At 40.0% G+C, this 57671-nt stretch carries 55 protein-coding genes and 3 tRNA genes (2 of these 58 cut by a window edge); 33 read left to right on the forward strand and 25 right to left on the reverse strand.

Going from position 1 to position 57671, the window contains the following annotated elements:
- From LS74_RS04565 to LS74_RS04635, 15 genes are all read left to right on the forward strand, one after another.
- Window positions 1-2146: the 3' portion of a RelA/SpoT family protein gene (locus LS74_RS04565; protein WP_034586719.1), read on the forward strand. Its footprint begins 5 nt before the window's first position; only the last 2146 of its 2151 coding nucleotides appear in the window; its start codon lies off the left edge, out of view; the stop codon is at window positions 2144-2146.
- A gap of 25 nt (window positions 2147-2171) precedes the next feature.
- A complete protein-coding gene (gene tyrS, locus LS74_RS04570; RefSeq protein WP_034586724.1) occupies window positions 2172-3374 on the forward strand; it encodes a tyrosine--tRNA ligase in 1203 nt (400 codons plus the stop codon).
- 9 nt (window positions 3375-3383) lie between these two features.
- The gene (locus LS74_RS04575) at window positions 3384-4469 is read left to right on the forward strand and encodes a nitronate monooxygenase (protein ID WP_034586726.1); all 1086 of its coding nucleotides are present in this window, start codon (window positions 3384-3386) and stop codon (window positions 4467-4469) included.
- A 9-nt stretch (window positions 4470-4478) separates the two neighbouring features.
- On the forward strand, window positions 4479-5696 hold the full coding sequence (locus LS74_RS04580) for an N-acetylmuramoyl-L-alanine amidase family protein (protein ID WP_034586728.1): 1218 nt from the start codon (window positions 4479-4481) through the stop codon (window positions 5694-5696).
- Between the two features lie 9 nt (window positions 5697-5705).
- A complete protein-coding gene (locus tag LS74_RS04585) occupies window positions 5706-6560 on the forward strand; it encodes a hypothetical protein (protein WP_034586730.1) in 855 nt (284 codons plus the stop codon).
- A gap of 2 nt (window positions 6561-6562) precedes the next feature.
- On the forward strand, window positions 6563-7276 hold the full coding sequence (hisA, locus tag LS74_RS04590) for a 1-(5-phosphoribosyl)-5-[(5-phosphoribosylamino)methylideneamino]imidazole-4-carboxamide isomerase (RefSeq protein WP_034586733.1): 714 nt from the start codon (window positions 6563-6565) through the stop codon (window positions 7274-7276).
- A 110-nt stretch (window positions 7277-7386) separates the two neighbouring features.
- Window positions 7387-7764, forward strand: a complete 378-nt coding sequence (locus tag LS74_RS04595) for a chemotaxis response regulator CheY (RefSeq protein ID WP_002957161.1) — start codon at window positions 7387-7389, stop codon at window positions 7762-7764.
- A 12-nt stretch (window positions 7765-7776) separates the two neighbouring features.
- Window positions 7777-8796, forward strand: coding sequence for a 50S ribosomal protein L11 methyltransferase (locus LS74_RS04600; protein ID WP_034586736.1), 1020 nt, complete (start codon window positions 7777-7779; stop codon window positions 8794-8796).
- Window positions 8797-8817: 21 nt separating this feature from the next.
- Entirely contained in the window at window positions 8818-10713 is a 1896-nt protein-coding gene (gene ftsH, locus LS74_RS04605) for an ATP-dependent zinc metalloprotease FtsH (protein WP_138128852.1), read from the forward strand.
- A 9-nt stretch (window positions 10714-10722) separates the two neighbouring features.
- Window positions 10723-11355 (forward strand): phosphatidylserine decarboxylase, encoded by a 633-nt coding sequence (locus LS74_RS04610; protein WP_034587128.1) that lies wholly within the window; start codon window positions 10723-10725, stop codon window positions 11353-11355.
- The gene (gene pssA / locus LS74_RS04615) at window positions 11345-12070 is read left to right on the forward strand and encodes a CDP-diacylglycerol--serine O-phosphatidyltransferase (RefSeq protein ID WP_034587130.1); all 726 of its coding nucleotides are present in this window, start codon (window positions 11345-11347) and stop codon (window positions 12068-12070) included. The genes LS74_RS04610 and pssA overlap by 11 nt, the downstream gene beginning before the upstream one ends.
- A 59-nt stretch (window positions 12071-12129) precedes the next feature.
- The gene (locus tag LS74_RS04620; RefSeq protein WP_034587132.1) at window positions 12130-13095 is read left to right on the forward strand and encodes a chemotaxis protein; all 966 of its coding nucleotides are present in this window, start codon (window positions 12130-12132) and stop codon (window positions 13093-13095) included.
- Between the two features lie 15 nt (window positions 13096-13110).
- Window positions 13111-14367 carry a carboxynorspermidine decarboxylase gene (nspC, locus tag LS74_RS04625; protein ID WP_034587134.1) on the forward strand — a complete coding sequence of 419 codons (1257 nt, stop codon included), beginning with the start codon at window positions 13111-13113 and terminating at the stop codon, window positions 14365-14367.
- A gap of 3 nt (window positions 14368-14370) precedes the next feature.
- Entirely contained in the window at window positions 14371-15354 is a 984-nt protein-coding gene (locus LS74_RS04630) for a tRNA dihydrouridine synthase (RefSeq protein WP_034587145.1), read from the forward strand.
- On the forward strand, window positions 15354-16091 hold the full coding sequence (locus tag LS74_RS04635; protein WP_034587136.1) for a tetratricopeptide repeat protein: 738 nt from the start codon (window positions 15354-15356) through the stop codon (window positions 16089-16091). The genes LS74_RS04630 and LS74_RS04635 overlap by 1 nt, the downstream gene beginning before the upstream one ends.
- Before the next feature lies 1 nt (window position 16092).
- Here LS74_RS04635 and LS74_RS04640 read toward each other — a convergent pair whose 3' ends face one another.
- Genes LS74_RS04640 through LS74_RS04650 form a run of 3 tightly spaced genes read right to left on the reverse strand, consistent with a single transcriptional unit; the run spans window position 16093 to window position 19451 of the window.
- On the reverse strand, window positions 16093-17310 hold the full coding sequence (locus LS74_RS04640) for a sugar transporter (RefSeq protein ID WP_034587138.1): 1218 nt from the start codon (window positions 17308-17310) through the stop codon (window positions 16093-16095).
- Window positions 17300-18871, reverse strand: a complete 1572-nt coding sequence (gene rny / locus LS74_RS04645; RefSeq protein ID WP_052086408.1) for a ribonuclease Y — start codon at window positions 18869-18871, stop codon at window positions 17300-17302. The genes LS74_RS04640 and rny overlap by 11 nt, the downstream gene beginning before the upstream one ends.
- A complete protein-coding gene (locus LS74_RS04650; protein ID WP_268903680.1) occupies window positions 18786-19451 on the reverse strand; it encodes a 5-formyltetrahydrofolate cyclo-ligase in 666 nt (221 codons plus the stop codon). The genes rny and LS74_RS04650 overlap by 86 nt, the downstream gene beginning before the upstream one ends.
- A gap of 25 nt (window positions 19452-19476) precedes the next feature.
- On the opposite strand from LS74_RS04650, the gene LS74_RS04655 reads away from it, so the two are divergent.
- From LS74_RS04655 to radA, 3 genes are read left to right on the forward strand one after another with little or no spacing between them, the layout of a single operon-like run.
- Window positions 19477-20151, forward strand: a complete 675-nt coding sequence (locus tag LS74_RS04655) for a TlpA family protein disulfide reductase (RefSeq protein WP_034587140.1) — start codon at window positions 19477-19479, stop codon at window positions 20149-20151.
- Complete coding sequence (ftsY, locus tag LS74_RS04660; RefSeq protein WP_034587142.1) at window positions 20148-21020, forward strand: signal recognition particle-docking protein FtsY; 873 nt, start codon at window positions 20148-20150, stop codon at window positions 21018-21020. The genes LS74_RS04655 and ftsY overlap by 4 nt, the downstream gene beginning before the upstream one ends.
- Window positions 21021-21029: 9 nt before the next feature.
- Window positions 21030-22367, forward strand: a complete 1338-nt coding sequence (radA, locus tag LS74_RS04665) for a DNA repair protein RadA (protein ID WP_138128854.1) — start codon at window positions 21030-21032, stop codon at window positions 22365-22367.
- 15 nt (window positions 22368-22382) lie between these two features.
- Here radA and LS74_RS04670 read toward each other — a convergent pair whose 3' ends face one another.
- The 9 genes from LS74_RS04670 to purD all read right to left on the reverse strand — a co-directional run bounded on the left by LS74_RS04670 (window position 22383) and on the right by purD (window position 31434).
- The gene (locus tag LS74_RS04670) at window positions 22383-23879 is read right to left on the reverse strand and encodes a Na+/H+ antiporter NhaC family protein (RefSeq protein WP_201274706.1); all 1497 of its coding nucleotides are present in this window, start codon (window positions 23877-23879) and stop codon (window positions 22383-22385) included.
- A 151-nt stretch (window positions 23880-24030) separates the two neighbouring features.
- Window positions 24031-24117 (reverse strand) — tRNA-Leu (locus LS74_RS04675).
- A 36-nt stretch (window positions 24118-24153) separates the two neighbouring features.
- Window positions 24154-24238: transfer RNA gene (locus LS74_RS04680), tRNA-Leu, on the reverse strand.
- A gap of 38 nt (window positions 24239-24276) precedes the next feature.
- The gene (locus LS74_RS04685) at window positions 24277-24612 is read right to left on the reverse strand and encodes a F0F1 ATP synthase subunit C (RefSeq protein ID WP_034589423.1); all 336 of its coding nucleotides are present in this window, start codon (window positions 24610-24612) and stop codon (window positions 24277-24279) included.
- Between the two features lie 97 nt (window positions 24613-24709).
- Complete coding sequence (locus LS74_RS04690; protein WP_034585091.1) at window positions 24710-26824, reverse strand: polyribonucleotide nucleotidyltransferase; 2115 nt, start codon at window positions 26822-26824, stop codon at window positions 24710-24712.
- Window positions 26811-27485, reverse strand: coding sequence for a phosphoribosyltransferase (locus LS74_RS04695; protein ID WP_034585094.1), 675 nt, complete (start codon window positions 27483-27485; stop codon window positions 26811-26813). The genes LS74_RS04690 and LS74_RS04695 overlap by 14 nt, the downstream gene beginning before the upstream one ends.
- Window positions 27486-27494: 9 nt before the next feature.
- The gene (locus LS74_RS04700; RefSeq protein ID WP_236096805.1) at window positions 27495-29687 is read right to left on the reverse strand and encodes an LPS-assembly protein LptD; all 2193 of its coding nucleotides are present in this window, start codon (window positions 29685-29687) and stop codon (window positions 27495-27497) included.
- On the reverse strand, window positions 29684-30157 hold the full coding sequence (locus LS74_RS04705) for an RDD family protein (protein WP_034585095.1): 474 nt from the start codon (window positions 30155-30157) through the stop codon (window positions 29684-29686). Before LS74_RS04705 ends, LS74_RS04700 begins: the two co-directional genes overlap by 4 nt.
- Window positions 30154-31434: a phosphoribosylamine--glycine ligase gene (gene purD, locus LS74_RS04710; protein ID WP_034585098.1), complete on the reverse strand. Its 1281-nt coding sequence runs from the start codon at window positions 31432-31434 to the stop codon at window positions 30154-30156. Before purD ends, LS74_RS04705 begins: the two co-directional genes overlap by 4 nt.
- Window positions 31435-31768: 334 nt before the next feature.
- On the opposite strand from purD, the gene LS74_RS10885 reads away from it, so the two are divergent.
- On the forward strand, window positions 31769-31939 hold the full coding sequence (locus LS74_RS10885; RefSeq protein ID WP_167480466.1) for a hypothetical protein: 171 nt from the start codon (window positions 31769-31771) through the stop codon (window positions 31937-31939).
- Window positions 31899-32441, forward strand: a complete 543-nt coding sequence (locus LS74_RS04715; protein ID WP_034585100.1) for a class I SAM-dependent methyltransferase — start codon at window positions 31899-31901, stop codon at window positions 32439-32441. The genes LS74_RS10885 and LS74_RS04715 overlap by 41 nt, the downstream gene beginning before the upstream one ends.
- On the opposite strand, the gene truA is transcribed toward LS74_RS04715, so the two are convergent.
- From truA to hisC, 12 genes are all read right to left on the reverse strand, one after another.
- On the reverse strand, window positions 32438-33160 hold the full coding sequence (gene truA / locus LS74_RS04720) for a tRNA pseudouridine(38-40) synthase TruA (RefSeq protein ID WP_034585103.1): 723 nt from the start codon (window positions 33158-33160) through the stop codon (window positions 32438-32440). The two genes, LS74_RS04715 and truA, sit on opposite strands and share 4 nt — an antisense overlap.
- On the reverse strand, window positions 33160-34179 hold the full coding sequence (locus LS74_RS04725) for an LptF/LptG family permease (protein WP_034585136.1): 1020 nt from the start codon (window positions 34177-34179) through the stop codon (window positions 33160-33162). Before LS74_RS04725 ends, truA begins: the two co-directional genes overlap by 1 nt.
- Entirely contained in the window at window positions 34172-34837 is a 666-nt protein-coding gene (locus LS74_RS04730) for a prepilin peptidase (protein WP_034585106.1), read from the reverse strand. The genes LS74_RS04725 and LS74_RS04730 overlap by 8 nt, the downstream gene beginning before the upstream one ends.
- Window positions 34838-34857: 20 nt before the next feature.
- Window positions 34858-35490, reverse strand: a complete 633-nt coding sequence (locus LS74_RS04735; RefSeq protein ID WP_034585109.1) for a protein-L-isoaspartate(D-aspartate) O-methyltransferase — start codon at window positions 35488-35490, stop codon at window positions 34858-34860.
- Window positions 35491-35532: 42 nt separating this feature from the next.
- Complete coding sequence (locus LS74_RS04740) at window positions 35533-36273, reverse strand: carbon-nitrogen hydrolase family protein (protein ID WP_034585112.1); 741 nt, start codon at window positions 36271-36273, stop codon at window positions 35533-35535.
- A complete protein-coding gene (locus tag LS74_RS04745; RefSeq protein ID WP_034585114.1) occupies window positions 36263-37309 on the reverse strand; it encodes a ribonucleotide-diphosphate reductase subunit beta in 1047 nt (348 codons plus the stop codon). Before LS74_RS04745 ends, LS74_RS04740 begins: the two co-directional genes overlap by 11 nt.
- Window positions 37310-37405: 96 nt before the next feature.
- Window positions 37406-37490 (reverse strand) — tRNA-Leu (locus LS74_RS04750).
- Window positions 37491-37582: 92 nt separating this feature from the next.
- Window positions 37583-39505 (reverse strand): 1-deoxy-D-xylulose-5-phosphate synthase, encoded by a 1923-nt coding sequence (gene dxs / locus LS74_RS04755; protein WP_034585116.1) that lies wholly within the window; start codon window positions 39503-39505, stop codon window positions 37583-37585.
- A 25-nt stretch (window positions 39506-39530) separates the two neighbouring features.
- On the reverse strand, window positions 39531-40382 hold the full coding sequence (gene fliH, locus LS74_RS04760) for a flagellar assembly protein FliH (protein WP_034585119.1): 852 nt from the start codon (window positions 40380-40382) through the stop codon (window positions 39531-39533).
- Window positions 40369-41400 carry a flagellar motor switch protein FliG gene (gene fliG / locus LS74_RS04765; protein ID WP_034585122.1) on the reverse strand — a complete coding sequence of 344 codons (1032 nt, stop codon included), beginning with the start codon at window positions 41398-41400 and terminating at the stop codon, window positions 40369-40371. Before fliG ends, fliH begins: the two co-directional genes overlap by 14 nt.
- A 17-nt stretch (window positions 41401-41417) precedes the next feature.
- Window positions 41418-43127, reverse strand: a complete 1710-nt coding sequence (gene fliF / locus LS74_RS04770) for a flagellar basal-body MS-ring/collar protein FliF (RefSeq protein ID WP_034585125.1) — start codon at window positions 43125-43127, stop codon at window positions 41418-41420.
- A gap of 8 nt (window positions 43128-43135) precedes the next feature.
- Window positions 43136-44251, reverse strand: a complete 1116-nt coding sequence (gene hisC / locus LS74_RS04775) for a histidinol-phosphate transaminase (protein ID WP_034585139.1) — start codon at window positions 44249-44251, stop codon at window positions 43136-43138.
- 266 nt (window positions 44252-44517) lie between these two features.
- On the opposite strand from hisC, the gene LS74_RS04780 reads away from it, so the two are divergent.
- From LS74_RS04780 to LS74_RS11280, 11 genes are all read left to right on the forward strand, one after another.
- The gene (locus LS74_RS04780; RefSeq protein WP_138128856.1) at window positions 44518-45951 is read left to right on the forward strand and encodes a phosphomannomutase/phosphoglucomutase; all 1434 of its coding nucleotides are present in this window, start codon (window positions 44518-44520) and stop codon (window positions 45949-45951) included.
- Between the two features lie 9 nt (window positions 45952-45960).
- The gene (pyrC, locus tag LS74_RS04785) at window positions 45961-47001 is read left to right on the forward strand and encodes a dihydroorotase (protein ID WP_034585128.1); all 1041 of its coding nucleotides are present in this window, start codon (window positions 45961-45963) and stop codon (window positions 46999-47001) included.
- Complete coding sequence (locus LS74_RS11265; RefSeq protein WP_236096806.1) at window positions 47001-47438, forward strand: glycosyltransferase; 438 nt, start codon at window positions 47001-47003, stop codon at window positions 47436-47438. The genes pyrC and LS74_RS11265 overlap by 1 nt, the downstream gene beginning before the upstream one ends.
- Window positions 47439-47577: 139 nt before the next feature.
- Window positions 47578-47898: a glycosyltransferase family protein gene (locus LS74_RS11270; protein ID WP_236096807.1), complete on the forward strand. Its 321-nt coding sequence runs from the start codon at window positions 47578-47580 to the stop codon at window positions 47896-47898.
- A gap of 18 nt (window positions 47899-47916) precedes the next feature.
- Window positions 47917-48588 (forward strand): glycosyltransferase family 10 domain-containing protein, encoded by a 672-nt coding sequence (locus LS74_RS04795; RefSeq protein ID WP_052086353.1) that lies wholly within the window; start codon window positions 47917-47919, stop codon window positions 48586-48588.
- Window positions 48589-49054: 466 nt separating this feature from the next.
- The gene (locus LS74_RS04800; protein ID WP_034585131.1) at window positions 49055-49531 is read left to right on the forward strand and encodes a glycosyltransferase family protein; all 477 of its coding nucleotides are present in this window, start codon (window positions 49055-49057) and stop codon (window positions 49529-49531) included.
- Window positions 49500-50462 (forward strand): glycosyltransferase family 4 protein, encoded by a 963-nt coding sequence (locus LS74_RS04805; protein WP_236096808.1) that lies wholly within the window; start codon window positions 49500-49502, stop codon window positions 50460-50462. Before LS74_RS04800 ends, LS74_RS04805 begins: the two co-directional genes overlap by 32 nt.
- Window positions 50443-50640 (forward strand): hypothetical protein, encoded by a 198-nt coding sequence (locus LS74_RS04810; RefSeq protein ID WP_138128858.1) that lies wholly within the window; start codon window positions 50443-50445, stop codon window positions 50638-50640. Before LS74_RS04805 ends, LS74_RS04810 begins: the two co-directional genes overlap by 20 nt.
- Window positions 50592-51629 (forward strand): glycosyltransferase family 2 protein, encoded by a 1038-nt coding sequence (locus tag LS74_RS04815; protein WP_034587257.1) that lies wholly within the window; start codon window positions 50592-50594, stop codon window positions 51627-51629. Before LS74_RS04810 ends, LS74_RS04815 begins: the two co-directional genes overlap by 49 nt.
- Window positions 51630-51687: 58 nt before the next feature.
- The gene (locus LS74_RS11710) at window positions 51688-52854 is read left to right on the forward strand and encodes a glycosyltransferase family 2 protein (RefSeq protein ID WP_052086410.1); all 1167 of its coding nucleotides are present in this window, start codon (window positions 51688-51690) and stop codon (window positions 52852-52854) included.
- Window positions 52855-52888: 34 nt separating this feature from the next.
- The gene (locus LS74_RS11280; protein WP_052086412.1) at window positions 52889-54886 is read left to right on the forward strand and encodes a glycosyltransferase; all 1998 of its coding nucleotides are present in this window, start codon (window positions 52889-52891) and stop codon (window positions 54884-54886) included.
- Here LS74_RS11280 and hemW read toward each other — a convergent pair.
- Window positions 54872-56014 (reverse strand): radical SAM family heme chaperone HemW, encoded by a 1143-nt coding sequence (hemW, locus tag LS74_RS04830; protein WP_034587259.1) that lies wholly within the window; start codon window positions 56012-56014, stop codon window positions 54872-54874. The genes LS74_RS11280 and hemW overlap by 15 nt on opposite strands.
- Before the next feature lie 110 nt (window positions 56015-56124).
- On the opposite strand from hemW, the gene LS74_RS04835 reads away from it, so the two are divergent.
- Both LS74_RS04835 and LS74_RS04840 read left to right on the forward strand, forming a co-directional pair.
- Complete coding sequence (locus LS74_RS04835) at window positions 56125-56619, forward strand: RNA pyrophosphohydrolase (RefSeq protein WP_034587261.1); 495 nt, start codon at window positions 56125-56127, stop codon at window positions 56617-56619.
- 69 nt (window positions 56620-56688) lie between these two features.
- On the forward strand, window positions 56689-57671 hold the 5' portion of the coding sequence (locus LS74_RS04840; protein ID WP_034587262.1) for an aspartate kinase. 223 nt of this gene lie beyond the right edge of the window; 983 of the gene's 1206 nt are visible here — the first part of the coding sequence; it begins with the start codon at window positions 56689-56691; its stop codon lies beyond the right edge, outside the window.

Here is a 57671-nt window from a genome sequence, read left to right on the forward strand (position 1 = left end):
CTTTTTTGCCCAACTCACACAGATTAAAGATATAGAATCTGCGCTTAGTAAGCTTAATGATCTCACTGCCATCACACCAAAGGTGCAAAAAGCCATAGATTTGGCTATTAACGCTCATCAAGGACAGCTCCGCAAAAGTGGTGAGCCTTATGTTGTTCATCCGCTGTGTGTAGCGTGTATTGTGGCTTTTTATGGAGGCGATGAGACAATGTTGTGTGCGGCATTGCTCCACGATGTGGTAGAAGACACACTCTATTCCCTTGAAGACATACGCAGGGAGTTTGACTGGGATGTGGGACATTTAGTAGATGCACTCACGAAAATTGTGGAGATTCGCAATGAAGAGTTAAGCTCAAATATGAATGAAAAGCTTGCAGCTTCAGCTCTAAGCTTTCGCAAAATGCTCCTAGCTTCTATCAAAGATATTCGTGCCTTAGTCATAAAAATAAGTGATAGAATGCACAATATGCTAACCCTTCAAGCCCTACCCCCGAGTAAGCAAAAACGCATAGCAGAAGAAACGCTTATGGTATATGCCCCAATCGCCCATAGGCTTGGAATCTCCTCCCTCAAAAGTGAGCTAGAAGATAAAAGCTTTTTTTATATCTTCCCGCAAGAATATCAAAACATAGAGCAGTATATCAAAGATAATAATCAATCTATTGCTTTAAGGCTCAATGAATTTACACAAAAAGTTTCCACGATTTTATTACAAAATGGATTTGCTGAAAAGGACTTTGTGATTGAAAGTCGCGTGAAAAGGTATTATTCTATTTTTCTTAAAATGCAACGCAAGGGCGTGAGTATTGATGAGATTTTAGACTTACTCGCGGTGCGGATTATCGTGCCTACAAGCTTGGAATGCTACAAGGTGCTGGGGCTTTTACATTTGCAACTAAAGCCTGTAGTGTCGCGTTTAAAAGACTATATTGCTATCCCAAAAGAAAATGGCTACCAAACAATCCACACAACTATTTTTGAAGGTGCTAGTATCTATGAAGTGCAGATTCGCACCTTTGATATGCATAAATCCGCTCAATATGGTGTAGCCGCACATTGGAAATATAAAAGCGGTGGGCGAGAGCCAAACTTGGAGTGGCTCAATAACTTGCAATACCAAAATGACACGATTGAAGAGTTTTATGAGTTGGCAAAAAACGACTTGTATAAAGAAGATATGGTGGTATTCTCCCCTGCTGGAGATATTTATAACTTGCCTGTTGGGGCGGTCGCACTTGATTTTGCCTATGCGGTGCATAGCGATATAGGCGACAAAGCTAAACAAGCCTATATCAATCATCAAAAGGCTTCCTTACTTCAGCCGCTTAAAAATGGCGATATTGTGAGAATCCTAGTGGCAGAAGAGAATGAAAAGATCTCTCCGCGTTGCACTTGGATTGATGCGGTGAAAACTTCACGCGCTAAAAATCATATGAGAATCCAGTGTCAAGCTAAACTCAAAGAGATTGATAAAAAAATTGCGTTAAATATCCTGCAAACCATCTTTGATAGCTCAAAGGCGACAATTCTTACTTATCTTAAAGAAAACAAGCTAGATTCACATATCTATCGTGCAGCAAGTGATTTGGCATTCTTAAAAGAAGTGAAAAACAGCATTAAGGGCAATTTTGCACGAGAGGCAAACTTTTTGGGAAAAATTAAAATTAATATGCTGAAGTTTAAAGTCCTAAGCTTTGATAATATCATTTTACATACTAATCGCAATATCAATGAAGTGGTGTTTGACTACTGCTGCCACCCAAAGTATGGCGATGATATTTTGGCTATTAAAACCGCACAAAAAGCCTATATCCACCATAAAATGTGCGATAGGGCTATTAATGAAATGGAGCAAGGCAGTGAAATGCTTTTCGTGCAGTGGGCAAATGAGCAAAAAATCACCTATAAACTTATCATCGCCCTAGAAAATCAAAAAGGGGCTTTGGCTCATATCTGCGGTGTATTGGCTAAGCTTGATTGCAATATTGTAAGTGTAGATTATGATGTGCTGAATCGCCAATTTGCTTCATATTGCAAAATTTGCTTTGAAAGCAAAACACAAGATACAAAAACTTTGAAAGAATCTTTAAGTAAAAAATACAAAATCATTGAATTAAGCAACTTAAAAGATGCGTATTCAAGCTAGAATCTAGATTCAAGAAAGGAACAAAATGAGCATAACAGAAGCAATGCAGGAGCTAAAGCGGGGCTGTGTGGAGTTTATAGGAGAAGATTATATCCGCACTTTGGTGGAAAGATTCTATAAAAATGGAAAGCGATTTTGCGTTAAAGCTGGATTTGACCCAACCGCACCTGATTTACACTTAGGACACACAGTGCTTTTACAAAAACTTGCTACTTTTCAAAAATATGGTGGCGATGTGAAGTTTTTGATTGGCGATTTTACCGCGACTATCGGCGATCCAAGCGGAAAAAGTGAGACAAGAAAACCTTTAAGCAAAGAGCAGGTAGAAGCAAATGCTATTACCTACAAAGAGCAGGTTTTTAAAGTGCTAGATCCCAAATACACAGAAGTATGCTTTAACTCAAAATGGCTAAGTGAGCTAGGAGCTGGTGGAATCATACATTTAACTTCAAAGTTTTCAGTGGCGCGTATGCTTGAACGAGACGACTTTACCAAACGCTACAACAATAATCAGCCCATTTCAATGGTGGAATTTATGTATCCATTGCTACAAGGTTATGATTCTGTGGCGTTGGAATGCGATATTGAGCTTGGGGGGAATGATCAAAAGTTTAATCTTTTAGTAGGCAGAAGTTTGCAAAGAAGTTATGGACTAGATAAAGAACAATCGGTGATGACTATGCCTTTGCTTGAAGGGCTTGATGGTGTGAATAAAATGAGTAAATCGCTCAATAATTACATCGGCGTTACTGAATCTGCCAATACAATGTATGCCAAGATTCTAAGCATTAGCGATGAGATGATGTGGCGGTATTATGAGCTGCTCTCTTCTCTTAGTTTGCAAGAGGTTGTAGAGCTTAAAGCACAAGTGGAAAGCCAAAAAGCACACCCTAAAAGTGTTAAAGAACAACTTGCTTTAGAAATAACGCAACGCTACCATAACATTGATTTAGCAAAAAAAGCTAAAATAGAATTTGACAATGTGTTTAGCAAAGATGAGATTCCTGCGGATTTAGCCATATTTACTTGTGAAAAAGATGAGTGGATAGCTAAAGTGCTTACTTACGCACAACTTTGTGAATCCACCTCTCAAGCGCGTCGAGATATTCGTGCTGGGGCTGTGAAAATCAATAAAGAAAAGATAACTGATGAAAATCTTAAGCTATCATCTGGGGAATACATTGTTCAAATTGGCAAAAGGCGATTTGCAAAAGTGATTATAAAATAAGGATTTGTGATGGGATTACAACCACTTAAAATAGGCAAACACACGATTAAGTATCCAATTTTTCAAGGTGGTATGGGCGTTGGGATTAGCTGGGATAGACTAGCTGGTAATGTCTCTAAAGAAGGAGCACTTGGCATTATCAGTGCTGTTGGCACAGGATATTATCAAAAAATGCAGTTTGTTGAAAAAATCACAAATTCCAAACCATTTGAAGCGATTAATTTTTATTCAAAACACGCTCTCAATGAGATTTTCAAAAATGCGCGTAAAATCTGTGGCAATAATCCACTTGGGGCAAATATACTTTATGCTATTAATGAATATGGTCGCGTGGTGCGTGATGCGTGTGAGGCTGGAGCAAACATCATCGTAACAGGTGCTGGACTTCCCACAAATATGCCTGAATTTACAAAAAATTTCCCTGATGTCGCTCTTGTGCCGATTGTCTCTTCAGCTAAGGCTTTAAAAATTATCTGTAAGCGTTGGATGGATAGATACGCTAGAATCCCCGATGCAGTAGTGGTAGAAGGACCATTAAGCGGAGGACATCAAGGATTTAGCTATGAAGATTGCTTTAAAGAAGAATATCAGCTTGAAAATGTCCTGCCCCAAGTGGTAGATGAGGCAAAAAAATGGGGCAATATCCCTGTCATCGCCGCTGGTGGAATCTGGGATAGAAGCGATATTGACAGAATGATGGCTTTGGGTGCTAGTGGTGTGCAAATGGGAACACGGTGGCTTGGCTCTTTGGAATGCGATGCAGTGGCATATAGAGACCTGATGCCTTCAGTTACAAAAGAAGATATTGAGCTTGTCAAATCCCCCGTTGGCTATCCAGCAAGAGCGGTAAAAACAGGAATCTTTGATAGATTAACCCAAGGCAATGCACCAAAAATACGCTGTATCAGCAACTGCGTCTCACCCTGCCATAGAGGTGTGGAGGCAAAAAAAGTGGGCTACTGCATAGCAGATTCACTAGGGCGGGGTTTTATGGGTGATAGGGAGCAGGGGCTATACTTTACAGGGGCGAATGGATATAGAATCCAAAAAATTCAGCCGGTAAAAGAAATCATTGCCGAACTAGTGCGAGATTAGGGCTTGATATTGCGGATTCTGGTGATTGTTGCACTTATTGCTGTATGTGTGTTTGGAGAACATCGTATTGTTAAAATGGTGCCTTTTGGCGATGGGAATCTTAAAATCGTCTTTGCACAAGATATTGCCAATCTCAAATGGGAAGTGAAAAAACTCCAAGATAATAGGCATTTTGTTGATTTTGAAGCAAATCTCACTATTCCAAAGCGAAGTTTTATTTTCAAAGATAACTCGACCTTGCAAGTGGCACAAAATACGCCAAAAATTGTAAGGATTGTCATCAACACACAGCCAAAATCCCAATATGAACTCATCAAAGAAAAAGAGAATCTTTATGTTTTTATCAAGCCAAAAAGTGCCTCTAGCACAGCCACGCCAAGCCTAGATTCAAAAAAAACACAGCCAAAGCCAACAAGCCCATCACAAGCCCAACAGCCTAGCACAAAAGCAGAAGCCATAATAGAATCTAAAGATAAAGCCAAACAAAAAGACGATGAAATTGCCACAAAAGACACGCAACCACCAAAGGAACAAAAAGGCAAAATTGGGGCTGGAAAAAAAATTGTTGTCGATGCAGGACACGGCGGCAAGGATTGTGGCACAAAGAGCGTGGAAGGGATATGTGAAAAAGTCATCGTGCTTGAAGTGGCTAAACTGCTTACACAAGAGCTTAAGAATCGTGGATACATCGTATATATGACACGAAATAGTGATGTGTATATTGACTTGCGAAAACGCACAGAATTTGCCAATGGGAAAAATGCGGATTTATTTATATCTATTCACGCTAATTCAATGCCAAAAGATTCTCCTAAAACGCCAAGTGGCGTGGAGACTTACTTTCTCTCTCCTGCTAGAAGTGAGCGCGCTGAACAAGTGGCAAAAGCAGAAAACCAAGGCGATATTGAAACAATGAGCCATTTTGCTACAAAGTCGTTTTTAAATACCATCAGTAGCTTTCATCTTGTTGCCTCACACAAACTTGCTATTGAGATTCAATCAGGCATTCTCAATATTGTCCGGCAGACACATAATACCCACGATGGAGCTGTAAGAGAAGGTCCTTTTTGGGTTTTGGCTGGAGCATTAATGCCTTCCGTCCTTATTGAAATTGGCTATGCTTCACATAAGGATGAAGGAAAACTTATTGCCAAAAAAGAATATCAAAAACTTCTAGCACTTGGTATTGCCGATGGTATAGATGGTTATTTTCTAAGAAACTATTAAAGGATAGAAATGATTAATAATACACGCATAAAAGTTATTTTTTCACTGATTTTATTTGCCCTTTTTGTTTTTACAAATCTCACGCTTTTTACCTCGCAATTTTCACAATCTTTTTCACATTTATTTTTGATTTTTATCCGTGAAGATCAGTTTTTTGATAGTCTAAGCATTTTTTTACTGCTTTGTGGATTTGTGCTAAGTGGGATGTTTGTAATTATGAGTAGTTGGTATCAAACAAGCAGTACATTGCAAAGAGTAATTATGCTAAGCCTAAGCATTATCTTTATCTATCTTGTAATTCTTAAAAGCACGCACACAACGCAAACAGAAGATATTATGGATATGTTTGCCATTGAAGGGAGTATTTATCATCGTGGCTTTTTTGAACTCTTGGTGGATTATTTGCCACGCATTGTGCTGATAGCTTGTGCTTATATATTATTTGTTTATGTCCCACTCTTATTTTTAATTTTTGGCATACACCCAAATCAGCATAATCAAGTCGGTAAAATGCTTTATGATATGCGTCCTTCAGTCAATGTTGTTATTGCTGTGTTGTTTGCCCTTTCCTTGCAACCCTATTATTTTCGCGATAACCTTTATGCGTATTTTGATATTTTTGCTTTAGTTGTGGGCTTTGGACTACTGATTTGGGTGATGATAAAGCATAGAGACTTGTTTGGATTCTATGAATATATGAATTTTGCTTTGCTTGTCTTAAATATCATCATTTGCTTTATTTGCACCTCTGTGTTAGCCATTTCAGATAATTATTTTAATGCGCGTTATGCGTTTTTAGTTTTTGCGTTTGTGGGTTGGTGTGCGGAATGGATGTATGACAATATTAAGCCAGATGAGGAGTGAGAATGGCACTTGATATTTATCCTGCGATTGATTTAAAAGATGGTAAGGCAGTGCGACTTTTTAAGGGCGAAATGCAAAGTGCAAAAGTCTATGGAGAGGCTTTGGACTTTGCTAAAAGCTTTGAAGATATGGGGGCTAAGTTTTTGCATATTGTGGATTTAGATGGGGCAATGGCTGGGATTCCAAAGAATCTTACACATATTGAAAAGATTATTGCTTCTACCACACTGCAAGTGCAAGTCGGCGGTGGAATCCGCGATGAAACGCGTATTAAGCTTTATACACAAATGGGTGCGAGAGTGATTCTAGGCTCTATTGCCACAGAAAATTGGGATTTTGTCAAAACAATGGCAGAATCTTACCCTGTGGCTGTTGGCATTGATTCACGCAATGGCAAGGTTGCCACACAAGGTTGGGTAGAAGAAAGCACACTAGATTCACAAACTCTAGCAACAAAGTTTGCAGGTAGCAAAGTCCAAGCTATTATCTGCACAGATATTAACCGCGATGGGGCATTGAGTGGGATTAATATTGACTGGACGGAAAACATTGCTAAAAGTAGTGGAATTTATACCATTGCTAGTGGGGGTTTTGCAAGGCTAGATGAGCTACACACACTTGATAAAAGTCCTTATATCAGCGGTGTTATCGTAGGCAAGGCATTTTATGAAGGAAAAATAAACCTAAAAGAAGCCTTGCAATTTTTTAGAGACTAAGATAAAATGCCGATTTTTGAAAAAAATACAAGAATTCATCTAACTTGTATATAAAGATATGCTAGAATGTCGGCTTATTTATAATAGCCACATTTAAAGAAGGAGATAACTTGAAACTGCTGGTTGTTGATGATAGCTCTACGATGAGACGGATTATAAAAAATACTCTCCAACGCTTAGGTTATGAGGATATTTTAGAAGCGGAGCACGGCGTGGAAGCTTGGCAGATTATGGACACTACTGAGGGCATACAGGTGCTTATTACAGACTGGAATATGCCAGAGATGAATGGATTAGATTTGGTTAAGAAAGTGCGTTCTGATGAGCGATATACGACTATTCCCATTATTATGGTAACGACTGAAGGTGGCAAAGCTGAAGTTATCACAGCCTTAAAAGCTGGGGTAAATAACTATATTGTAAAACCATTTACGCCTCAAGTTCTCAAAGAAAAGCTTGAAGTCGTGCTAGGTGTGAATGAAGACTAGGCTTCAGTCTTAATGAATGGCTTGGAACATCAAACATATTGGGAGATTATTATCCATCCAAGCCACTTTTTAGAGCAATTCACCGACTTTATCATAGAAAAAACTTCCTGTGCGATAGAGCATTTAGATATTTTCTCCGCTTTAAACTCATCTACTTCGAATCCATTTGCCATTAGCTATGATGAAGATTCTTGGCAGAGCTTTAATGATTTTAACATTACACAAGCTAAAGCCCTATCTCAAAACAATAGCGACAATGCCCAACCCACGCAAATTATTATCCGCCTAGCAGATGATTTTGACATCTCTAGTCTCCTTAAATCTTTACAAACCTATGCCTTAAACCTTTCAGCGATTTTTGACAAATCTGTTGGCTTTTGTTATCACATTGAGAAAAAAGCAAATTGTGATTGGATAAAAGCCTATCAAGATTCTATACAGCCCATTTCTAGTGGGATCTTCTATATCCGCCCATCGTGGTGTGAATCGCAATATGAAGATAAAGATTCTAGATCCCCACAAGCTAAACACGAAATTATCATCAATCCCGCCCTTGCCTTTGGCTCTGGACATCACGCAAGCACAGCAATGTGTTTGGAGTTTCTTAGCCAACTTGATTTACACAATAAAACATTGCTTGATGTGGGCTGCGGCAGTGGAATCTTAAGTATAGCCGCTCACAAACTTGGTGCGAAAGTCTATGCGTGTGATACTGATGAAAGTGCTGTGCTAGAAACACACAAAAATGCTAGGCTCAATAAGACAACTTTATGTGATGTTTGGCAAGGTAGCATCGCTCAAGCTCCGCAAGATTCTCCGGTGACTTATGATGTTATCACTGCAAATATCATCGCCTTTGTTGTGAAGCTTTTACACAATGATTTCAAGGCAAAATTAGCAAAAAATGGCGTTTTAATCCTTTCTGGGATACTTGATGAATATAAATTTGATATAATGCAGACTTTTAGTGATTTTAAAGTGCTAGAATCTCGCTGCCAAGATGAATGGGTGGCTTTAAAACTAACACTATAACAAAATATAAAGGACAATGATATGGAAAATAATGATAAAAAACCACCTTTTAAGCAGAATCCATTTCTTACTTTTGCAATTTTTGTAATTCTTGCTTTACTTTTATTTAAGCTATTTTCACCAAATGGCGAGTCGCTAACCGATAAGCTTATCGGTGGGAGCGTTACAAAAGAGATTAGCTACAATGAGCTAAAGGAGCTTATAGCTAAGGGTGAGATTGGCTCTGTAAGCATTGGACAGACTTATATCAAAGCCTATTCAGCACACACTTCACCACGCACACTTTATACGACCAAAAAGGTGGCAGACCTTGGGCTTGTGCCACTGCTAGATGAAAAAAAGGTTGAGTATAGTGGCTTTAGTGAGGGGAGTTTCTTAGGCGATCTTGTAAATATGCTTTTGCCTATTTTTATTATCCTTGCTTTGTGGATGTTCCTAACAGCTCGTATGCAAAAAAGTATGGGCGGTGGAATCTTTGGTATGGGGAATGCCAAAAAGCTTGTGAATGCCGAAAAACCTAATGTGCGTTTTGATGATATGGCAGGAAATGCAGAGGCAAAAGAAGAGGTGGTAGAAATTGTAGATTTTCTAAAATACCCCGAGCGATATGCGGCAGTTGGCGCTAAGATTCCACGCGGGGTGCTGTTAGTAGGACCTCCGGGGACTGGGAAAACACTTTTAGCCAAAGCTGTGGCAGGAGAAGCAAATGTGCCATTTTTCTCAATGAGCGGAAGTAGCTTTATTGAAATGTTTGTTGGACTTGGGGCAAGTCGGGTAAGGGATTTGTTTGAAATGGCAAAAAAAGATGCACCAAGCATTATTTTTATTGATGAAATTGATGCCATTGGTAAAAGCCGTGCTGCTGGAAGTATGGTGGGCGGTAATGATGAAAGGGAGCAAACGCTTAATCAGCTTTTAGCTGAAATGGACGGCTTTGGCTCTGAATCTGCCCCTGTTATTGTCCTTGCGGCAACGAACCGCCCTGAGATTCTAGATCCTGCATTGTTGCGTCCGGGGCGATTTGATAGGCAAGTGCTTGTGGATAAGCCTGATTTTGAAGGGCGACTTGAGATTCTCAAAGTGCATATCAAAAATGTTTCTCTGGCACGAGATGTTGATTTACACGAGATAGCAAAATTCACCGCAGGACTTGCTGGGGCGGATTTAGCAAATATTATTAATGAAGCCGCATTGCTTGCAGGAAGAGAAAATAAGAAAGAAGTCAGTCAAAAGCATCTTAAAGAAGCGGTGGAGCGGGGCATTGCCGGGCTAGAGAAAAAGTCTCGCAGAATCTCGCCAAAAGAAAAAAAGATTGTAGCTTACCACGAGAGCGGACACGCTGTTGTCTCTGAGATGACAAAAGGTGCGGATAGGGTGAATAAGGTCTCTATCATTCCGCGTGGTATGGCAGCTCTTGGCTACACACTTCACACGCCTGAAGAAAATCGCTACCTTATGCAAAAGCACGAGCTTATGGCAGAAGTAGATGTGCTTTTAGGCGGTAGGGCAGCTGAAGAAGTATTCCTAGGGGAAATCTCAACTGGAGCAAGTAACGACTTGGAGAGAGCAACTGGAATCTTAAAATCAATGATTAGCTATTATGGAATGACTGATGTAAGCGGACTTATGGTGCTTGAAAAGCAACGTAATACATTCTTAGGCGGTAGTGGCGCACAAAGAGAATTTAGCGAACAACTTGCCCAAGAGATTGATACTCATATCAAAAACACACTTGATGAACGCTACACGCACGTAAAAAAACTTCTTAGCGATTATAAGGACGCGATTGAAAATATGGTCAAAGAGCTTTTTGAAAAAGAGGTGATTGATGGGGCTAGGGTGCGAGAGATCATTGAAGAGTATGAAAAGGAAAATCAGCTGAAAACGCGTCTTGTGCCTATTGAGGAAGAAGAGTAAGGAGAGAATATGACAACAACACAAATCATTGCAAAACAAGGTTGGCTTGGCACAGGCGTGCTTCTTGCCCTATTTCTTATCAGTGCTTTGTTTGATTGGACTTTGTGTGGATTTGTGTCGCTTGTCTGTCTCATTTTGTGGGTTGCTATGTTTAGAAATCCGGAGCGGATTCCACAAACACACGGAAACAATGCCTTTGTCTCGCCAGTTGATGGTATTGTAAGAGATATTTACTCTACAAATAATGAAGTGCATATTAAGATTGAAACAAGCTTTCTTGATGTGGGCGTGATACGCACACCTTGCGATGTTTTTGAAGGTAAGATCAGTCAAAAAAAAGGTTTGTCTCTCACTTGCTGCAATAAACAAAAACAAGCCCAGCTCAACGCTACAATGCGTTTTGAAAACAAACAGGATTGTGTATTCTCTATGGAATTTTTCCCTATTTTCTTCTCTTCTCACGAACTTTTTGCTTATAGTCATTTGGAGCTAGGCGAACGCATAGGCTTTATGAAAGCTGGAATGACACATATCACTATCTCCCAAGATTCTAAAAATACGAGTGAAATTGAGCTAAAAGTGAGTATTGGCGATAGAGTGAGTGCTTCACAAAGTGTGTTAGGATATTTCTATGAAGTTTAATCCACTTTTTATCCTGCCTAATCTTTTTACTGCAGGAAGTATTTTTTTAGGAATCTTAAGCGTGATTTATGCCTCAAAGGGCAATTTTGAAATGGCGTGTTGGCTGATACTTGCCTCTATGATTCTTGATGGGCTTGATGGACGCGTAGCAAGGCTTACAAACACGGCAAGTAAGTTTGGAGTGGAGTTTGATTCTCTAGCCGATGTTGTAGCTTTTGGCGTAGCTCCAGCAATGCTGCTTTACTTTTATATCGGCATAGATTATGGGCGGCTAGGAGCGTGTGTTCCGGCAATTTTTGTTATCTTTGGGGCGGTTCGACTAGCTCGTTTTAATATCACTACAAGTAGCGAACCAAACTTTTTCATTGGTCTGCCTATTCCCTCTGCGGCAGTTGTTGTGATGCTGTGGGTGCTGATTGATTTAGAATATAAATTGATTGAAAATTATAACTATGGGTATGTGATGTTGCTTGGGAGCTTTATTATCAGTATCCTTATGGTAAGCAATATCCGCTATCCTAGCTTTAAAAAAATGCAGTGGAATTTTAAATCATTTATTGCCGTAATTTTACTGCTTGGTATTGTGTATGTGAATCCACGAGAGACTTTGTGTGTGCTAATGAGCGGATATGTGGTGTATGGGATCTTGCGTTGGCTTGTGCTTATCATAAAAGTGCGTTTTAGCTCAAAACTCACTAAAGACAAGAATACATAAAGTTAGATTTAGTGAAATTGTGCTATGATTGGCTATTTTTGAAAATTTGAGGTGTGATTATGTCAAAAACGAGTATGTCAAAGATCGATCAAGTAACAAGCCTTCACAAAAACAATGAATTACAGCTACTTTGTTTCCGCTTAGAAAAGGGTAAAGATTTATATGCGGTAAATGTCTTTAAGATTCGTGAAGTTATCAAATACAGTGGAATGCTTACTGTCGTTACACACGAGAATAATAGCTTGGTTGAAGGGCTTATTACCATTCGTGAGCTGACAATCCCTCTTATTGATATGCGTAAATGGTTTTATTATGATAGCAGTAATAAGGCTAGGAATCTGCGTGATTATGGTGTAAAGCGGGAACCGGGGGAAGAAGATATTATTATGATTTGTGAGTTTTCACGCTGGACAATTGGGGTAAGAATCTACGAAGCGGATAGAATCTTAAACAAAAAATGGACAGAGATTGAGCAAGGTGTCGGTGTCGGCGGTGGCGGGCATAATGGTAAGCTTGTGAGCCGCACAAGATATTTTGATGGACGCCTAGTGCAGGTGGTGGATATTGAAAAAATGCTGATTGATGTTTTCCCGTGGATTGAAAAAGACAAAGAGGAAGGCATTGCTAAAATCTCTCAAGTGGATACGACAAAAAGCATACTCCTTGCTGATGATAGCCCAACGGTGCTACGCACAATGCAACTTATCCTTAATAAACTTGGCGTTATCCATCACGATTTTATCAATGGAAAACACTTGCTTGATTATCTTTTCTCGCCAACGACAGACATCAACTCAATCGGTATGATTATCACAGACCTTGAAATGCCTGAAGCAAGCGGATTTGAAGTTATCAAACAAGTCAAAAGCAATCCTGCTACTGCACATTTGCCTATCGTTGTCAATTCATCAATGAGCGGAAGTAGTAATGAAGATATGGCTCGTTCCCTTGATGCTGATGAATTTATCTCTAAATCAAATCCCGTTGAGATTGAAGCTGCGGTGAGAAAATTCGCCCTTAAATAGTAGGGTGAGCCAAATATGCGAAACCCTCTCACACTTTTAGAGATTCCAACACCCGCTTATGTCTTAGAAGAAGAAAGGCTTAATCACAATCTTAAAATCTTAGATTCTATCCAAAAGCAAAGTGGAGCAAAGATTCTCCTAGCACTCAAAGGCTATGCGTTTTGGAGACGATTTGACACACTTAAACACACTCTAAGTGGAAGCACAGCAAGCGGACTATATGAAGCAAGACTAGGCTATGAAGAGATAGGCGGTAGGGCAAAACAAGGCAAACATAACGCACAAGATTCTAACACACAGCACAAAGAAATATGTGTCTTTTCCCCAGCTTACAAAGCAAGTGAGTTTGAATCCATCTTAGAATATGCTACGCATATTATTTTTAATTCCTTTAATCAATGGCAGAAGTTTAAGCCCCTAATAGATTCTAAAAATCAAACACTCCTAACACAGAATCTTTCTCCCATTGAAGTGGGACTGCGTGTGAATCCGTTATATAGCGAGGTAGAGCCACCTATTTATAATCCTTGTGTGCCACTTTCCCGCTTAGGCATTACCCCAAGCGAATTTACAAAAGGTGTGCAGCAATATGGACTTCAAGGTATTGATGGGTTGCATTTTCACACACATTGTGAGCAAGATTCTGCCGCTCTTTCACGCACATTGCCGCATTTTGAAAAGTATTTTGAAATCTATCTTAAAAACAAAAAATGGGTGAATTTTGGTGGCGGACATCACATCACTCGGGCAGATTATGACTGCGAGTTGCTTATCAATCTTATCAAAGATTTTAAGCAACGCCATAATGATATTGAGGTGTTTTTGGAGCCGGGCGAAGCAGTGGGGTGGCAGGTGGGCTTTCTTATAGGCGAGGTGGTTGATATTGTTGAAAATCAAGGCAAAGTAGCCATACTTGATGTGAGTGCGGCGGCTCATATGCCCGATTGCCTTGAAATGCCCTACCGCCCTACCCTTTGCAAACTTAGTAAAAATGGCAATATAGAATCTGATAAAGGGATTAATGTCGCCCAATATACTTATCGCTTAGGTGGTCCAACCTGCCTAGCTGGTGATGTTATAGGCGATTATAGCTTTGATACACCATTGCTTGTTGGCGATAGAATCATTTTTGAAGATATGCTCCACTACACGATTGTAAAAAACAATACCTTTAATGGAATCCCTCTACCCCTTCTTGGCGTGATTGACACAAATGGCAAGTTTGAGATTCTCAAACGCTTTGACTACACAGACTATAAGCAGAGAAATTAAATGATTGAATTTAAGAATCTTTTGATGTTAGCCCCTCTTGCAGGCTATACAGACTTGCCTTTTCGCAGCGTGGTTAAGGGCTTTGGCGTGGATATAACCGTGAGTGAGATGATAAGCTCTCACGCCCTTGTATATAGCAATAAACGCACGCTCAAAATGGCTGAAAAATCCCCACAAGAGCAGCCTTATAGCGTTCAAATCTCTGGCTCAAAAGAAGAAGTCATCAAACAAGCGGTTGAGATTCTAAACACTCAAAAGGGCATTGATATTATTGATCTAAATTGTGGCTGCCCCGCCCCAAAGGTCGCAAATCACGGCAATGGAAGTGGATTGCTCAAAGATTTAAATCTACTAGTAAAAATTGCTAATCTCATCAAAGAAAACGCTAAAACGCCTTACACAAGCTTAAAAGTCCGCCTTGGTTTTGATAAGAAGATTCCCAATGAGATAGCTCAAGCCCTTAAAGATGTCAAATCTGATTTTGTCGTAGTGCACGGACGCACGAGAGCAGATGGCTACAAAAAAGAAAAGATTGATTATGATGCTATCGCACATATTAAGCAAAATGTCCCTATGCCCCTTATTGCTAATGGCGAGATTGATAGCGTGGAAAAAGCCCAAAAAGTGCTAGAGCATACCGGTGCAAATGGTGTAATGATAGGACGAGCTGCTATTACTTCGCCGTGGATTTTTTGGCAGATTAGAAATAATACACACGAGATTCCCCCCATTGTGAAAAAAGAGCTTGTATTAGAGCATTTTAATAAAATGATAGAATTTTATGGGGAAAGGGGGGCGATTATGTTTCGCAAGAATCTCCACGCCTACACCAAAGGACACGAGGGTGCGAGTGAGTTTAGAAACCTTATCAATAGCTTAAGTGATGTAAAGCAAATCACGCAACATATTGAAAATTTCTTTTCACATAATCAAATGGTAACACATAACTTCCCCCAGCTCGTGCATCTTAACAAAAGGACTAGCTAATGAGAATCTTATTTTGCCTTATGCTTTTATGTTCCACATTTGCCCTTGCTAGTGAAAATGAGCAAATAGATAAAGACAATGCAGAACCTACTCTCTCTCCGCTCGTGCAATCAATCCGCCAAGCGGATTCACTCTTTTATCAAGGTGTAACACGCTGGAGTAAAAATAGTGATGAGGCAAGTGATTTTCTAAAAAAAGCCTGTGATAATAAACATCCGGGTGCTTGTCTTTATCTCGGCAACTACTATGAAATCAAATCCAAGGATAAAAAAGATTCTAAAGCAAATCTAGAAAAATCCCAGCAGTTCTATCAACTAGGCTATGAAAACAGTATAGAAGCGTGTAAAGAGGGAGCTGTGGAGTGGTGCTCTATCCAAGCGGTAGCACTTGTTGATGGACACGGCGTAGCAAAGGATATTCAAAAGGGCTTAGAATACCTTGAGATTTTGTGTGAGCGTGATATGGAAAATGCGTGTTTTATGCTTGGGACTTATTATTTTTATGGTGTGAATGTCAAGCAGGATTTGCAAAAAAGCAAGGAATTTACGCAAAAAGCCCTTGAGCTAGATTCACAAGCTTGTGATGAAAACCGCTTATATGCGTGTGTACTTAGTGCCGAGATTTACCAACAAGGGCTAAATACCCCTCAAGATTTGACAAAAGCCAAGCTCCTTTACTCTCGTGCGTGTGAAATGGATAATCAATTTGCTTGTGATTATGTGAAGAAACTTAAATAATTTACACTTGCCTAAACTTCCTAAACACTTTCGCAAAGCCCATAGCACTCACAAAATATAACGCCGCAAAAGCACATATCCCACTTGCCACAAAGCCAATAGATTCTATCCCAAAATGCGTATATGCCAAGCCGCCAATCAACGCCCCACTGCCTATGCCAACATTAAAAATACCTGAAAAAATACTCATTGCTACCGCCGTAGCATTTGGCACAGCGGCAATCACTTGGGATTGAAAAATCACACCAAAAAGCATAAAGCACAGCCCCCACACCGCACAAAGTAGCGTGGTAGCTAGACTAGATTCACTCACAACATACAACAAAAGCATACTAAAACCCAAACCAAAAAGGCTAAGACGCACAAAGGCTAAATGAAATCTCTCATAGAATCTTGCAAATAGCACACTCCCTACCACACCCATAAGCCCAAACAAACACAAGATAAAAGTAACAGAGTTAGCCCTAAACCCCGCCACATTCTCCAAAAATGGCTCAATATAAGTATATGCGCTAAAATGTCCGCTCACAAATACAAGCGTGAGAAAGCAAATCTTCATAAATGCCTTATTTTGCAGAAGTGTAGGAAGCGTTTTTAGCGAAATGTTTTGCGTATTTGGCATAGTAGGAAACACCCGCCAGAAAGCAATGCCAACACACAACGCCACAAGCCCAATACACAAAAAGCTCACTCGCCAATCCACATACAGCCCTATCATACGCCCAAGCGGCAGCCCAGCAATCATAGCAAGAGAGCTACCTGTAATCACAAAGCCTAACGCACTGCTTTGCTTACCCTTTGGGGCAGCACGCACCGCCATAACAGAAGCGATAGACCAAAAGAGTGCGTGGGATAGGGCTACGCCTATGCGAGAGGCTACAAGCATAATGAAATTTTGTGATAAAGCAGAGATGGAATGACTAAGCACAAATACAGCGATGACGCCTAACATAAGGGATTTGAGATTGCTTTGTGCAAAATAGAGCATAAGCGGCAAGGACGCAAGGGCTACTACCCACGCATAGATAGTTAGCATTACCCCAACTTCAGAATCACTCATAGAAAAGTCATTGCCAATCGCACCTAAAAGCCCAATAGGTATAAACTCTGAAGTATTAAAGATAAACGCACCAAAAGTAACGCACAAAACAGGCAACCAAGCAAAAATGCTAGAATCCTGATTGAAACTTTTGAAGCCTTTATGACACTTATCTTGCATATTCCACAGCCCTTAGCTCTCGTATTACGCTGACTTTAATTTCACCCGGATATTGTAAATTAGATTCTATCTCTTTGGCTATCTCGCGTGCTAACACAACACTTTGCTCATCACTGACCAAATCCGCCCTTACAATCACACGCACTTCTCTACCCGCATTAATAGCATAGGCTTGTTTCACGCCGATTTTATCCATCGCAATATTTTCAATATCCTGCATTCTTTTTAGGAAATTTTCAAGCACTTCACGCCTAGCCCCCGGTCTCGCAGCAGATAACGCATCTGCTGCGCACACAGCAGCACATTCTATGCTTTTTATCTCCTCATAGCCGTGATGAGCTTTGATAGCATTAATCACCACAGGGTGTTCTTTATAGCAAGTGCAAACCTCAACACCCAAATCCACGTGGCTACCGCCAAGCTCTTGAGTCAGTGCCTTGCCTATATCGTGTAAGATTCCAGCCCTTCGTGCAAGTTTCTCATCTCCGCCAAGCTCTCCAGCGATAATGGCTGCGAGATTTGCCACTTCAATAGAATGCCCAAGTGCATTTTGCCCAAAAGACGCACGATAACGCATTTTGCCAAGCAAAAATTTCAATTCTGGGTGCATATAGCCAAGCCCCATATCAAGCACGATATTTTCGCCATCTTGACGCATTTGCTCATCCATTTCATTTTTAATGCGTTCATACACTTCCTCAATGCGTGAAGGCTGAATCCTGCCATCTTCCACAAGGCTTTCAATCGTGCGTGTAGCAATGGCTCTGCGGTAGAGATTAAAACTGCTTAAAATAATGCTACAAGGCGTATCATCAATGATGACATCTACCCCGCTAATAAGCTCCAAAGTCTTAATATTCCGCCCTTCCTTACCAATAATGCGTCCCTTTAGCTCATCATTTGGGAGATTGACAACATTCACTAAGCGTTCAGTAGCAAACTCACCCGCATAACGCGTAGTAGCTTGGGCAAGGATATAATTTGCCTTTTTTTTGGCTTCATCTTTTGCCTCCCTCTCATATCTACGGATAAGCATAGCCTTTTCATCAGCAAGCTCTTCTTCAAGATGCGAAAGCAAAATGCTCGTGGCTTCCTCTCTACTCATTTTTGCGTGATTTGCTATAAGATTTAGCATTTCTTTTTTTGCATTTTGATATTCAAGCTTGAGCTTATCCTGCTCACTTTGGGAACGCAAAACTTTGATTTTAAGCTCGGCAATTTCCTGCTTTTCTTTCTCAACTTGCTGTTTTTGATGATTGAGCTGTTGGTAGCGACATTGCTCTTCTTTCTCAAACTCCGCCCAAGCAGATTCATATTCTTTTTTTAGCCTAGCACTCTCTTTGTCAAATTGCTGCTGGAGCCTAAGCTGTTCTTCTTTAATATGAATCTTATGATCTTTGAGCTTTTCTTGTGCCTCATACTCAATCGCCTTTGCCTTTGCTTTGGCTTGCTCTATAATCACTTGGGAGTGAGAGTTAAAAATCTTTCTTGTGATAAGATATACACTCACGCCCACCAATAATGCGAAGGTTATACCGCCTATTACATACCATACTTCCATTGTGCTTCCTTAAACATAAAGCCGATGGGGTTACAAAACAATCTCCTTGCACATCATAAGATTCTGTAATCACGCTTGGAGTGTAGTTTGGACTTCTTGCTACAAAAATAACATAAACTTTTTTCTTCAGGCAAGACATAAATCTATCATACATACCCTTGCCAAAACCAATCCGCCTAAAATCCTTATCTATCCCTAAAACAGGGATAATCACCGCATCAACTTTTATTAAATTAAATGTAGAATTATTTGACTCATAAATGCCAAAGACATTTTTTTGCAATGGCATTCGCAATGGTATCATTTTAAAATAAAATTCTTGTATATAAGGCACAAAAACACGATATTTTTTTTTGCGAAGCGTGGAGATGAGCGGGAAAATATTCACTTCATTGCCAAAAGGCATATACACAAGCACATTTTTTACGCTCTTTTGCCTTAAGATTCTAAAAAGTGCGGGATTTAACGCCCTATCTTGCAGTGAAGCATAACGCGTTTTATATCTCAAAAACACTTTTGCTGCTTTTCTAAAGTCTTGTTTGGTAATTATTAATCCTTTTTTTAGATATAATGATAGCACAAAACCTATACTTTGGAGAGAAGCAATGCAGTTTTTACAGATTCTACCAAGACAATCTCATCTTAAAATTTTGCTTATATGTGTGGCAATGGCGGTGTTTTTGAGTGCGTGTAGTGATGAAGGTGATAAGGACAGAGATGTTTTTGGATTTCAAGGCGGAGGGCAAGATAAGATTCTCAATATTGAAGTTACAAACACACAAAATGAATCTTTGAAGTTTAAAACAAACCAAACCCAAAGTGTATTCCAAACCAAAGATGAGCATCCAACCTTGCTTTTTTTTATCTCCAAAGACTGCACACAATGCCAAGATGAACTGCTCCATATCCTTGATTTACACAATAAATACCAAGAGTTTATATCCATTGTTGCCATTAGCCCAAAAGAAGATTTACAAGCCTTACAAGAACAAATCAATGCTATCAACCCAAGATTCAAGCTCTATGCCCCAAATGATGATAAGAATCTGCTCAATTTCCTAAGCAAAGATGAGAAATCTAGCTACATTGCTCTCTATGATAAGCAAGGTGAAAAGGTCATTGACTATGTGGGATTAGTGCCTGAAGAGATGGTAGAGCTTGACATACGCTATCTTATCCAAGATAAGCTTGATGCAAAAGCACAAGATGAGATTGAAATCCTTGATAATATCCCGCAAGAGCAAGATTCAAATCCAGCCCAAACTCAAGAGCAAAAATGATTCTAACGCTTAGCAAAACTCTCCAAAAAACCACGCAAAATATCGCTTCACTGCTTAGCTCAAAAAAAGACAAGCTAAGCAAAGATGAGCTAGAAGAGATTTTGATTGAATGCGATATAGACTATGAGCTTGTAGAATCTATTTTAGATTCTCTGCCTCCTTATGTCTCTAAAGACGCACTGCATAAAGCCCTAATCACCCTGCTTGAGATTGAATCTTCCCCCTTACTAGAAAATGCAGATTCTATTAAACCCCTTGTTACATTAATCGTTGGCGTAAATGGGGCGGGCAAAACTACAAGCATTGCCAAACTCGCACATCTTGCACAAAAAGAAGGCAAAAAGGTAATGTTAGCCGCTGGGGATACTTTCCGCGCAGCTGCCATTGAGCAAATTAAGCTTTGGGGTGAAAGGCTTAGTATCCCTGTGATTGCCACACAGCATATGCACGACCCAAGTGCGGTTGCCTTTGATAGCATTAATTCCGCTTTGGCAAGAAATATTGATGAGCTTTACATTGACACAGCAGGGCGATTGCATAATCAAACAAATCTCAATAATGAGCTTTTAAAAATCGTGCGTGTCTGTCAAAAAGCCCTGCGAGATTTGCCTTTAAGAAAATTCCTTGTGCTTGATGGCACACAGGGAAGCTCCGCGATTAATCAAGCTAAGGCATTTTCACAAAATATTACATTTGATGGCATTATCATCACAAAGCTTGATGGCACAAGCAAGGGAGGGGCGATTTTTAGCATTGTAAGTGAGCTTAAAATCCCCATTTGTTTCATAGGTGTGGGCGAAAAAGCGACTGATTTATTGAAATTTGACAAACAAGAATATGTGAAGATTCTGCTTGATAGTATTTTTTAAGGCTTTAAGGTGGCAAAAAAAAGTGTAGTTTTTGAATGTCAATTTTGCGGTTGGCAAAGCCCAAAGTGGCTTGGAAAATGTAGCAGTTGCGGGAGTTGGGATAGTTTAGTTGAGCTTAAAGGTGAAATGAAAAAATATAGCCTTGCAAGTCAAAAGCTAAATCCTACAACCCACGCTATCCCCATTACAGAAGTTCAATTTGAATCTATTCAGCATTTTACTTCCCACGAAGAAGAGCTTGATATTGTGCTAGGCGGAGGCATTGTGTCCGGTGGGCTATACCTTATCGGCGGCAGTCCGGGTGTTGGCAAATCTACGCTTTTATTAAAAATTGCAGGGAATCTTGCAGAAAAATCAAAGCTTAAGATTCTCTATGTAAGTGGGGAAGAGAGTGCGGGGCAGATTAAAATGCGTTCCACTCGGCTGGGTGCTGTGAGTGAAAATCTCTTTTTGTTAAATGAAATTGATTTAAGTAGCATTACACAAGCTCTAAATGAGCGGGAATACAGCCTATGCGTGATAGATTCTATCCAAACGATATATTCCACGGAAATCACTTCCGCGCCCGGCAGTGTTTCACAAGTGCGTGAAGTTACCTTTGCCCTTATGCGACTTGCCAAGGAGCGAAATATCAGTATCTTTATCATCGGGCATATCACAAAAGAAGGCTCCATTGCCGGACCTAGAATCTTGGAGCATATGGTTGATTGTGTGCTGTATTTTGAAGGCGACCCAAGTAAAGAGCTAAGAATGCTAAGGGGATTTAAAAATCGCTTTGGCACAACAAGTGAAATTGGAATCTTTGAGATGAAAGAATGTGGGCTTGTGAGTGCCAAAAACGCTTCAAGGCTTTTTTTCAATCAGCGTTCAGCCCAAGCTGGAAGTGCTGTGGCTGTGCCACTTGAGGGGAGTAGGGCTATTGTCATTGAGATTCAAGCCCTTGTGAGTGAATCTGCCTATCCTAAACGCTCTTGCACAGGCTTTGATACTAACCGGTTGAATATGCTTTTAGCTCTTTTGGAGCGAAAACTTGATATACCACTTGGGCGATATGATGTGTTTGTAAATGTCGTAGGTGGCATAAAGATAAGTGAGCCAAGTGCGGATTTAGCCGTTATTGCAAGTATTATCTCAAGCTTTAAAAATCGTCCGCTTAGTCCTAAAACTGCCTTTGTAGGTGAAGTCTCGCTTGTTGGCGATATACGCGAAGTTGGCAATATTGAGATAAGACTAAAAGAGCTAGAAAACTATGGTTTTGAAAAAGTTATCCTTGCTAAAAAGCCCAAAAATGCAGCAATCAAATGCTTTGAAGCAAATGAAGTGAGTAAGATTCTAGAGTGGATGTAGAATCGGCCACGCCCATTATGTGTTTTGTATAATCTCAATATCCCCACCATAGAATCTTTTTAAAATATAAAAAATACCGCCAAGCAACACAAAGCCTACGCAAAAAGCAATCAAAGTGCTTTGTGTTAAAGCAAGTAGTACAAAGCTTACCCCCGCACACAAAGCAGCAATGCTGGTATAAGGAAACTGCGTAATAAAATGGCTTTGCACAGAGCAGCCAGCCCCCACAGCAGAAAGGATAGTTGTATCTGAAATGGGTGAAGTATGATCACCATAGACTGCACCAGATAAAATAGCCGATAAAGCCAAAAATGCACTCTGCGTCATCTCACCACTGCCGCTTTGGAGCGTTACTTCCATACCAATGGGTAGCATAATGGCAAATGTCCCCCAGCTTGTGCCGGTGCAAAAGGCGATAAAAGCAGAAATAAGGAATAAAAACACGGGCATAAACACCATCATATCAGCACTTAGCACATCTTTTGCCACATTTGCCAAATACACGCCTGTTTGGATATGCTCCTTTATCACCGGTCCAATCGCCCACGCAAAAATCAAAATCAAAATCGCACCAAACATACTTTTTGCCCCAAACCAAAAAATGCTAGGATACTCCTTAGATTCTATAATCCCAAGCGTCATTAAAAGCGTAACCACAAGTGCAAATGCCCCACCGCAAAAAAGTGAAAAAGGCGTGTCCGTGTGAGATAGCATAGCGATTAAACCACTCTCTCCATCTTCTAACCCTTGAAAGCCTGTATAAAAAATCATAAAACAAATACCTACAATAAGGGCGAGAATCGGCACGATGAGATAAATAATAGCACTTTTGCGTTGAAAAATATGTGTCCCATTTATTTTAGAATCTTGTGCTTTAGAATCCTGCATACCCACATTGACATTATTCCGCATTACAGGCAGATTTACCCGCCATATAATTGTCAAAACAACAGCAATCAACGCAAAAAAAGCATAAAAATTATTTGGAATGCTTTGTAACAGCACCATAAAAGGCTCTTCAATGCCCTGCTTACTTAAAAGTCCTATGTTATAAGCTCCCCAGCTTGAAAGCGGTATAAGAATACAAATGGGCGCTGAAGTAGAATCAATGATATACGCCAAACGTTCACGGCTAGAGTGAAAGCTATCATTGAGTGAGCGTGAAATCTGCCCAACGGTCAAGGCATTAAAATAATCATCAATAAAAATCACCACCCCGGCAACAAAAGCTAGAAATTCCGAGCCTTTAGCGGTTTTGATATGATTCCTAGCCCATTTGACAAACGCCCCAATCGCCCCACTATATAGAATAATCTGCGTAATCACGCCTAAAATAATCAAAAAGGCAAAGATAAATGCCCCGTCCCAATTAATGCCTTCATCATAAAACACGCTACTTATCGCCTTATATACAAAGTGTAAAGATTCTAAAGAAAAGCCATAAAGCATAAGTCCGCTTAAGCATACGCCTAGAAAAAGCGAAAGCACAACGCGTCTTGAAAGCACAACCATCACAACCACAAAAAGTGGCACAACAAGGCTAAGGGCAGAGTGAGCAAAACCAGATTCCAATAATATATCCTTTAATCACCAAAATAACATCATCTATAAAAAAGCCTGAAAAATCATAAACTATAGAGATTCAATAAAGTCTAGGTATTTATGGTGCCGAAGGTCGGACTCGAACCGACACAGGGTTGCCCCTACTAGATTTTGAGTCTAGCGCGTCTACCAGTTTCACCACTCCGGCAAATGATAAAAATAACAAGAAGTTGATTTTAAAGTATGGTGCGCTGAGCGAGACTTGAACTCGCACGGGTCGCCCCGCCACCCCCTCAAGATGGTGTGTCTACCAATTCCACCACCAGCGCACAATGCAGATTCAAAAGTAGAATCTGCATAAGTTAGATTATATTGCCAACACAGCTCCGCTTGGAAGGAAAGGATTTGCATATACAGCAACAAGTGCTAAAACCAAAGTATAGATAACTTGTGCCTCAATCAACGCCAATGCAATAAACATTGTCCCAAGCAATTTACCGCTGATTCCGGGATTACGAGCTGTTCCAGAGATTGTCGCAGCTGCAGCGTGTCCCATACCAATAGCACCACCAAGAGCCGCAATACCCAAACCAATCACAGCACCACCAATTGAATATGAAACAACCATACTCAATCCCATATCATTCTCCGCACCAAATGCGAAACCAATCATTCCTAAACACAAAAGAGCTAAGAATTTCATTGAACACCTCTTTACAAAATCTCAAAGCCTGTTCGGATCTATCCCCTACTTGACACTTTGGAAGCGTGATTATGCCTAAGCTTTGATAAAAAAAACATTAAACTAAGCCTAACTCCACCTTGCCCTTATTGCGGGAGAGAATCTCGCACTCTAACTCACTTTTGCCTTGCAACACACTATGAATGCTTTCATTCTTATCTTTAATAATTTTGCTGATATGCAATAGCCCATCACCACCACGCGGTAGCTCCACAAATACCCCAAAATCCGCAATTTTCTTTATCTTCCCAACAAATCGCTCACCCACATTATAACTCTCCCAATCTACCCTATCACTTTTAGCTCCACTTACAATCTCTAGGATAAAAGCCTTAGCTTTAGCAAGATTATCTTCATTACTTGCACTCACATTCACTATTCCGCTTTCACGCTCTAAATCAATACTCACTTCAAATCGCTCAATAATATCCTTTATCACACGCCCACCTTGCCCAATTACTTCAACAATCTTATGTGGGGCAATCTTAAAACTTTCACTCTTTGGCAAGATAGAATGATTTAGCACAATCTTTGCCTTAGCCTCCTCCATAATGCCTAGAATCTGCTCCCTTGCTTCCTTTGCTTGTAGTAAAGATTCTTCTAAAATCTCTTTTGAAATGCCGCCAAGCTTAATATCCATTTGCATTGCACTTATGCCCTTATATCCACCAGCAACCTTAAAATCCATATCACCATCGTGATCTTCTAAACCGCTAATATCTGTGAGTATGGCGTATTTCTCCCCCTGTGTTACTAGCCCCATAGCCACCCCTGCAATGAGTGAATCTACCTGAACCCCACACGCACATAATGCCAAAGAGCCACCGCACACACTCGCCATTGAGCTTGAACCATTAGATTCTAAAATCTCTGACACTAAGCGGATTGTCCTATCCTGCGAAGTAAGGCTAGATTCTAAAGCGCGTCTAGCAAGATTGCCGTGTCCTAGCTCTCTACGCCCTACACTGCCTATCATACTTGCTTCGCCAACGCTGAATCCGGGGAAATTATAATGGAATAAAAATCGGCGTTTTAACGCATTCTTACTGCCTAGCATCTCATAGCTTTGTGCGTCATTTTCACCGCCAAGTGTCGCACTCACAAGGGCTTGAGTTTGTCCGCGTGTGAAAAGCACACTGCCGTGAGCAAAGGGCAGAATATTTGTATCGATACTGATAGGGCGAATATCCTTCAAACCCCTGCCATCAGCCCTAAGAGCAGATTCTATAATCATCTCACGCACAAGCTTTTTCTTATACGCCTTAATATGCTCTGTGGCGATTTTCTCTTCTTCAATGCCACACTCACACATTACCTGCTTGATAATAGAATGAAGCTGCATTTGGGATTCTGATTTAGCTAAAAATGTGATGGCTTCTAAAATTTGGCTATGGTAATCTTTGGCAATTTTTTCTAGCAAATCGGGGTTAAGTGAATCTTGGCTTAAATCAATCACAAGGCTTTGCTTTTTATAAGGGGCAAAATGCGTGTGGTAGCTCTGTGTCGCATTTGCAATATAAGTCTTAGCAGATTCTAAAGCAAGAATCATATCCTTTTCACTGAGTTCATTTGCACCATTTTCACTTCTTATGCTTTTCATCTCAATCATTAATAGCTCATCGCCCCTGCCGGATACAAACAAATCAAGCTCACTCTCACTCATCTGCTCCATTGTGGGATTTAATACAAATGCTCCATTTTTACGCCCGATTCTTACCCCACACACCGCATTGTCTTTTAAACTCTCTAAAGGTAGATTTGAGACATATAAAGCCGCACTAGCAGCATTTAGGGCATTGAGCTGTAAATCACTCTTGCCATCATAGCTTAGCACCAAAATAACGATTGAAGTGATATGTTTATAGCCTTTGGGGAAAAGCGGACGCAATGTCCTATCAACGAGCCTAGAAGTGAGAATCTCAAATTCACTCGGCTTCCCTTCTCGCTTCACAAAACCGGGGGGGAATTTATTGCTCGCATAGGCTTTTTCAATATATTGCACACTTAAGGGCAAAAAGTCATCATCATATTTGTTATTTTCTTCCGCACACACACTTGCTAGTAGCACGCTTCCGCCATTTTGATACAGCACACTGCCATTTGCCGCCTTTGCCATATAGTTAAAAGTATAGCTCTCATTTAGATTCTCATTGTGTATATCAATGCGTTGCATTTGTCTCCTTTGTTGTAGTTTGGCTTAGAATCTCTTCAAAACTCTCATCATCTATGGGCTGAAGAGTGGGGAAATAATGTGTCGTAGAAACATAGTTTTCAAGCGGATAAGGGCAACATACATCATCGCAAATCTCACTTAAAAACTCATAAATATTTTTAGGCATCACAGGTGCAAGCACACAAATACTTTTTGCTTTTAAGTTCATACAAGTTTTTATCGCCACACCTATACGCAATCCCGTCTCAATCCCCAAATCAAAAAGCAAAATATCCTTACCCGCAAATGAGCTAATCCCCTCTCCTTTTCGCAGCTGATACCGAGCGGATAAAATCGCCTCTTCATATTGCCTTTGTGCCTCTCCGTATACATAATCAAGGCTGATATTAAAAGCACTCACTAACTCTTCATTTATCATTATCTCCATATCTTCACTGACCACTGCCACTGGACATTCAGGATTAAGTGGGGAAGGGATAATCTGTGTAAAAAGAAATGCCATAGGAACTTTAAGCTTATTAGCTAACACACTTGCAAAGCTTACACCCTCCCTACCAATAGCGACTAAAATTGCATTATCTAGATTTAGATTCTTAATATGTATCACATCAAGCAAAGGTGGCAGGGCATCTTGGGCTTGAGAAAATATAATCCTTTGCACCTTTTCTCCTTATTCTTTGAATCTATAAGTAAAGCCCGTGTTTGCCAAAGGCACAAAACGGAACTCAATCTTTACATATTGATTTTTAATTGGCGTAATTTGATTATCCGCTGTAAGTGTTGGGCGGATATCTTGAGCAAATTTCAAAGCCACACCAAAACACCGAATGTCTTTGGAGATTGTAACATACCAATCCTTTAAATACCCAAGTCCCACATCATAGCCCACATTCGTATTTAAACGAAAATAGCCAAAATCATAGCCCAATGTCCCACGAGCAAAGCCTGTATTGCCCTGTGGTGAATACAAACCAGAGCTTAAATACAATGGATCAAGCTTAAAATAATAAGTGAGATTAGAATCTAGCCCCCATTTGTTAAAAGATGCATTAACTGAAGCTTCGCTGATTGTTTTTCTTATATATGAATAAAACACCGAACCGCTAAGATTTAACCCATCAAGTGGAGAGAATCCCAGCTCATTGCGTAAGACTTGAGAGCTATTTAAAAAACTATCTTGCATAAACAATCGCTGATACATACGCCAATAGAAAAGCTCCTTGCCATTTTTACCATAAAAGTATTGTGAAAATTTCAAATCCACTTTATGCTTATTTTTCACAACATCAACAATATCACTTGGATTCCAAATCACAGCAAGTGCCTCTTGTGGTAAGCCCTGATTAATAAGCTCATTATACGCCTCATATCTATCATCATTCACGGCTTCAGAAGTGTATTTATACAACGCGCCACTAAAAAGAGCTTCAAAATGCAAGGAGTGAAAAAAATGCTTATATGGACGCGCAATGTCAGAGTTAATTGAGACATTATAACTACTCACGCTGTAATTGATATTTTTCCCTAGCCTTTGCCCCATCGCATCAGTCAGCCCTTGATAATCTTGCAAGGACACAGAAGTCGCATACGCATCTATATTTGCCCCAAGTGATATATAATCATTAAATATCGGTAAAGCTAAACCGATAGGCAAAGACATTGTATTTTGAAAATACCCATAGCCTGAAGGTCGCGTAATATGCTTACTTTGAAAATCAAAGGTATAAAGCAGATTCCTAAAAAATAGAGAATCTGTGTAGTGGTGGTAATGCAGTTGCGGTAGGGCTTGAAAAGTTTGACTATTATCCACCTTAGATAAGTCAAGATAATATTTAAAATATGTCCCAAAATAGTGTTTGTTGGAATTGAGAAAATAATTCACACGAGATTCATATAAACGCGTATTAAATGCAGCATTAAGGCTTCTTAAACGCATATACTCTAAATCATTCATATAAGTAATATCAGCAAAAAACCCGTCCGTTATATTGTCATTATTCCTTGCAAAGATTCCCTGTGTGTCATATTTAAAAGTCCCACCATAAATGTATTTATTTTTAAGGTTATATAGCGTTGTGTATTCATCTGTATTTTGAAAATAACGCGTTTGCAAAATGGCAACCTTATTGTCCCTATCAGCAAAGCGAAACTCTAAATCCCCTCCAGCCCCACGCTGTGTCCTTATCTGTGGAGCGATTGTCATATCCCAACGATCATAGGGTGCAATAAAAAGAGGCTGCATATACATAAAACCTTGCTTATTACTTAAAGACATAGTGGGGGTGAGCAGACCGCTTTTTCTTTTATTGCCCGTTGGGGCTACAAAATATGGCAGATAAAACACCGGCACTGCCCCAAGATAGAATCTAGGATTCCACACGCTCATATATTCTTTATCTGTATTGTATGTGCCGGAGCTTACATTCATATGCCATAATGGATATTGTATATCACAGCCTGAAATCACACCCTTTTTGAAGTGATACTTGCCATCTTGCCCCTCACTTTGCTTTGCCATAAACCACATTCCAACGCCACTTTGCAAATACACATTTGACATCTGCGTGTGCTTATTATCCATATTCACTTCTACTTGTTCCACATCTAAATACACTACATCGCCTTGATAGATTTTAGCTCCACCTTCTAAATGTGCTTGTTTAGTTTGTTTGTTGTAGATAATTTTATTGGCGACCATATATATATCACCATAGAATAAAAACGCATTGCCCGTAGCCGTGATAATATCACCACTCGCACTGACACTATCAGCGGATAAATCAAACTTATCTGCCTTTTGTGTAGCGTGTAATACGCTTACTAAAAAACATAGCAAGAATCCAAAAAAAATAGATTTTTTCAATAGGCAATCACCAAAGTTTTAGCGATTCTATCGTGCAGTGTCCGCACAAACCTATCAGCAAAACCAAACACATAAGTGATAAAAAGCAAACTCTCACCCACATACTTCCCACACGCACGAAGCAAGGCAGATATAAAACTTGGCTTATCAAACAAATCCACACTCACAACTTTAATCTTACAAATAATCTTACCGATACTACTTCCATAATACCACACAAAAAAAGTATCATAACTGATTTTCAAAATCCACACCTGCCAAGTGAAATCCATTACAAAAGCTCTCACACTCTCATAATCCACATTGCCAGAAGAATCGCTCATTTGTGAGAGTGTATCTAAATGGATAAGTGCAAAAATAAAAGAGAGTAAAAATACATCAATAAACCACGCTAGAATCCGCAAACTCTTATCAGCTATCCTAAGATTCTCCCGCTCCAAAATCTCTAAGAGCTTTTCATCATTATTCATCTGCCTAATGCCCTAAATGCAATATCATCTCTAAAGTGCATACCTTTAAAAGAAATATGCTTCATAATTTCATAGGCATTATCTCGTGCTTTTTCTAAACTCTCCGCTAACCCCACAGCAAGTAGCACACGCCCACCACTTGCTAGAATCTCGCCAGATTCTGCTTTACTCACTCCCGCATACACAATATGCCCTAGATTCTTATCAAAATCTTTTACAGCAATAGGCACAGCAGGACTTGACTTATAAGGATAGTCTTTTGATGAAGCCACCACGGCTACGGCATATTTTTCAATCATCTTGCATTCAAGCTCTGCGATTTTCCCATCAATTGCGTGAGTTACAATATCAAGCAGGGGCGTCTCTAGTAGGGGCATTAGCACTTCACATTCAGGATCGCCAAAACGCACATTAAATTCAAGCAAGTATGGTGTCAGCTCATTATCCCTTTGACATACCATAATTCCGCCAAAAAGCACCCCAACAAATGGGCTTCCCTGCTTACGCATAATATCTAGTGTAGGTGCGATAATATCTTTCTTAATCTTTTCAAGCAAAGATTTATCGCATAAAGGTGTAGGTGTATAAGCCCCCATACCGCCGGTGTTTGGACCATTATCACCTGATAGTAACCGCTTGTGATCTTGACAGGCTGGAAGCATAATAAAATCCTTGCCATCGCTTATGGCAAACACAGATAGCTCATAGCCATCTAAAAACTCCTCTATCACTACACGCATTCCAGCATCGCCAAACGCCTCTCCAGATAGCATTTCCTTTGTATGAGCAATCGCCTCGCTATGACTTTGGGCTATAATCACGCCCTTTCCCGCACATAATCCATCAGCCTTTACCACAATCGGCGGTGTGAGCGTGTGGATAAACTCACTTAAAGCATTGACATCATTTGACTGCATATATTTTGCTGTTTTGATTCCCGCTTGTGAGACTAAATCTTTCATATACGCCTTGCTAGATTCTAGCCTAGAAGCCGCTAGAGATGGACCAAACACACGGACATTATGTGCTGTCAAAAAATCACTTAGCCCCTCGCTCAATGGTGCTTCAGGACCGATAATCACAAGTGTAATATTGTGTTTTTGTATAGATTCTAAAATATCTGTATGTTTTGTAGTGGGGATATTGACACCTAGTGCGTGTGTGCCACCATTACCCGGAGCAAAATATAGCCTATCTACTCTCTTATCATCTTTTAGCACAAGCCCCATAGCATATTCACGCCCGCCATTACCGATAATCAATATATTCTCTCGCATACTTTTTCCTTAAAGATTCTAAAACCCCCAAATGAGCGTTACCCCATTGTGCGTAGCCTAAAAAAGCCACAAACAGAGCCAAGAGAATCTCATTAGGCGGCAAATCCTAACCACGCAAATGGCTCAAGCAGAAACACCGACACACAGAAATCACTACAATTAGCTCAAAAATCTTTTAGTAACAGACTAGCGATATGAAAGGAAAGACGCGTCATCTAGGTTGGGCGGCATTATAGCAAATGAGTTTTAAAAGAATACTAAACCTGATACATCTTTTTTACCTTAATTAGCTATCATTCAAGGACATTTTCACTTCAACTTGTAAAGGAATGTTATGAAACAAGAGTATAAATTCACCCTAATGGGTATGCTAAAATTTGAACTCATTAGCCTCTATGGAAGACATTTTTCTTCTTCTGCCAAACCCCGCCTAGAGCAAATCCCAAATTATTTGAATCTTGGCTGTGGGCTTAACTTTCAAAAAGCTATGGGGGGGGGGGCATAATATAATCAATGCCGATTTTTTCTCCCACTTAAAACCTTTCAAAACTTACACGACCCCAAAACCACAATGGCAACTTGATTTACGCTATCCACTTTTATGCCCAGATAACGCTTTTGATGGCGTTTTTTCCGAACACGTGCTGGAACATCTCTACATTGATTATGCACTTTCACTCCTTAAAGAAATTTTTAGAATCTTAAAGCCAAATGGCACATTGCGTTTGAGTGTGCCGGACTTAGATTTTCGCGTGAAAGAATATCTTGCTGATAAACAAGATGAAAAAAAGAAAAATCTAGCCAACGAGCATATTAGAAAGCTTACACAAGAATGGCTTCATTTAAGTGTATGGGATTATGATAGATTGCATTATGAGCTAGAATCTTTAGGCTTTATCTCCATTCAACGCTCATCTTGCGGAAATGGACGCGATCCTTTATTGCTTTTTGACCTTAAAGAAAGAGCTTATGAATCTTTATATGTTGAAGCCAGCAAACCAGCCTAATACCCCACACCACAAAGATATAAGCCATTTGGGCTTATGGGGAAGTTATAATGTCTTTTTTTAGCTTGAATCTGCTCTTGCAGACTTTCTAAACTTAGCTCACCGCGACTTACACTTAATGCTGCACCCACCATAAGTCGCACTTGGGAGCGTAAAAAGCCATTGCCCTTTATATACACAATATCTAAGCCCTTATGTTGATAGCTAAAAATTCTAAAAATATCACGGATAGAATCTTGTGTAAAAGAGCCATTTTTCTTAAATAAAGCAAAATTATGCTTCCCCTTAAACATACTCAAAGCAGATTGAAACAACGCCCTATCACCTATTTTTTCATAGCTCACATAGACTGATTGAAAAGGACTTGGAGCGTGAGAGCTAAGCAAAAAGCGATAAGCTCGCCACAAAGCGTGGAATCTTGGGTGAAAATCTTCATTCACTCTTTCCAGTCTCCGCACCGCAATGTGCGGATACAACTTAGCATTCAGCAGATTCTGCAAGGTGTGGCTATCCTCAAAATGCCTAGATTCAAAGCTAATGACCTGCCCTGTGGAATGCACACCCTTATCCGTGCGTGAAGCCCCTAGAATCTCGCCCCTTATCCCCACACGAGCAAATCCAGCCCGTAATGCCCCTAACACACTTGGCTTGTGCTTTTGTAAAGCAAAGCCATAAAATGCACTGCCATCATAGGAAATCACAGCCTTGTATCGTGGCATTAATAAAACTTTGCGATAAATTTTTTATACAGAAAAAATCCGCCAAAAAACCACAAAATCGGTATGCTTATCATTCCAACAAGGGCAAAATTATCCGAAGCGATGTGCATAAGCACAAAATACAACGCCACAGAGCCAATCACATAAAAATACGACATATTAGAGCGAAATCGCGGATTAGCAATGCCAAAAAGCGGAATTAAAAAGATAGAAACTAAAGGAAAAAGTGAGACCATTACAGCTTGGGCGAGTTTGCGGAGTTTTTGGCGAGATTCAAGGCTGAAGGCTTCTTTCCAATAGGCTATCAAGTCATATCCGCTAAGCTGTGGCTCACTGACATTTTGTCGCACACTCATTGTGTTGTAATCCACCCTTTTTACCTCCTCGGGTGCGGCAAAATAGGCTTTACCTGATGTGAGATTTAGCTCAAACAAGCCTTGATTATTATTTGTTTGCCCAGATTGTGCGACAATAAAAGTATCGCCCTCAAAGCCATTTTCCGAAAATAGCACAAGGTTTTGATATTTGCGATTATCCACACTATCCACATACACAAGCCAATCACCAAGCTTTTGCCCAAACTCACCGGGTTTAATATTTACATCAATATCCGCCTTTTTTTGTGCTACAAAATTTTTAGACGCACTTGTGGCTAAAGGCAGCAAAATAAATGAAAATACAAATAAAACCAAAGTAGCAAGAAGCGTAATAGGCAAAAAAAATCGCACTATATCAAGTGGCTTACTCCCAAGTGAAAAACACACCATAAGTTCATAGTCATACGCCAGACGCGAGATTCCAAGCACGAGTGCAGCAAAAAAGGTAATGGGGATAATAAAAAATAGACTACTTGGAATAAGATACACAAATAATGTCCCCAAATCCAAAAAGCTCATTTTCACTACATAAGTCCGCCCAGCTATGTCAATGAGCAACACCACAGAAGCGATAAAAAACAGCACGAGAAAAAATGGGAAAAAAATCTGTGCAAAAGAGCTAAAAAGATATTTTTTAAGCATTGCCAAAATTCTCACTCACAACAAAATGTAGCCACATAAGATTCAGCAAAACACCCACAAAAATAAAAAAACAAAATGGAAGCTTAAGATTCATAAGATTTGCTTTGTAAAATATCTTTAAAATAATTGCATAAAAAAGTGCGGCAATGCTACCTAAAAACACAGCTACAAACGCATCAAGCACCCCAAAGGCAATGCCAACAGAGCTTAGCACGATTATATCTGCCTCCCCGATAATATCCTTTTTCGCCATAGATTGATACATAATTTTGAGTGTAAAAAACACTCCACCAACGCCAAAGCCAAGCAACACCCTTTGTATAAAGCTCTCTTGCATAAACATAGAATCTAAAAAGGCAAAAACCACACATATTAAAAGCAATAAAAAATTTAGCACATCAGGCAAGGCAAGGCATTGAATATCAATGAGACCAAGTAGTAATAAAAGCATAAGCACCACATAAACCGCCCCAGCTTCAAGCCAATAAAGCATTGCAAGTGAAAAAATAAACAACAGCATAAAGTAGATTCTATACCGAGTGGAAGTAAAAGTCGCTCTAAGCAACGCGGAAAAATGCGTATAAGTGCCACTATACAAATGAATAAGCAACACCCCAATAAAAGCATAAAACAAAGAGAGAAAGACAAAACCTACCATCTCACACCCCCACGCATATTCTATCTTACGACGCCATTTTGCACATCAACAAATAAGCACTCCCCAAGACTCTCCCCCCTATCTAAAACCCCCTTAGTTTTTCTAAATCGCTTGATAATCTGTCGTCCCCCATCAAGCATAGGCGCGACAATAGTTCCACCATCTTCAAGCTGATTCACAATCCCTTGTGGAATCTCTCTCGCACACGCCGAAAACAATATTGCATCAAAAGGGGCATATTCCGCCCAGCCCTTTTGCCCATCATCGAGTTTAACAAAGATATTATGCACTTGTAACGCCCTAAAACGCTCCCTTGCTTCACTTAAAAGCTTATCAATGCGTTCAATGCTAAAAACCCTGCGAAACATTTTTGATAATACCATTGCTTGATACCCACTCCCACAGCCAATCTCCAGCACAGAATCTCCACCATTTGGAGAGAGATATTCCGTCATTTGAGCCACGGTCAAAGGTGAGCTAATCCATTGTGAATCTACCATCGGCAAAGCATTAATCTCATAAGAGAGATGAGCAAAAGCAGGGGGGACAAATACTTCACGATTGACGCTACTTAGGGCTTCAACAACTTTTGGTGATAATGGGAGTTTTGCTTGTATCTCATCACACATTTTTTTTGCTAGTTTTCTATACATAGTCCCTACACGCTTTCCTTACATACTGCCCTGCTTATGCTTTTATACATTAATTTGTATGCCTGTATTGAGATATTTTCTCATACGCGAAGTTTCATTTATATCCACCACTTGGGCAATATAATTTTTCTTATCATTTTTATATACAACGCCATAAGGCGTGATGATTGAGCTTCCCTTTGCCATAGTATCATTAGCACTATTACTAGCCACCACAAAGGCTTGATTTGCCACGGCAAGGGCTTGGGACAGAATCTCAAAGTGATTTTTTCTTGCCTTGCCCCATTGTGCGCTTACAAAAATAATATCCGCTCCCTTAATTTGCTCCCACAACTCCACAAAACGCAACTCAAAGCAAATGAGCGCCGCACATCTTAGCCCATCTATCTCAAAAAAGCCAATCTCATCTTTATCCCCTGCCTGAAAATGCAACTGCTCATCACCGAGCAAAAAGAGCTTATTTTTACTCTGCTTGTGAATCACCTCGCCTTTGTGAAACACTTTAAGATTATTAAAAAACTTTTTATTTTTCTTTTCAATCATTGTGGTAATAAGCGTATTTTTATACTTTGCACTACACTCTAAAAGTCGCTCTGTGGCGAGTTTAGAAAACTCACTTGCTTCTTCCATACGCTGATAGGCAAAGCCACTTAGCACCACCTCAGGCGTGCAAATAATGGCATCTTTACCACATTGTGCGACAAAATCCTCCACCTGTTTCAAATTCCTAGCAAAATCCTGCCCCGTCTTTATCTGCATACAATAAAGTTTTTTAGAAATCATCAAAATTAATACTCCCTTTTGAATAATTTGTAACCTTAGCTTCAAAGAAATTTGTTTTTTGGTCATTAAAGCTTGCAAACTGCTCAACCCACTTAATAGGATTTTTTGAATGATAAATCTCCCTTAGCCCTACCGCCCTTAAACGCGTATCTGCAAGGTATTGAATATACTCTCGTATAATATCTGCAGTCAGCCCTAGAATCTGCCCTTGTGTGATATATTCTCCCCACGCAGATTCTATTTCCACCGCCTTTTGAAACATCGCTATCACTTCTTCTTCAAGCGAAGGAGTAAAAAGATGGGGCTGCTCCTTTCTTAAGGCATTTATCATTTGTTGAAATACAAGCAAATGCGTTACCTCATCTCGCTGGATAAAGCGTATCATTTGAGCAGAGCCTAGCATTTTACCACTGCGTGCAAGTGTATAAAAATATGAGAATCCACTATAAAAATATATGCCCTCTAAAATTTGATTAGCAAAGAGAGCTTTAAGCAGATTCTGCTCCGTCGGTTGTTTGCCAAGCTCAATATACACATTGGCTATATGGTCGTTTTTGCTTCTTAGCTGCATATCCACACGCCACATCTCATAAATCTCATCTGTATTTGCCGAGATAGATTCCACCATAACCGCATAACTTTGTGAATGCAATGCCTCTTCAAAAGCCTGACGCACAAGGATAAGATTAATCTCCGGGCTTGTGATGTAGGGATTAACATTATCAATAAGATTATTTGTCTGTAAGGAATCCATAAAAATAAGCTGTGCTAATGCCCTATCATACCCCGCCTTTTCTTGGGCAGTTAGCCCATCGGCATAATCACGCTTATCGCCATTAAGATTGACTTCTTCTGGAAACCAAGTGTTTGCAAGCATTGTTTTCCAAAGATTATAAGCCCACTGATATTTGATTTTATTCAAATCAAACATACTTGTAGGATTCCCTCCAAAAATCTTGCGATCTTTTACGCTCTCTTTAGATTCTGGATTATAAATTTTTTTGCGTTCAATATTTTGAGATTGAGCTGTATCCATTATGAAGACCCTTGAAAATTTTTAAGAATGCGATTGTAACAAACTAAGACTTAAAACGACATATAAACAAAAAGATTTGGGGAAATAAAAAAGAAGTGGTGCGGGAAAGAGGACTTGAACCTCCACGCCTTGCGGCGCCAGATCCTAAGTCTGGTGCGTCTGCCAATTTCGCCATTCCCGCAAGCGTTTATTAGGCTTAAACCTAAAAACAAGGTGGGGATTTTACTTGATTATTCTTTAAACTTTTCTAAAATCACCCATAATTGCCTAAAACTATACGCCAACCCATTGTTTAATAGAATCTGCTAGGCTTTGCGTTTCTAGCCCAAGGGCAGATTCTACAATACCACTATTGCCGTGCGGAATAAAGCTATCTTGTATTTCAAAGCTTTTAAATGCCACACCAAGCAGATTTTCTTCTGCCATAAACTCAAGCAAAGCACTCCCCACACCGCCCATAGCATAGCTATCACTCAACACGCAAATATGCGTATGGCTTTGACACAAAATTTTAAGCCTCTCTTTGTCAAGGGGCTTTACAAAACGCAAATCAAGCAAGGTAGGATTTAGCCCAGATTTACGCAAAGATTCTCGCACATAATACGCTCTGCCTACACCATTCCCATAGCCTATAAGCAGAACCTTTTCCCCTTGAATGAGTAGCTCCGCCTTGCCTAGCTCAAATGCCTTAGATTCAAACACGCCATCTTCTAACACAAATTTTGAACGCGGATAGCGAAAGGCACAAGGGGCATTATCGCAATGATAGGCAAAATCAACCGCTTGGGCTAAACTCGCATTATCGCGTGGGGCAAAAAGCACAAAATTTGGGATAGAACGCAAATAGGCAATGTCAAATAGTCCTTGATGCGTCTCACCATCTTCACCCACAATCCCCGCCCTATCAATGCAAAATCGCACAGGAAGTCCTAAGATTCCAACATCGTGTATCAGCTGATCATACGCACGCTGCAAAAAAGTAGAGTAAATCGCCACAAATGGCTTATAGCCTTCCTTTGCCATTGCCGCCATTGAAGTAACCCCGTGAGCCTCACAAATCGCCACATCCCAGAATCTTTGCGGATATTTTTCAATCAACCTATCCATTCCCGTCCCGCTTGGCATAGCTGCGGTAATGCCTACGACCAATTCATCATTACAATAAGATTCTAAAGCCTTTGAAAAGACTGCCGTTGGGGCGATTTGAGCGGATTTTTTAATCACAGAGCCGGTGCTTATATCAAAAGGAGCTACGCCGTGCCACTGCTCAAAATGCCCTTCAGCCATCTCATACCCCTTGCCCTTAAGCGTTTGGGCGTGGATAATCACGGGCTTTTTCATCTCTTTTGCTCTCTGCAATGTGTTGATAATAAGCTCAATATTATGCCCATCAATGGGACCTACATAATCAAGCCCTAGCTCTTCAAACAAAATCCCGGGCGTGATGAGCTTCAAAGATTCTTCAAATCGTTTAGCCAAATAAGTCGCTGAATCTGGCATTTTTTGTAAGACTTTTTTAATGCTATGGCGTGTTTTTTGATACAGCGGAGTAGTAAGAATCTGTGAGAGATAGTTGCTTATCGCACCTATGGGCTTAGCGATACTCATCTCATTATCATTTAAAACAATCACCATTGGGTATTTTCTATCGCCTAATTCATTGAGTGCTTCATACACTAGCCCCGCACTCATTGAGCCATCGCCTATCATAATCACAGGCATATATTCATTATTTTGTAACGCCCTAGCCTTAGCCGCCCCAACGCCCAAAGAAATAGAAGTAGAGCTATGTCCGGCGATAAAATAATCACTCGCAGATTCTTTAGGGTGGCAAAATCCACTTATACCCCCATACTGCCGAAGTGTGGCAAACTCACTAAAACGCCCGGTTAGAATCTTATGCGCGTAAGCTTGATGAGACACATCAAAGATAAAAGGGTGCTTTGCCACATCAAAGACGGCGTGCATTCCTATAATCAAATCTACCGCTCCAAGTGTGGAGCTTAAATGTCCGCCATTGGTGCTCACCACTTCTAAGATTCTTTTGCGAATGCAGGTTGCCACTTCCTGCAACTCATTTGAAGACATTGTGCGTAATGTGTCAAATACACCTTCTTTAGCCAAGCATATATCTAATGCTTTTGAATCTAACTCGCTTGGCACATTGGCACTAGATACATTTGCTACCACTTCCATTTATCTTTCCTAGTCTCTTTTGCCATCAATCACGCATATTTTCTAGCACGGATTGCTTCAAATTCTTGTATCGTGCCATAATCGTGCCATCAAGATTCCCACTATCACTTACAATCACCACACCACCTAAACTCACAGCACTATCAGATAGAATCTCAACCTTTGTATTTTCACTCAACTGCTCTTTTAAGAAGAGATAATCACTTGGATTGACTTTGATTTTAATGTTTGTTGCGTCCATTATGGAGTTTAACAACTCCTTTGTTAAACCAAGTGCAATTTTTTGAGAGTTTTCACTCACTTCGCTCAAAATCACCTCTTTTGCAATATCCACAGAAATCGCACTTAGCTCCTTTTCCAAATCCTCCAAATGCTTTTGGCTCTGCTTTAAGGCGGATTCTAGCGTGATAATAGAATCTACAAGCGATTTTTTCTGCGTATTTATCTCGGCAAATAGCTCATCTTTTGCCTTAGTTTCAGCCTCTCTAAAGCCGTCCTTGTAGCCCTCTTCTCTCGCACTTGCTACCCTTTGCTCACTCTCTACTTGCAGTTTTTCAAACTGAATCTGTAGCTTTGCTAGAGAGCTTGATAGCTCATCTGTTTTTTGCAACAATCTCTCTACTAATTCCTGCTCCAAAGTAGCGATTTTCTGCATTGTAGATTCTGTATTTTGAATCTCTGTGGAGGCTTGTGTCTCACCTAAAGGCTCACTTTCATTTATCTCGCTAGTTGTCTCTTTATTTATCTCTTGGCTTGGCTCTAGGATTTTGCCAGATTCTAACATCTCACTTGTAATGCTTTTAAACTCATATTTTTTAATATTATGATTTTTAAGCTCCTCTTGCCCGATAATATTTTCTTGACTAAGCAATGACATCGTCTTGCTCTCCTAGTTGGATTAAACCTTGTTCTGACAAGGTTTGCACCACTTCTACAACCTTTCTTTGTGCAGATTCCACATCACGCACTTTTACCGCACCAAGGAACTGCATCTCTTCCATAAACTGCTCGCTCGCCCTTTGAGACATGTTCCCCATAAATTTTTGTTTCAACTCATCAGGGGCGGATTTAAGTGCAAGTGTAAGATCCTTTTTATCCGCAATTTTGAGAATCTCTCTAATAGCGTTATTATCAAGTTTAGAGATGTCTTCAAAGGTAAACATCATCTCTTTAATCTCAATAGCTAATTGCTCATCAATCTGCTCAATATGTGCGATTGTCGCTTTGGCAGCCTTTTGTCCAAGGCGGTTAAAGATTTCAGCCACAGAGCGTGTGCCACCCACTTCTACCTTGTAGCTTGTCAAAGATTCTAGTTTGTTTTCAAGCACAGCAGAGACGCGTTTAACGACACTTGGGGAAATATCCCCTAAGTTTGCCATACGGATAGCCACTTCTGCGCGCAAATCATCAGAAAAATACCCTAGCGTTTCAGCCGCACCACTTGCGTCCATATGAGCAAGAATAAGAGCAATAGTTTGAGGGTGTTCGTTAATAATAAAGTCTGCAAGTTGCTGTGGGCGGATTTTTGACAGATAGGCAAAATTCTTTTGGGACTGCATTGTTTTAGCAAGTTTATCTAAAATCGCCTTTGCCGCTTCAGGTCCAAGTGCTTTAATCAATAAATCACGCGCATAGTCCATACCGCCGGAGTTAATGTATTGATTTGATTGAAAAATGACATAAAATTCTTCTAGCACCGCTGCACCGATAGTCTTATCTGTGCCGCTTAGCTGGGCGATTTGCTTACTGACTTCTGTAATGGCATCAATATCAAGGTGATGGAAAATCTCCGAAGTAATCTCATCGCCTAGCTGGACTAGCAAAATGGCGATTTTCTCTGCCATTGAAAGCTCATCATACTGCGCTCTTTGTCTAGGACTAAGTGTAATTGCCATAGCTACTCCTTTTTCATTTAATGCTTGATACCTTCAGTTATATCAAGCTCATCTTTAATGAGTGTTTGGAATAATGCCCCAATCTCTTGAGGACGCTCGGCGATGACATTTCGCATTTTTTCAAGCAAGACTTCATACTTGATACTATCCTCATCAAAGCCCGAGCTAAGCCCAAGCTGGTCTTCCACGCGTTTGCGTAGTTCGCTAAATTTATTGACATCATCTTCACCATCATCAATCTGCATTAAAGATTCAATATCATCATCTTCCTCTTCTTGCACTTCAAGCATACGCTCGGCAAATGGTGCAACGATTTTCTTGTAGAAAATAAAGATAATAACCGCCACAATGACATACTTAAGCAATGGCATAAATGGTCCAAGATAACGCTCCACTTTGTCAGAGAATAGCTCCCAAGAATCTTTTGGGCGATAATCAAGCAGTGAATTTCTAAACTGCATATTAATCACCTCAACCTGATCGCCCCTAGCCTCATTATAGCCAATCGCCTTTTTCACGCCCTCTAAAAATTTATCCATCTCTTCTTGCGAACGCGGTGTGTATTCTAGCCGTGGCTCCCCATCTTCCCCCACAGCTTCCTTATATGTCCCATCAATCATTACAGACGCACTTACACGCTTTAGCACCCCAAAATGCTCTTTTATATCACTCACCGTTTTATCAATCTCATTATTAATGACAACTTCGCTTTCTTTCTCCCACTCCATCATCTCATCATCTTTAAGCCCCTGCACCGGACCGATATTACTCACAACGCCGGGTACTCCACCAATTTGTGGCGGACGGAATCCTTTGCGTTCTTTTTCATATTCTCGTGTCCCTCGCACCACGGGATTTTGTCCAAACACTTCAGCCACAGACTTACGCACACTAAAATCAAAGTCCATTGTTACTTGTGCTTCCACCCCATCACCCACACTTGGTTTTAAAAACTTCACAATCTTAGCTTCCATTGCGTTTTCCGCATTTTGCTGATACTTTCTTTGGAATGCTGCTTGTTTGCCTAGAGCGGATTGCTGTGCGGCTTCATCATCTTCGCCAAGTAGCTCTCCATCTTGGTTAATAATCTTTACATTCTGTGGGGTAAGTCGCTCAACTGCTGCTGCCACAAGGTGCTTAATCCCCACAACCTGCTCAATGGATAAAAACATATTATCCTGCACGGTGATTTTTACAGACGCCGATGGTGGATGTCCGCCCTGCACAAACAAAGATTCCTTAGGCATAGAAATATTGACAATCGCCTTTTCAATAGGCTTTAAGCTTTCAATCGTCCTTGCCAACTCATTTTGCTTAGCCACAAGATACTTCATATCCTGTGTAAAGGGCGTCTCCCCTACATTATTTTCTAATAAAATATCAAAGCCCACATTTTTACTTGTCTTTGGCAGCCCTAGTGAGCCAAGTGAGATTCTTTGCTCATAGACCTTATCCTTTGGGACTAAAATAATATTATCTTGTGGAATCTTATAGGGAATCTTATCCTGCTGCAATCGCTGTAAAATCGCTGCGGAATCTTCAGGGTTAAGGTTGCTAAAAAGCACATCATAGTTTTCATACTCATTTTTTGTCTCAACCCGAAATAAAATAAGATAAGTCAAAAATGCAATAATCACGACAAATGTCGTAAGGATAATAATCCGCTGCTTCTTATTAAGTTTATTTAAAACCTTGCTGATTTGTTCAAAAATGAGTTTTAAATCCACGATTGCCCCTAACTATGATTTACAATATAAGCTTTCAAAAGCTCAAAAACACGCTCATTTTGCTTCTTTGTGCCAATGGTGATACGAAACGCATTGAGTCCATAGGAAGCAAGATTACGGATAATTAGCCCTTTTTGCAATAGCCACTGACATAAATGCGTAGAATCCACACCCTCACGCGATAAGGTTATAAAGTTTGCGTATGATGGGATAAAGTTAAAGCCATTCTCTCTAGCAAAAGATTCATAGTCTAGCATCTCCTTAGCATTTTGCTCCACACATTGAGCTACAAACTCGCTCTCTTGCAGGGCAGTAATGGCAGCTTGCAAACTTAAGGTTGTGATATTAAAAGGAGCGCGGACTTTATAAAGCATAGCAATAATTTTAGAATCTGCTATCCCATAGCCCACACGCATTCCGCCTAACCCATAGGCTTTTGAAAATGTTCCAAGATAAATGACATTTTCATATTTTTCTATAAGTCTATCCACGCAAAATGCCTTAGCCCTATCCTTATATGCGGCAAACTCTTGATACGCCCCATCAATGATAATGAGTGTATCTTTGTTAATTTTTTGTATAAACTGCTCCACAGATTCTGAATCTAGGCATTCCCCCAAAGGATTATTTGGCACACATAAAAATATCGCACTCACGCGTTTTCCACGCTCTAGTGTAGCACAATATAGAGATTCAAACTCTTCTAATTTATGCTCATCACTTGGCGTTTTACAAATCTCCACATTAGCAATCTTTGCATACACTTCATACATCGCAAAAGTTGTCTTTGCCATAAGCACACAGGCATTCTCGTGGTTAAGTGCCTGCATACAAAATTCTAAGATTTGATCGCTCCCAGCCCCAATGATAATATTGTGAGATTTTACGCTAAATTTAAACGCCAAAGCATTTTTTAGCTCAAACATAGAATCATCAGGGTATAAAGAAGCTTTATGTGCGTTTTGTTGTATCATTTCTATAACGCGTGGCGATGTGCCATAAGGATTTTCATTACTCCCAAGCTTAATAATCTCGCTTGGTTTGATACCAAACTCACGCACAACAAGTTCTATAGGCTTCCCTGCCTCGTATGTAACAACTTGCTCTAATGTTTTTTTAAACATATTTCCTCGCAAATGTGAAGTTGAATTTGTATATTCCCTTAACAAAAATCGCCTATTCTATCTTAAAACTTCTTAAGATTCTATGACTAAGTCAATTTTTCTTAAATGTTTGTTTCTTAATGCTTCCCTATTTATGTTTTATAGTGTTAGGTTTGAGTGGGGTTCAAAAACACACTTGATTTAACTTGCTTTGGGATTTGTAACAAAGTTTTGCTACAATAATGCCACGCGTTTTAGTTTCATACTTTCAACTTGCAAGGATTTATATGCAGCATATTTTTAGAGAATACGATATTCGCGGCATTTTTGAAAAGGACTTGAACCAACAAGTCGTTTTTAGCATAGGGGCGTTACTAGGACAGCATATTTTAGATTCAGCTTTAACACCTAAAGTGCATATTGGTTACGATGCTAGGACACATTCGCCACAGCTTTTTGAGTGGCTTTCCCTAGGCTTTGAGAGTGTAGGCGTTGAAGTGTTTAATCTAGGGCTTATTCCCACGCCTGTGGCGTATTTTGCCGCTTTTAATACTATAGATTCTATTACCTGTCCAAACTCTGTGATGATTACAGGCTCGCATAATCCCCCACAATACAATGGCTTTAAAATCACCATAAACAAAGCTCCTTTTTATGGAGAGCAAATCCGCACACTTGGGGCGAAACTCCCCACAATGCTAAAAAGCTTAGAATCTCAAGCCACTTTAGATTCTTATTCAAGCCGAGCAGATTCTAAAACTTCCGCACCCACCAAACTTAACGCCTTAGAGCATTATATCGCCTACTTGACACAACATTTTTCATCGCTTCAAAATTTCCCCTATCCCATCGCGGTAGATTGCGGTAATGGCGTTGGCGGAGTAGGCATAGAGCAGATTTTAGAAAATCTTAATATCCGCTACACACCGCTATTTTTTGAGCCAGATGGCACATTTCCTAATCACCACCCAGACCCAAGTGAAGAAGAAAATCTCCACGATTTAAAAGCAAAGATGAAAGAAGAGAATCTCCCCATAGGCATAGCCTTTGATGGCGATGCAGACCGCTTAGCATTGCTTACAAGCCACTATAACTACAAGGGCGATGAGCTTGCCATTTTATTTGCTAAAGATATGAAACGCCACTTTCTAAGCCCCATTGTCATAGGCGAAGTGAAATGCTCTCAAGTAATGTATGATGAGATTAATAAAATCGGTAAGGCGGTGATGTATAAAACCGGACATAGCAACCTAAAAGTTAAATTAAAAGAGCTAAACGCTCACCTTGCGGCTGAAATGAGCGGACATCTCTTTTTTAATGATAGATATTTTGGCTATGATGATGCTATTTATGCCTCTTTAAGAGCTTTAGAGCTATTTTTACATTATAGTCCAAGCGAAATGGAAAGCTTTATGCACTCCTTACCGCGTTTATACAGCACAGATGAAGAGAAGATTCACACCACTGAAACGCAAAAATTTGCTCTTATTAATGCGTTAAAATCCGCCTTGCAGTCTCCGCCAAGCGACTTTCCGCACATAAAAGACATTATTGATATTGATGGATTGCGTGTGATATTTGATAATGGCTGGGGCTTGATACGAGCGAGCAATACCACACCTGTGCTTGTTACACGCTTTGAAGCGACAAGTCAAAATGAGTGTGAAAGCTATAAAAATCATCTGCTTACTTTGCTTAAAAAAGTCCAAGATTCACAATAAAGGCACAAAATGACGCTTCATATCCAAAATCCACTTGATATGCACCTGCATTTGCGAGAAGGGGCTATGCTAGATTCTGTGCTACCTTTCACTGCTAAGGCCTTTAGTGCCGCCCTTGCTATGCCAAATCTCAAAACGCCCATTACCACAACCGCCCTTGCCCTTGAGTATAAAAAGCAGATTCTAGAATCTAGCACAAAATCTAACTGCAAGGACTTCACACCGCTTATGAGTATTTACCTTACACAAAGTTTAGATAAAGATGAGCTAGAAAAAGCACAAGCTAATGGCATTAGAATCTTAAAGCTTTATCCTAAGGGGGCGACCACAGGCAGTGAAAATGGTGTGAGTGAGATTTTAGACAATAAAACGCTAGAGATTTTTGCTTTGGCTGAAAAGCTAGGCTTTATCCTATCTATCCACGGGGAGAGCAATGGCTTTTGTATGGATAGGGAGTTTGAGTTTTTGGAAGTCTTTAAGCACATCGCTACAAGCTTCCCCAAACTCCGCATTATTATAGAGCATATGAGCGATAGACGCTCACTTGAAGCCATAGAATCTTATGAAAATCTTTACGCTACGCTGACTTTGCACCATATCAGTATGAATTTGGACGATGTCTGCGGGGGTATGCTTAATCCACATCATTTTTGCAAACCTATGCTAAAAACCAAAAAAGACCAGCAAGCCCTGTTGCATTCTGCCCTAAATGCCCACCCCAAAATAAGCTTTGGCTCGGATTCTGCCCCACATTTAGAATCTGTCAAGCTTAGCTCCAAAGGGGCAGCAGGGATTTTCTCCGCCCCTGTTTTACTCCCTGCTTTAGCTCAACTCTTTGAAGAACATAATAAACTAGAAAATCTCCAAGCCTTTGTGAGCGATAGGGCATTTGAGATTTATGGGCTGGATTCTAAAAATATTCCGCAAAAAAGCGTTAAGCTAGTAAGAGAATCTAGCAAGGTGCCAAGCAACATTAACATTCCCCTTGATAATATGGGCGATATTGTGCCGCTTTTTGCCGATAAGATTTTACAATGGAGACTAGATTAATGCAGCTCCCGCTCATCTCTGTTGTTACGGTTGTTTATAATGATATAGCCCATATTGTAGAAACAATGGATTCTGTGGTGGGACAGGACTATCCGCATATAGAATATATTATCATTGATGGGGCAAGTAGTGATGGCACGAGAGAAAAGATTATGGAATATATCGCTTCAAATGCGGTTGTGGATTCTAAAAAATGTGAAGAGCAAAAGGATAGAATCTACCTTGAAGCCACACATAAAGAAAAGGGGCTTTGCTTTAAATTCCTAAGTGAGGCTGATAGTGGAATCTATGATGCGATGAATAAAGGCATAGATCTCGCCACTGGAGAGTGGTGTAACTTTATGAATTGTGGGGATAGGTTTTATAATTCCCACACGATACTTGAGCTTTTCACACGCTTCTTTGTAATGCACGGGGGGGGGGGCAGCTCATCATAATTTTGCTAACTTTATCATCTATGGCGATACACAAATTATCTATGATAAAAAACATTCTAAGATTCTCTACGCCTCCACAAAGCCCCACAAATATCATCATCGCTTTATTCACCAATCTGCCTTTATCGCCACTTCTCTTATGCAAAGCTATCATTATGACACAAGCTTTAAAATCGCAGGGGATTCTGACTTTTTTGCCAAAGCCTATAATAATGGAGCAAACTTCATTTATATCCCCCTTACTGTCTCAAGCTTCAATGTTGAAGGCATAAGCTCAAGTCTATCGTGGCAAATGTTTAAAGAAGACTGCCAAATCGGCTATAAATACAACTGCTTGTTTCCCATATTTCACGCACTCAAATATATGTTTTGGGTAATCCCACGCGTATGTATTCGCAATGCCATTCCAGCCAATCTCCGTAGCCAAGCTAGAATCTTGCTTGGTAAAAAGACAAACTAGCACTTAAAAAGGATAAAAATGCAAGACATAAAAAAACATATCCATATCCACTTTACTGACTTTGGGGATATGCAAGGCATTCAACAAAAAATCTGCTATATCCTACAAAAGCACTTTATCATTACCTTTGAAAAGAAAAATCCGCAATATCTATTTTATTCCGTCTTTGGCAGCGAGCATATCAAGTATGATTGTGTGCGGATTTTCTATACAGGCGAAAACATTACACCAAATTTCAATATCTGCGACTATGCCATAGGCTTTGATCATATCAGCTTCCTAGATCGGTATTTACGCTATCCACTTTATCTTTTCTACGAGCAAGATACGGCAAAAGCAATGAATAAACACAACAATATAGACCTATCAATTTTGCAGAGCAAAACACGATTTTGTAACTTCATAGTCAGCAATGGCAATGCCGATCCTGTGCGAGAATCGGTATTCCGTGCATTATCTGCGTTTAAAAAGGTAGATTCTGGCGGCAAATATTTGAATAATATCGGTAGCCCCATTGCTGATAAATTCGCCTTTCAAAGTGAATGTAGATTTTCACTTTGTTTTGAAAACTCTTCCACGCCCGGATATGTGACCGAAAAGCTTATCCAAGCCGCTGCTGCACAGACTATCCCTATCTATTGGGGAGATACACAAGCAGACAAAGAGATATGTAATGGGGGGGGGGTATAAACAAAAAAGCCATTATTAATGCACATAATTTCCCTACCATAGAATCTCTAATCGCCCATATTAAAACCATAGAATCTGATACAAATACTCAACTTGCCATACTCAAAGAGCCATTATTTTTAGATCCAAATCATATTGAGTATTTTGAAAGCAAACTGCAAGATTTCTTACTACACATTTTTAATCAGTCTTATGAGAAAAGTTTTAGAAGAGGCAGGGCTTGTTTGCGACTTTTTGAAGAGCAAAATTACAAACGCTATATGGCAATTTTAGCTATCTTTAAACAAGCTAAAAGCATCTTAAAATACAAGCTAAAAGCATCTTAAAATATTGTAAAACCAAGCTAGAACATATCAAACAACACCTTTAGCAAACACATTCCCCACAAGCAAATATTCAATAAGACTTATTTTAAGTGAGATTTGCTACAATCACAACCCACAAATTAGAAACCATAGGGACATAGATGAAAGAAAATCAAGCCCACAATATAAGTGCCATTTACGGAAATACAATGTTTTGCTTAAGTCAAAACCATAGCAAGATTCCACGCATAAAAAGCAATCCCGCTTATCGTATGCCCTTTTGTCATCAAAGCGTGTTTGTCAAAACTTCATTGCTTCAACAATATCACTTTGATACAAGCTTTAAAATTTGTGCTGATAACGCCTTTTTCACAAGCATTTATAACAAAGGGCAGCGATTTTGCTATATTGATATGATTGTAAGCATATATGACGCCTATGGGCTTTCATCAAAGCCAAGTTGGCAGTATTTCAAAGAAGAAGTCCGCATTATTGCTAGATACAACATTTTTTACCTTCTGCCCTTTTGCTTGAAATATCTCTCTATGGTTATCAAATTTAGTATAAAATCTATCCTACCAAAAGAATTAGCCTTAAGGATTCAAAGTGTCTATAACGCAAAACAGCACACAAAATAACTTGCCAAAAAAAGTCCTTGTAGCTTCCTTGACACGCAAGGGCGGAGGATTTGAGCATTACACTATTTCTATATTAAAACATTTTAGCCTACCCTACACCATATATCAAAGCAAATATGTGAATATTGAAAGCAAAATCCCCCACGCCAAAACAATGATAACCTACACCAACAAGCTCACATTTGCACTCAACTCCCTTTTTATCCTGCCCCTTATATTTATCAAACTTTGTTTCATCGCAAGGCGGTATGATGTGCTCTATCTGCCACATTTTCATTTTTGGAATCTTGCCTTTATCCTTGCTTTTAGACTTCATAATAAGCCTGTTGTGCTTACAGAGCACGATGGAATCGTGCATTTAGGCGATGAGCTGCCCTTGCAACAAACTCTCATCAATGCGTGTATCAAGCACTCTACACACATCATCTTTCTTACCTATTATGTCAAGTCCCTTGTATCCCCAAAACTTTTACAAAATAAACATATATCCATCATACCCCACGGCATTTTTGCCTTTGATGGTCTGCATACTAAGCCAAAATCTTTCACGCATAAGCCTACTTTGCTATTTTTTGGACGAGTGAGTAAATATAAGGGCATAGAGTTGCTATTACAGGCTATAAACACGCTCCCTGAAGATTCATTTAATAAGCTCATTATTGCTGGAAAAAGTAGCTATCAGTATGATACAAGCAACCTTAAAGAATCTATGAGAAAAAAAATAGAAATTATTGATGCCTTTCTCTCACAACAAGAAATTATTACACTTTTTAATCAAGCCCATATTCTCATTATGCCCTATTTAGAGGCTAGTCAAAGTGGTGTAGCCGCCGTGGGAATCGCCAATGCTATGCCTACAATCTGCACCGATGTCGGCGGCTTAAAAGAGCAATTTATTTTAGCAAATAGCAATGGGGGGGGGGGCAGATGATAAACTCTGTGCCATCATTTGCCAACCCAATGCCAATGACCTTGCTTCTTGTATTTTACATTTATCAAAGGATAAAATCCTTTATAATACCCTTAGCCACGACCTTACTCTTTTGGCGGAAAGCTTAAAATGGCACAACATCTCCGCCCAGATTCAAAAGGTCATTCAAACAGCCTAACCCCACTTATATCCATCATTATCCCCGTCTATAATGTAGAATCTTACATCGCTCGTTGTTTAGATTCTTGTATCCACCAAACCTTGCGTAATATTGAGATTATCATCGTTGATGACTGCGGAAGTGATGATTCTATACAAATCGCACAAGACTACGCCCACAAAGACCCTAGAATCCACATTATCCACAATGAAAAAAATCTAGGCACTTTTCACGCTAGGGCAAATGGCATACGCCACGCTCAAGCGGAGTTTTGTATGTTCGCTGACCCTGATGATTTTCTTACGCCTAAAGCTTGTGAAATCGCCTACAACACAATCACCCATCACAAAGTTGATATGGCACATTTTTCCATTGCTTATGAGCCAAAAAGCCTAAAACGCATTAAACCCATTGTCCATAATGGCATACTCAAAGATGATAAAATGCGTCTCTTTCTCAGCGGGGGCAACAACACACAAAGCCTATGCGACAAAATCTACAAAACCTCCATTTTGCTTGCCTCTCTTAAAAAGCTTGATTTTTTCACACCACCGCTTAATATGCTTGAAGATGGGCTGCTTGTGCTTGTAGCAAGTATGGAATCTACAAGCTATTTTGGCATAAACGATACACTATATTTTTATTGCCACAATCCAAGCTCAATCACCAAACGCAAAGATCCTAAAACTTTTACGCTCAAACAGCAACATTTTGATAAACTCCTTTCAATCACTCAAAAGCTTCTATCTCTATACCCTAATCACACCCCACTGCTTACCAAATACCGCCACAAAGTCGCCTCCACGCTTATGATAGAGAGCAGGGACTTTAGCCATAATGAGTTTTATACCTCACTGCAAATCCTCCACAAACACGGCTTAGATAAACACTTTGATTTACCACCCTATATAAAATCCACGCTGCTTTCATTGCGTTATGCTTTTAGATGGCAGAATCTTATCCGCCTTCTTGCATTTATCGGCAGTTTTGGTAAAGTGCGGTTATAAAAACTATGCTAGAATCCCAAAACTTCAAAACCATAAACTTAAATAATGGAGTATCTTTGTGGAATCTATCTCCCAGCCTTTCATCTCTATCATTATCCCCACTTATAATGTGGAATCTTATATCGCTCGTTGTTTAGATTCCTGTATAAATCAAACCTTACACAACATTGAAATTCTAGTCATAGATGATTGTGGGAGCGATGATTCTATAAAAATAGCTCAACGCTATGCGGATAAAGATAGCAGAATCCGCATTATCCATAATGAAAAAAATCTCGGCACATTCCAAACACGCATACAAGGTATCAAACACGCAAAAGGTTCTTATATCGCATTTTTAGATGCTGATGATTATTTGCATTTACAAGCCTGTGAAGCACTGCATAGACACACTACACTACACAACGCCGATATTTTGCACTTTAAAGCTCACTATCCAGCAAACCCAAACACACCACTTCTAGCCAAGCTTACACATTATATCCGCTATATACTCCCTACTCGCTTTAGCAAAGCCCCTTTATATAACGAGCAAATCGCTTATAACTTCTTTTTAGATTCCAAGCAGTTTCCTAAATTTACGCTATGGGATAAATGCTACAACACCACGCTTTTACGCCAAGTTTGTAAGTGCTTCACAGATTCTAGCTTCACACCCATCGTAGCTGATGATATGCTATTTTTCCTAGCGATTGTCGCCATTGCCAAAAGTTATACAAGCATTGATAAACGCTTATATTTTTATTGTTTAAACGCTCAATCAAGTATGCAAGCCCCCAGCAAAAAACAGCGTAGGATAGATAGCTTTGCCTATGTCGCCAATGCTTTGCATTCTTTAAGGCTAGATTCTAGCCTTTTGCCTAAAATCGCTGAAACTATGAGCAAAAATCTCGCCGCACTCATTATCTTAGAATCACGCTTGAGTAGAATGCACGGGGGGGGGGATATAGCAGAATCTCAACACAACTCTACATCGCATTCTGTGGCTACGCGACAATCCTTGCAAGATTCTTTACACTCCACGCAAATGACCGAGATTCTAGCTCCGCTTATGCCCCTTGTGGAATCCGAGCTTATCCCAGCGCCCAAGATTCCAAAATATATGCGTTATATCCACTCACAATACTTGCTCTCCTGCATATTGTCATTGCAATATTGGAATCGCTGCCTTACTTATATCCGTATGCTTATCTATACCCTAAGCCTAGGCAGAGTCAAGCTCTAAATCTCTTTAATCTCATTATCCTAAAGGCACACCAATGTCTTTAGGGATAAAACATTTTAAACTCCCTAGATTCCAGCTCTTAGGGGCAAGTGATTGTGAAAATCCTAGCGCGATAAGTGGGAAGCAGATTCTAGAGTGGCAAAAGCAAGGCATTATAGAGTATCTAGGCAGCACACAAGATGTCCGCCCATTTTTAGAATCTAGCTCTTGTGTGGTGCTGCCAAGCTTCTATAAAGAAGGTGTGCCTAGGGTGTTGCTAGAAGCGATGAATATGGGTAAACTTATCATCACCACAAATATCGCAGGTTGTAAGGAGTGTGTCGCTCCGCCTTTCACACCTTATAAAAATCTTCTTATCGGGCAAAATGGTATCCTTATCCCACCAAAAGATGTGAATGCCCTAGCCCTAGCTATCTCTTTGCTTATCTCAAACAAACTTCCATATACACTTACACTCGCCCAAATGGGAGCAAATGCTAGAGCGTTTGTGAAAGGGCGTTTTGATATAGCGCGGATTATTGATACATATGTTGAAAAAGCCTTAGAATCCTCTTTTGCTGTGGCAAATTCGGTTTTCAACCCAAATTCCAGATTGCTTTGCGATACACCTTTCCAAGGGGGGACAGGGGGGCTTGAATTGCGAAGTCACCCCTTACACCCCCCAATCCCCAGACAACGCTTTCAAAGCAGCACACTAAAGTGTGCAACCATTGATTTTATGGATTCTGCTAACGCAGAATCTCACAATAAAAACGCCGCAAATATAAGCGAATCCACCAGCCAAAAGCCAACGCCAAAAACCAGCAAAACCCAATCACCCACAAAGCTAGTGTTTGTGAGTAACACTTGCTTTGGAATGTATAACTTCCGCCTCCAAGTCCTAAAGTCCTTGCAAAAAAGCGGCTTTGCTATCCATATCATCGCCCCTTTTGACTCTAGCACAAGATCTTTAGAGCAAGAAGGCTTTAGCACACATAATCTCTACTTAGATTCTAGATCCCTTAATCCGCTAAAAGACTTCCGCACCATCACTATGCTCCACAAACTTCTAAAGCAAATACGCCCAGCCCTAGTGTTTAACTACACGATAAAACCAGCCATTTACTCTTCAAGCGTGTGTAATTTCCTAAAAATCCCAAATATCGCGCTCATCACGGGACTTGGCTATGTGTTTATCAACGATAAGGGCAAAAATTGCAGTATAAAAAAGCGTGTGCTACGCTCTATCGTATGCCTTATGTATCGCTTCGCCCTTAAAAAAACGCAAGAAGTGTGGTTTTTAAACAATGATGATAAGCAAGAATTTTTATCATATAAGTTAATTAAACAAAATCAAGCCTTTTTGCTTGATAGTGAGGGGGTGGATACGGAGTATTTTTCCCCTAAAAACAGCGATGTCAAAGCACAGGAGCAAGGAGAAATAGTCTTTTTACTCATCGCTAGAATGCTATGGGATAAAGGCGTGGGCGAGTTTGTAGAAGCCGCAAAAATGGTGCAAGAATCTATGAAAGAAGCTAATAAAGTAGAATCTAATGGGGGGAAACTATCGTTTGTATTCCCACTTAAAATCCGCTTCCAACTTTTGGGAGCTAGTGATTGTGAAAATCCTAGCGCGATAAGTGGGAAGCAGATTCTAGAGTGGCAAAAGCAAGGGATTATAGAGTATCTAGGCGCAGCAAGCGATGTCCGCCCATTTTTAGAATCTAGCTCTTGCGTGGTGCTGCCAAGCTATAGAGAAGGGGTAAGTGTGAGTTTGCTAGAGGCTATGAGTATGGGCAAACCCATCATCACAAGCAATGCAAGTGGCTGCAAGCATTTAGTAAGAGAGTTTGACAATGGCTGCTCTAATGGCTTTTTGTGTGAAGTGCGTGATGCAAAATCCCTAGCAAATGCTATGCGAGAGTTTATCGCCTTAGATTCCACCACAAGGGAGATAATGGGGCAAAATGCAAGGGATTTTGTGTGTGAAAACTATAATATCCAACGCATTATTGACACTTATCACCACGCCTGTGTTTCACGCTCTAGCTAATAGCCACAAAGCTATCTCATCGCTCAAAAATAGCTCATTTGCGACTAAAAAATCTTCACTCTTTTCTTTGCGTATATGGCATTTGCCCCCACTAAGTAAGAATCCTATATGCTTTTCCATCGCCACTTTGTCTATAAACAACTCTTCCAAAACGCTCATCTTAACACCCATAGCACAACGCAACCCAAGCATAATATTTTCCATACATAAATCCCTTTGGCTTAAAGCTTCAACGAGCCTTTTGCGTGGTGTTTTTATATAATTTACTAATTGCGGATACGCTTTCATTCGCCTATTGCCAAGCCTCCCTACAGCTCCAGCCCCACAGCCTATGTATTCTTTGCCCTGCCAATAGCCTAGATTATGTTTGCATTGCTTAGAATCTCCATTTGGCTTAGAATCCGCCCCCAACTTAGAATCTTTAGCATAGTTTGACACTTCATATTGATAAAATCCCGCCTTTTCTAGCAACTCCCTAGCAAAAAAGCAAAAGTCATCTTTAGATTCTAAATCTTGTGAAAAGCGTTTGGAATCTAGGGCAAAGCGTGAGCCTTCATCAATACTTAAAGCATAGACAGAAATGTGCGATATAGGCAGATTCAGGGCGTTTGTAATATCAGCTTCAACTATCTTTTTAGAATCTAGGGGCGTATTTGTGATAAGATCACAGCTCACATTCTTAAACCCCGCACTGAAGGCATATTCCACATTTAACGCAATATCTTTTGCTTTGTGTTCCCTTTGTAAAAAGGCAAGTTTGTTTTCATCAAAGCTTTGAATCCCAACACTCAAGCGATTTGCCCCAAGCGAAAGCAAGTCTTTACACCACGCAAGATTGAGTAGATTCACATTGCATTCAAGGCTAATCTCGCAATCCTTAGCCACACTCGCATTTGTATAAATACTCTCAAAAATCTCATCATAATACTTAGAATCTAAAAAATTTGGCGTCCCACCACCAAAAAAAATAGAAGTGATACTCTGCGTATTGCCCCTAAGGCTATTGCGTATATCTTCACGCAATGCCCTAACATACGCCTCTATCTCACCTTCTCTATCCACAAAAGAATTAAACGCACAATACCCACACTTGCTAGAGCAAAAAGGTATATGAATATAAAGTAACATTTTTTATCCTTCATATATTGTAAATACTTATAGATTCTCTTCTTACTTCATTATTAGGCATTATACCTTATAATACCGAGCAAAATGGTAAGACAAAAAAGGCTATGAGTATGGATTCAAACACAACACAGGGTAATGAAGCAAAAAAATATCGTCCAAATGTCGCTGCTGTGCTACTCTCAAGCGTGTATCCTAGGGAATGTCGCTTTTTCATCGCCCAACGCTGTGATATTAAGGGGGCGTGGCAGTTTCCACAAGGTGGGATTGACGAGGGAGAAAGCCCTAGGGAAGCCCTTTTTAGAGAGTTAAGAGAGGAGATTGGCACTGATGAAGTAGAGGTGCTCAGTGAATGTCCGCATTGGATTCAATATGACTTCCCAAAAACAATGGCAAAAAAAATGTATGTGGGCTTTGCAGGGCAGATTCAAAAATACTTCCTTGTGCGACTAAAAAATGATAATGCGATAAATATCCAAACAGAACACCCCGAATTTGACAAATATGAGTTTGTATCCCAAAAAGGCTTGTTTGAAAGGGCAACGCACTTTAAAAAAGAAGTGTATAAACAGGTGCTGGGGCATTTCAAAAAAGAAGGTTATCTTTAATTTTAAGCAAGAAGATTCTATGATTGCGGACTTATTTTACACACTAAGGATTATAATGCAAGGATTGTTATGCTAGTTGTGCAGAAATATGGTGGCACAAGTATGGGGGATTGCGATAGGATAAGCAATGTCGCCAAACGCGTCTTACAGAGCAAAGCTCAAGGACATAGCCTTGTTGTTGTGGTAAGTGCGATGAGTGGGGAGACAGATAGGCTCATTAACTTCACACAGCATTTTACCCCACTGCCAAATACGCGTGAAGTAGATATGGTGCTAAGTTCCGGGGAGCGGGTAACTGCCGCTCTTTTAGCCATTGCTTTAGAATCTATGGGGGTTAAGGCTATTTCGCTAAGTGGGCGAGGAGCTGGGATAATCACTGATGAGTTTCACACAAAAGCACGGATTGAATACATTGATACCACAAAAATTTTTCATCTTTTAAATCAAGATTATGTCGTAGTCGTGGCTGGATTTCAAGGGATAAGTCAGCACGGAGAAGTAACGACACTTGGACGGGGAGGGAGCGATCTATCAGCCGTGGCGATAGCTGGGGCATTAAACGCATCTGTATGTGAGATTTATAGCGATGTAGATGGAATCTACACAACCGACCCACGCATTGTCAAAAACGCAAAAAAGCTAGAAAAAATAAGCTATGATGAAATGCTAGAGCTTGCGTCTATGGGGGCAAAAGTCCTGCTTAATCGCTCTGTGGAACTAGCTAAAAAGCTCAATGTCAAGCTCATCTCGGCAAGTTCTTTTAGTCAAAGTGAAGGCACACTGATTACCAAAGAGGAGGACATTATGGAAAAACCAATCGTTAGTGGCGTGGCATTAGATAAGAATCAAGCACGAGTAAGCCTTGCTGATGTGCAAGATCGCCCGGGCATTGCTGCGGATATTTTTGGGCTTTTGGCTGATAATAATATTAATGTAGATATGATTGTCCAAACCATAGGACGCGATGGCAAAACCGATATTGACTTTACAATCCCAAAAACTGAAGTCGCTCTCACACAACAAGTGCTTGAAAAATTTAAAGATGATTTTGG

It is taken from the genome of Helicobacter magdeburgensis, assembly GCF_000765825.2.
Classification (GTDB): Bacteria; Campylobacterota; Campylobacteria; order Campylobacterales; family Helicobacteraceae; genus Helicobacter_C; species Helicobacter_C magdeburgensis.

Bases quoted from the DNA above. Each gene is read 5' to 3' on its own strand.
- hisA (WP_034586733.1), top strand. From the start codon at position 6,563: ATGGCACTTGATATTTATCCTGCGATTGATTTAAAAGATGGTAAGGCA.
- tyrS (WP_034586724.1), top strand. From the start codon at position 2,172: ATGAGCATAACAGAAGCAATGCAGGAGCTAAAGCGGGGCTGTGTGGAG.
- LS74_RS04815 (WP_034587257.1), top strand. From the start codon at position 50,592: ATGGCACAACATCTCCGCCCAGATTCAAAAGGTCATTCAAACAGCCTA.
- dxs (WP_034585116.1), bottom strand. From the start codon at position 39,505: ATGGAAGTGGTAGCAAATGTATCTAGTGCCAATGTGCCAAGCGAGTTA.
- LS74_RS04800 (WP_034585131.1), top strand. From the start codon at position 49,055: ATGAAAGAAAATCAAGCCCACAATATAAGTGCCATTTACGGAAATACA.
- ftsY (WP_034587142.1), top strand. From the start codon at position 20,148: ATGATTCTAACGCTTAGCAAAACTCTCCAAAAAACCACGCAAAATATC.
- LS74_RS04610 (WP_034587128.1), top strand. From the start codon at position 10,723: ATGACAACAACACAAATCATTGCAAAACAAGGTTGGCTTGGCACAGGC.
- LS74_RS11265 (WP_236096806.1), top strand. From the start codon at position 47,001: ATGCAGCTCCCGCTCATCTCTGTTGTTACGGTTGTTTATAATGATATA.
- LS74_RS04620 (WP_034587132.1), top strand. From the start codon at position 12,130: ATGTCAAAAACGAGTATGTCAAAGATCGATCAAGTAACAAGCCTTCAC.
- LS74_RS04705 (WP_034585095.1), bottom strand. From the start codon at position 30,157: ATGAATAATGATGAAAAGCTCTTAGAGATTTTGGAGCGGGAGAATCTT.
- LS74_RS04655 (WP_034587140.1), top strand. From the start codon at position 19,477: ATGCAGTTTTTACAGATTCTACCAAGACAATCTCATCTTAAAATTTTG.
- pyrC (WP_034585128.1), top strand. From the start codon at position 45,961: ATGACGCTTCATATCCAAAATCCACTTGATATGCACCTGCATTTGCGA.
- LS74_RS04585 (WP_034586730.1), top strand. From the start codon at position 5,706: ATGATTAATAATACACGCATAAAAGTTATTTTTTCACTGATTTTATTT.
- nspC (WP_034587134.1), top strand. From the start codon at position 13,111: ATGCGAAACCCTCTCACACTTTTAGAGATTCCAACACCCGCTTATGTC.
- LS74_RS11270 (WP_236096807.1), top strand. From the start codon at position 47,578: ATGCAAAGCTATCATTATGACACAAGCTTTAAAATCGCAGGGGATTCT.
- LS74_RS04735 (WP_034585109.1), bottom strand. From the start codon at position 35,490: ATGTATAGAAAACTAGCAAAAAAAATGTGTGATGAGATACAAGCAAAA.
- LS74_RS04725 (WP_034585136.1), bottom strand. From the start codon at position 34,179: ATGCTTAAAAAATATCTTTTTAGCTCTTTTGCACAGATTTTTTTCCCA.
- fliG (WP_034585122.1), bottom strand. From the start codon at position 41,400: ATGGCAATTACACTTAGTCCTAGACAAAGAGCGCAGTATGATGAGCTT.
- ftsH (WP_138128852.1), top strand. From the start codon at position 8,818: ATGGAAAATAATGATAAAAAACCACCTTTTAAGCAGAATCCATTTCTT.
- LS74_RS04640 (WP_034587138.1), bottom strand. From the start codon at position 17,310: ATGCAAGATAAGTGTCATAAAGGCTTCAAAAGTTTCAATCAGGATTCT.
- rny (WP_052086408.1), bottom strand. From the start codon at position 18,871: ATGGAAGTATGGTATGTAATAGGCGGTATAACCTTCGCATTATTGGTG.
- LS74_RS04835 (WP_034587261.1), top strand. From the start codon at position 56,125: ATGGATTCAAACACAACACAGGGTAATGAAGCAAAAAAATATCGTCCA.
- hemW (WP_034587259.1), bottom strand. From the start codon at position 56,014: ATGTTACTTTATATTCATATACCTTTTTGCTCTAGCAAGTGTGGGTAT.
- LS74_RS04685 (WP_034589423.1), bottom strand. From the start codon at position 24,612: ATGAAATTCTTAGCTCTTTTGTGTTTAGGAATGATTGGTTTCGCATTT.
- LS74_RS04635 (WP_034587136.1), top strand. From the start codon at position 15,354: ATGAGAATCTTATTTTGCCTTATGCTTTTATGTTCCACATTTGCCCTT.
- LS74_RS04795 (WP_052086353.1), top strand. From the start codon at position 47,917: ATGCAAGACATAAAAAAACATATCCATATCCACTTTACTGACTTTGGG.
- LS74_RS04745 (WP_034585114.1), bottom strand. From the start codon at position 37,309: ATGGATACAGCTCAATCTCAAAATATTGAACGCAAAAAAATTTATAAT.
- truA (WP_034585103.1), bottom strand. From the start codon at position 33,160: ATGCCACGATACAAGGCTGTGATTTCCTATGATGGCAGTGCATTTTAT.
- LS74_RS04810 (WP_138128858.1), top strand. From the start codon at position 50,443: ATGGGGGGGGGGGCAGATGATAAACTCTGTGCCATCATTTGCCAACCC.
- LS74_RS10885 (WP_167480466.1), top strand. From the start codon at position 31,769: ATGAAACAAGAGTATAAATTCACCCTAATGGGTATGCTAAAATTTGAA.
- hisC (WP_034585139.1), bottom strand. From the start codon at position 44,251: ATGTTTAAAAAAACATTAGAGCAAGTTGTTACATACGAGGCAGGGAAG.
- pssA (WP_034587130.1), top strand. From the start codon at position 11,345: ATGAAGTTTAATCCACTTTTTATCCTGCCTAATCTTTTTACTGCAGGA.
- LS74_RS04780 (WP_138128856.1), top strand. From the start codon at position 44,518: ATGCAGCATATTTTTAGAGAATACGATATTCGCGGCATTTTTGAAAAG.
- LS74_RS04670 (WP_201274706.1), bottom strand. From the start codon at position 23,879: ATGGTTGTGCTTTCAAGACGCGTTGTGCTTTCGCTTTTTCTAGGCGTA.
- LS74_RS04740 (WP_034585112.1), bottom strand. From the start codon at position 36,273: ATGATTTCTAAAAAACTTTATTGTATGCAGATAAAGACGGGGCAGGAT.
- LS74_RS04690 (WP_034585091.1), bottom strand. From the start codon at position 26,824: ATGCAACGCATTGATATACACAATGAGAATCTAAATGAGAGCTATACT.
- purD (WP_034585098.1), bottom strand. From the start codon at position 31,434: ATGCGAGAGAATATATTGATTATCGGTAATGGCGGGCGTGAATATGCT.
- LS74_RS04575 (WP_034586726.1), top strand. From the start codon at position 3,384: ATGGGATTACAACCACTTAAAATAGGCAAACACACGATTAAGTATCCA.
- LS74_RS04730 (WP_034585106.1), bottom strand. From the start codon at position 34,837: ATGGTAGGTTTTGTCTTTCTCTCTTTGTTTTATGCTTTTATTGGGGTG.
- fliH (WP_034585119.1), bottom strand. From the start codon at position 40,382: ATGTCATTGCTTAGTCAAGAAAATATTATCGGGCAAGAGGAGCTTAAA.
- LS74_RS11280 (WP_052086412.1), top strand. From the start codon at position 52,889: ATGTCTTTAGGGATAAAACATTTTAAACTCCCTAGATTCCAGCTCTTA.
- LS74_RS04600 (WP_034586736.1), top strand. From the start codon at position 7,777: ATGAATGGCTTGGAACATCAAACATATTGGGAGATTATTATCCATCCA.